We start from the raw sequence: 57,671 nt of genomic DNA on the forward strand, positions 1-57,671 counted from the left end.
ATTTTATATAAAAATGAGCTCTAATGATAAAATTTATGGATTTTTAATGTATTGCATAAAAATTAAATTTTATACATTAGTTTCCGTGACTACTCTAATAATCCACAATTTTCATTGTCTACAACTAACTTACCATCTTTAATCACTTTCTCAACCGTATTCACTGCTATGTGGTAAGGAATAAATTTGTATGAAGGAAATTCTAAAATCACTAAATCTCCCTTTTTCCCTTCATCTATACTCCCGATTTCATGCGCCCTATCTATTGCAGCTGCACCATTAATCGTAAGTGCCGTAATCGCCTCTTCAATCGTCATTTTCATATACAATGTTGATAAAGCAAATAAAAGAGGGATCGATTCTGTATGACAGCTTCCTGGATTAAAATCTGTAGCAAGTGCAACGGCACAATGATTATCTATCATAAATCTTGCACGCGCATATTCTTCTTTTAAACTAAAAGCGGTACATGGAAGTAATGTTGCAACCACTTTTTTCTCAGCCATTGCATGAATGCCTTCATCGGATGCTTGAAGTAAGTGATCCGCTGATACAGCGCCCACCTCTGCTGCAAGCTGCGCACCTCCGATTCTTACAATTTCATCTGCGTGAAGTTTAAGCTTCATGCCCATTTCTTTCGCTTTGTTTAATAATTTTCTTGATTCCTCTATAGAAAATACATTTTTTTCACAGAAAATATCACAAAACTCTGCTAAGTTATTCTCAACTACATAAGGGAGCACTTGATCTATGATAAAGTCAATAAATGCATCCCCTCGACCTTTATACGCACTAGGTACTGCATGCGCCCCTAAAAAAGTCTTCGTAATATCCATAGGATGGATCTTATCTAATGCTTTCATCACTTCTAATTGTTTGATCTCTGTATCAAAATCAAGTCCATAACCACTCTTACCCTCTACAGTCGTTACCCCAAACTTTAGCATAGCATCTAATCTTTTTTTACCAAGAGATATTAATTCTTCCTTAGCAGCCTTTGCTGTTCCTGTTGTAGAATTTGCAATTCCGCCTCCACGATTCATAATCTCCATGTATGAGTACCCTTTAAGCCGCATATCAAATTCTTCTTCTCTATACCCACCAAATACAAAATGTGTATGAGAATCTACAAATCCTGGTAGAACTGTTTTTCCTGTCGCATCGATTACTTGGTATTTTGATGCATCAATTCCTTCTAAAACCTCTTTCGTTGTACCTACTTTTTTAATGACGCCATCCTTTATGATTACAGCCCCATCTTCTATCACATGGATCTTTCCCATATCTTTACCAGCTTTCGCTTCAAACCCACTACAAGTTACTAATTGACTCGCATTTTTTATGATCATATTATTCATCATCATCTACTCCATTAAACTCGTTTCGATTACTTTATCCATAGAAAATCCATATAACCCCAAATAATACTGTGCACTATCTATTAACGCTTCCATCGGTACAAGACCTACCACTTCACTACCTAAAACATTAACCCCATATCTTTTCGCTTCCATCTTTACAGTTTCAAATACTCTATAAACTGAAGTCTTTGTATAATCCGTAATATTCATCGTTACTTGTGTAATCCCTCTTTCTTTGATCTCAACCCCGCCCGCTTTTATATATCTAAATCCACCACTTGAATGTCTTATTACTTTTGCAATTTTATTTGCAATCTCAACATTTGGTGTATCTAAATCAATATTATAAGCTACGAGTGGCATTCTTGCACCAACTGCTGTAACCCCTGCTGTTGGATGGATCTCACATTTTCCAAAATCAGGTTTCCACTCAGGGTCTTTCAATTTTTCAGGCATTCCTTCAAATTGCCCTTTCCTAACCGTTGCAAGATTTTCTCGCTCCGGCTTACTCGCTGCTTTTTCATATAAAAATACTGGAATATCATGCGCCTCATTTATCGCTTTAGCTGTTTCTTTCGCTAACTCTACAGCTTCAGTCATGCTCATATTTTTAATCGGTATAAAAGGTACAACATCGGTTGCGCCCATTCTTGAATGTTGTCCTTCATGTGTTGTCATATCTATAAGTTCTGCTGCAATACCAACAGATTGAACGACAGCATTTTTTACAGCCTCAGGCTCTCCCATTACAGTAACAACCACTCTGTTATAATCCTTGTCTGCTTCATAGTTTAAAAGTTTAACCCCTTCTTTTGCTCTATAGGGTTCAATAATTTTTTCTATTTTATTTAAATCTCTCCCTTCACTATAATTTACTACACATTCTACAATTTTTTTTATATCTGCCATTGTCATATCCTCCTATTTTTTAATCTATTCTTCATTTTTTGAATGTTACGCCAAATCATTATAGATCATCCCTATTTATCCTATATACATTTTTCGAGTGACTTGGCACACGAATGTGCCATACGTCACATTAGAATGTATTACTTTTCTATTTTTTCCAAGCTTTATCCACTAAATACTTCACCAAATCCTCTTTTGGAATAAATGGTAACGTTATATGATCTGTTCCTTTTCGGATATCATTATACTCAACACAAGTACTCATCGCATTTTCATTTCTTGCCCAAGCACGTCTTGCAACTCCACCCATTACATCCCAAGGCATTGCTGATCTTAATATATCGTCTACTCTCTTACTTCCATCTAGTACCATACCAAATCCACCATTGATCGATTTTCCGATTCCTACACCACCACCATTATGCAGTGCAACTAAACTCATCCCTCGCGCAGCATTTCCTGCAAAAATATGTGTTGCTTGTTCTGCCATGATGTTACTTCCATCTTTGATGTTTGAAGTCTCTCTAAATGGTGAGTCTGTTCCACCTGTATCATGATGATCACGTCCAAGCATTACAGGTGCAATTTCTCCATTTCTAACCATTTCATTAAATTTAAGTGCAATTTTAGTTCTACCAAAAGCATCTTGATATAAAATTCTTGCTTGACTTCCTACAACCAATTTATTTTTATCTGCATCTCTAATCCATATCCAGTTGTCTCTATCTTGATATCTTCTATTCGGATCTATGCAGTCCATCGCAGCCTTATCTGTTTTTAATAAATCTTCATGCTTTCCACTTAAACATACCCATCTAAATGGTCCATATCCAAAATCAAACAATTGTGGTCCTAATATATCTTCTACATAGGATGGCCAAATAAATCCATCTTTATCGTTTAATCCATTTTTAGAGATTTCCATGATTCCTGAATCATAGATAGATTTCATAAAAGCATTCCCATAATCAAAGAAGTAAGTACCTCTTGCAGTAAGTTCTTTGATCACTTCAAAATGCGCTTTTAATGTTGCATCTACTAATTTGTGGAATTTTTCTTTATCTACTGCAAGTAATTCAGTTCTTTCTTCAAAAGTAATCCCTTGTGGACAGTATCCACCAGTATATACTTCATGACAAGAAGTTTGGTCAGATAATAAATCTATATGAATATTTTCTTTCACGGCATATTGTAGTAAGTCTACTATATTTCCATGGAAAGCGATCGCACAAGCTTCTTCTTTTTCCATGCATTTTTTGGCCATACTGAATGCTTCTTCACAAGTTTTAGCAACTTTACTTACCCATCCTTGTGTATATCTCGTTTCTATTCTTGAGTAGTCCACTTCAGCAATGATCCCTACCCCATTCGCAATTTCAACAGATTTACCTTGAGCGCCACTCATACCACCAAGCCCTGATGTTATAAATAATCTACCTCTTAAATCTCCATCATTAGGAATGTCAAGTTTTAATCTTCCTGCATTTAATATCGTACTATAAGTTCCATGAACAATCCCTTGTGGTCCTATATACATCCATCCACCAGCAGTCATTTGTCCATAGTTCGCTACCCCTAGTGCAGCTGCTCTATTAAAGTTATCTGGATCATCAAACATACCCACCATAAGACCATTTGTTATAATCACTCTCGGTGCATCTGGTTTTGAATGAAATAATCCTACAGGATGTCCTGAATGAATCACGAGTGTCTGATCTTGTGTTAGTTCTCTTAAATATTTTTGTATTAAAATATACTGCATCCAGTTTTGACATACTCTACCTGTCTCTCCATAAGTAACTAATTCATAAGGATATAAACAGATATCAAAATCTAAATTGTTATCCATCATTAATTGAAACGCTTTTCCTTCTACACATTTCCCTTCGTACGCATCAATAGGTTTCGCTTTAATTTCTCCATGTGGTCTGAAACGGTAACCATAGATTCTTCCTTTTGTTAAAAGTTCTTCTAAAAATTCTGGTGCTACTTCCTCATGAAATTCTTCTGGGATATATCTTAGTGCATTTTTAAGCGCTAATTCAGTTTCATCTTTTGTTAGTGTAAATGCTCTTTTAGGCGCACGTCTATATTTAGGATCGAATTTTGGATACTCAGGCAATACTGAATCTAATTTTACTTTCATCGCTTTTGAAACATCTAAATTTGATAACATAAAATTTCCTCCCTTAAAGTAAATCCCTATTTTTTTAAATTTATAACGCGATCATTTGAAATTCAACAAAGCTAGCAATTAGCCTCTTTGTACAATCAGCTAGCTACTAACTTTATTAACATCAATTGTTTAAAATTCCTAGAATAGTCCTACAATGTTTCCATCTTCATCAATATCCATTTTATTTGCAGATGGCACTTTAGGAAGCCCTGGCATGGTCATAACATCCCCTGTTAAACAAACAATAAAACCTGCTCCAGCAGAGATCTTCACTTCTCTTACCGTAATTTCAAAATCTTTTGGCGCACCGAGTAAACTTGCATTATCAGATAAAGAATACTGTGTTTTTGCCATACAAATTGGAAGCTTATCTAGTTCTAATTCTTCAAGTTTTTTAATTTGCTTCTTTGCAGGTCCTGTAAATACTACCCCATTACCACCATAGATTTTCGTTACAATTTTGTTCACTTTCTCTGGAATAGACGCTTCTACATCATAAAGTAGTTTGAAGTCTGCTTCTTCTTTTTCTACGATGTTAACAAGCTTTTGCGCCATTTCAACACCACCATCTCCACCTTTTTCCCAAACTTCATTAAGGGCTACTTCTACACCTGCTTCTTCACATTTTTTCATTAATAGTGCTATTTCAGCCTCTGTATCGTTTACAAATCTATTCACAGCTACTAAAACAGGCAAACCAAATGTTCTAATATTTTCAACTTGTTTTTCTAAATTTTCAAAACCTGCATCAAGTGCTTCTAAATTTTCTGTTCCAAGTTCTGTCTTTTTCACACCACCATGCATTTTCAATGCTTTTATTGTTGCAACTACTACTACTGCTGCTGGCTTAAGATTGCCGTATCTACATTTAATATCTAAGAATTTCTCTGCGCCCAGATCCGCACCAAAACCAGCTTCTGTAACTACATACTCACCCAATTTTAATCCTAATTTTGTTGCCATGATACTATTACATCCATGTGCAATATTTGCAAAAGGTCCTCCATGAATCAGTGCAGGTGTATTTTCCAAAGTTTGTACGAGATTCGGTTTGATTGCATCTTTAAATAGTAATCCCATCGCGCCATGTATCCCAAGTTGTGCTGCCGTTATAGGATCTCCATCCATATTGTATGCAACAATCATTCTTCCAAAACGTTCTTTTAAATCCATCAAATCACTTGCAAGACATAATACTGCCATTACCTCTGACGCAACCGTAATCATAAATCCATCTTCACGAACAAATCCATTTCCTTTTGGTCCAATACCTACTACGACACTTCTAAGACTCCGATCATTCATGTCTAATACTCTTTTCCAAACAATCTGTCTTGCATCAATTTTCAATGCATTTCCTTGATGTATATGGTTATCAATTGCTGCTGATAATAAGTTATTTGCAGTCGTAATCGCATGCATATCTCCTGTAAAATGAAGATTGATATCTTCCATAGGCACAACTTGGGCATATCCGCCACCAGCTGCTCCACCTTTTACACCAAATACAGGTCCTAAAGAGGGTTCTCTTAATGCAATAACCGCTTTTTTTCCGATTTTATTCAGTGCTTGTCCAAGCCCAACCCCTGTAGTAGATTTTCCTTCTCCTGCTGGAGTAGGTGTAATGGCTGTTACAAGTATCAATTTTCCATCTTCTTTATCTTTTAATCTTTCGAATATATCTAGCGATATTTTTGTTTTATATTTTCCATATAGTTCTAGTTCTTCATCCAAAATACCCCATTTTTTTGCGATTTGCGCAATAGGTAACATTTTCGCTTGTTGTGCAATTTCAATATCACTTGGTACTTTTACTGACATATTATCCACTCCCTTTATTTTTCGTATTTATTTTCTTGACTTGATTATACACATATTTCGTCTATAAAACGTCTATAATTATAAACATATGATTTTTTTATTATTAAATCATACCCCTATCTATAATTTTTCTCTTTTCATAATCGTTTTACACAACATATTGCTTCTTTGTACGCCATTCTTTTCTACATCTATAGCTCACATTCTTTTACATGTGTATTACAGAAAATTTTAATCTTCCATTTACATAAGCTGATAAAAAAAGACCTATCTCCTGACTTTATAACCAAGAAATAGATCCTTAAATATTATAATAGCTTAATATAGTTCTCCTACAACCGCTTCTACTGCATCTACAATACTGTTATTGTCAATTAATGCTGCAGATTTGTTAATATCTTTATACATCACGCGATCTTCATGAAGTGTTTCTACTACTTCACGAACCTTATCATAAGCAACTTTTGTTCCTTTTCCTAATTTTTTATCAGCAGTTTCGAAATCAATAGCTTGTGTTGATGCCATTAATTCAATTGCAATAACTCTGCTTGCGTTGTAGTAGATTTCTCTTGCTTTTCTCGCTGCAATCGTTCCCATACTTACATGGTCTTCTTGATTTGCTGAAGATGGAATAGAATCCACGCTAGCAGGATGTGCCAACACTTTATTTTCTGATACAAGGGCTGCAGCTGCATATTGCGCAATCATAAATCCTGAATGAAGTCCCCCATGCTCTGTCAAGAATGCTGGAAGTCCACTTAGTTGAGGATTGACTAATCTTTCAATTCTTCTTTCAGAAACATTTGCTATCTCTGCAATCGCAATTCCTAAAAAGTCAAATGCCAATGCCATTGGCTGTCCATGGAAGTTTCCTCCAGAAATCGCATATTCATCGTCTACAAAGATGAGTGGATTGTCTGTTACCGCATTGATTTCAAGTGCTACTTTATCTAAAACATACTTGATCGCATCTTTACTTGCACCATGAATTTGTGGTGTACATCTTAATGAATAGGCATCTTGTACTCTTATTTCTCCTTGTCTCGTCGTTCTTTCACTACCTTCAAGAATATTTAATACATTCTTCGCCGTATTTATTTGACCTTGATGGGGTCTAAGTGCATGTGTTCTTGGATCATAAGCGTCTGTAATTCCGTTTAATGCTTCCATTGTTAACGATACTGAAATATCCGACAACTTCAAAAGATTCATTGCATCGAAAGCTGTTAATGCACCTACAGCAGTTAGTACTTGTGTCCCATTAATAAGGGCTAATCCTTCTTTAGAAGTCAATGCTACAGGGTTTATTCCTGATTTTTCCATAGCTTCTTTCCCTGACATTAATTGACCTTTATAATAAGCTTCACCTTCTCCAATTAAAGGAAGTACCATATGGGCTAAAGGAGCTAAATCTCCACTCGCACCCAATGATCCTTTTTCTGGAATGGCTGGATAAACTTCTTTGTTGATCATCTCAATTAATGTTTGTAATGTCTCTAGCCGAATTCCTGAGAAGCCTTTTGCTAATGCATTGGCTCTTAAAAGCATAATCGCGCGCACAACATCTATCGGAAAATATTTTCCAACACCACAAGCATGACTGATAATTAAATTTCTTTGCAAATCTTTCGCTTCATCTTTTGAGATCATCACATCACTAAATTTCCCGAATCCAGTTGTAATACCATATACAACTTTTCCTTCATCTACCAACTTGTCTACAAAAGCTCTTGCTTTTTTTACTTTTTCAACCGCTTCATCTGTTAAACCCACCGTATAATTTTTTCTTGCTACATCTACGATATCTTGTAATGTTAAGCTGTTCCCATCAATATATACTTTCGTCATCATTCACATCTCCCTTTTATAATAGATAAAAAATTCGCATACTGCTATTGCAGTTGCTCAAATTTCTTGAAAATAATTTTAATTGAATCATTTATTATTCATCATTTCATCTTTGTGTTTGTTTAAAACTTTTATATTATTCTGATTTCATTATATATATGTTCTGCATATTTTGTCAATTTTAATTGTATATATTAAAACAAGTTGCAGTGTTACCACTTTTTCACGGTGAAGTTTTATTTGTGTATAAGCTTTATCTTTATCATGTTTTATCACATTAAAGCGGTATATATTTTATTTTTATAAATTGTATACCCTTCATTTGATTATGTATATTTATGCATTTTTAGTATTTTAGAAAACAAAAAATTTCTATCATTCTCTAGTAAATAAATAAGAGCCTATAGATTAGGCTCTTATTTATTATTTAATTAATTTTTCACTTCTATGCTATTTTCTTTTTTTACCCGTTCGTTTATTTTTTTATTCTTAATCATTATTATATACTGATTCCGTAACAGTAGCATCCTGGCCTTCTTCCACTATTATTTGTTCCTCTTCTTCTGTATCGTCTTCATCAATTTCAATCACGCCCGTATCTTCATCATAATCTACACCAAGTCCTAACTGCTCTGCAATAAATCTTAAAGGTACAATGGTTCTATTGTTCATAATTTGAGCGGGTACATCGATAGCCGTTTCTTCTCCATTTACAAAAACTCTTCCATCATCTAATTGGAATACCATTTCTTTATCACCCTTACTCACTGTTACTTTTCTTTCTTCTCCATTCCAATTAACATCTGCACCCAGTCCTTCCGTAATCGCTCTTACTGGAATTAATGTTCTTCCTTCTTTGATAACAGGCGGTGTGTCGAATTTAAACTGTCCTTTTTTCTTTAAAATATTTTCTATTTGAATTACTTTCACATGAGGATTTTTAGTCATAATTTCCTCTGCTCTTTGTCTCAATTTTTCTAATTCTTCCTTTGAATAGCTCTGTTTAATTAATTGCTTCATTTCATTCCTTACTGTTTTCATTTCTTCCTTTAGCACTTTGATATCTTTACGTGATTTTTTAATCTCCGCTAATAAATTTTGGAATTTTTCAAGTTTCTTTACTTTTTCTAATCTTTTTTCTTCATCCTCTTTAGGTCTATTATTTTTTATCTCCGCTATTTTCGCTTTAATATTTTCTTCTTTTTCCTTTTTAGCGTCGTTTTTTTCTTTGGCATTTTCTTCTCTTTCTTTTTTATCTTGAATTTTTTCTTTAACATGCTCCTTTATACGATTATCTCTTTTTACTGTTGTCTTAGCTTTGCTTCCCTTTGCACTCGGTTTTTCTGCCTTCGCAACCATCCCCAATGGACTTGCAAAAACAAATGCTGAGATGATGGATAATGCAACAACTCTTCTAAACTGCTTATTCATGTTTTTTCCTCCTTTGTTTTATCAATTGCTTTTCTATCATAGGATACGTATGTTTTTATTTTTTTGAGTACCCTTTATGAAATTTTTTTTTAAAACATTTAAAAGCACCATCTTTTTAAAGATCGTGCTCTCTCTTTTCAATCCTTCTTAGCCTTTTTAAGGTTCTCTTTATAAGGTTTTGTGTTTCTAGTTTCTTTAGTATTCTTTGGTTCTGTTTTCCTATTTTCTTTTAGTTTTTTTGTTACTTTTTTGTTATTTTCTTCATTATTCATTTTTTTCATTTCCACTTTCTCTTTTTTCTGTTCCTTTTTATTCTCTTCTATTATTTCTCTTTTCTCTTTTTCAATATCTTTTTTGTTTTCTAATCTTTCTTTTTTGTTTTCTAATCTTTCTTTTTTATTTTCTTGATTGAACGTTATTTTTTCTTTTTTCTCTTCTTGTTTGTTTTCTATCTCATCTATCTTAGCTTTGTTTTTTATTTGTACTGCTTTTTTCTTTTTTTCCTTATTTTCTATAATATTTTTACTCTTATTTTCTCGATCTTGTTTTATTGCTTCCTTCTTTTCTTCTTTTGTTGTTTCCTGTTGTTTTTTTATTTTATCTTCAACCTTTTCTTTTATTTTCGTTTTTATCTTCTTTCCTTTTAATTTACCTATTCCTTTATCTACCATTTCTTGCACCTTCATATTTTTGACCTGCTCTAATGTAATTTTTTGTTCTTTTTCCTTTGATTGTTTATAGACCTGATATTTTCCTATAGAGATCTTTTGTTTTTTTGCTTCCTTCAAATCTTTTTTATTTCCTTGTACATAGATCAAATTTAATTCTTTTAGTTTTTGATCGTCTTTCATCTTTTGTTCAATCTCCTTTTGTAGCTTATCCGATTTTTCTTTAAAATGATTCTCTACAGCAGCCGTAGCTATTAAAACTGTATTTTTTTCTTTTGTAATATAGTGTTTTTGTTTTGCATTATTAATCACAAGCAGTACGGCTTCTTCAATAGACATTCCTATAAATGTTTGATCAATTAATTCCTCCCCATCCATATTAAGCGCGCCTACATGTAGCACCTTCTTTTTTTCATTGATTTCAAATTCAATGCTTGGGTTAATGTCTATGCTGACTACCGCAGCCACACGCATAGGCTCTACGATATGAAACTTTCCGATCCCCGTTATTGATAAAATCATTGTAATGAAGACAGCAGCAATCAACCCTATGTTTTTAATGGTCACCCGTCTATCCTTATAAATATCTTCTTTTACAAAAATAATTTTTTTGCCAACAACTAAATCCTCTTTCTTTATAATCTTAAGGTATTGTCCCTGATCCGTTAAAACAATTGCAAAATCTTCTTCTATTTTTAGAATACATCCTCTATAGACCACCCTCAGCACCCCCTTTTGTGCTTTCTATATAGTTCCTTAGTTTTTCTAGATCACGGTCTAATATAATTACTGTTGCAATGATAAATTTCCTACTTCTTTTTAATATTTTTGCTGTACTGTCTAACGCATTGATGAGTTTTTTACTCGGCAGACTTTTTTTTCTAAAGAGTTCTTCCTTCAATTCCTTACTTTCTGAAATGTATTTTGCGATACGTATCCCATTTGCTCTTGTATCCATATGCTTCGGTGCTTCTTGAACCAAGTCATAAAAAGTAATCTTAAAGTCTTTTAACACATCTTCCAATTCTTGTATTTCTGTCTTCATTGCAAAACTTTCCGTAAAATCTTCTACTGCAAAATGTTTTTGTAGTTTTCCATTCTCATCTTCTTCAAATTGGCTGATTGGAATGTTTTTTCTATGTTTGCTGTTTTTTCTAAGATAATCTGTAACCCTGTTTTTTATCACAATCTCTGCAAATCCTATGAAGCTTCCTCTGGATGCTTCATATTTATCAATCACTTCATTAAAAGCTTCTATCCCTACACTAAATTCTTCGCTATTTTCGGATTCAATATATTTATTTAATTTATCAGATACTGTCTTTATGATAAATGGTATGTAATCTTCGATCATCTTCTCTCTTTCCGCGGTATCCCCTTTTTTAATTTTCTCAATTTTTGCTGTCAAAGAATTTATTTGAAAAAAATTCAATAGGCGCGCCAAATTTATACACCTCCGTCTTTATAGGTATACGTAAATTAATAAAAATTTAGGTACATAGAAAATATTATTTCTTTTAGTATATATGGTAAAAACCATCCTGCAAAGAGATTGGAATAAATTAGAAAAAGAGATGAATTATCATCTCTTAGTTTAAACATTTAAAGTATATTATTTTTCCTATATAGTAAATTAAAGGCATAAACATCGCTGGAAGCATATTTCCTACCTTAATTCTTCTGAAATCAAGCATATTAAAACCTAATGCCATAATCAAAAGGCCTCCCACTGCTGACATCTCCCGTATGACATCTTCTGTCAAAAATGCTTTCATAGAAGAAGCTGCAAGCGTAATGGCGCCTTGATATAAAAATACTGCAGCAGCAGAAAATATAACCCCAATTCCCAATGTAGATGAAAATACAACAGAAGTAATTCCATCAAGAATCGATTTTGCAAAAAGCGTTTGATGATCCCCCGAAAGTCCACTTTGCAATGCCCCTACAATTGCCATCGAACCTACACAAAACAACAAGCTTGCTGTTACAAATCCTTTTGCTACCCCTCCCTCTTGATCTCCTAGCTTATTCCCTATAAATCCTCCCATTCTATCTAAATTCTCCTCTATCCTTAGAAATTCTCCTATAATACTTCCAATAACCATACTAAAAATCACAAGCATCATATTTTTCGTTTTTATAGCGCCCATAATCCCGATCAACAAAACACTTAAGGCATTCGCTTTTATAATCGTCTCATTATATTTCTCGGGGATTCCCCCCCTAAAAAATAGACCGATGATACTGCCTCCAATGATAGCTAATGCATTTACAATCGTCCCTAACATGTCCAACTCCCCCGTTTCATACAATCCTTTTTTTTCGAATTTCATTGTATAAATATGTATTATTCTATATAAGGGATAAAATTCCTGCATTTATATACATTTTAATTTTTTCATATGTATAACTTGTCGTTAACGTAATATTTAGTTTTTAAATCATTGCATAAACTATTTCCCAATACCTAGCTCTCTTGCATAATAAAAGAGATATTGTTGCGCAAAACCTGCATAATCTCCAAATTTTTTTTTTGCAAACACTTGTACTTGTTTCAAAGTTGCTGCGTCTGGCAAATAAAAGTATTCCATCACCCGTTTGACCCATACATCAATTGGAAAAGCATCATACTTATTCATTGAAAATAACAAAATACAATCTGCAACCTTTGGACCTACCCCACTAAATCTTAGTAATTCTTTTCTTGCATCTGTTGTTGATAGATTTTTCAAATCATATATTTCTATCTGTTTTTCCATAATCATTTTTGTTGTGTCTACAATATATTTCGCACGATACCCTGTATGACTCGCCTTTATTTCTTCTATAGATTTTCCCACTAACTCCTCAGGGTTTGGAAAATCATAATATTTTTTCCCATTGTAGGTTCCTATAAATTTACCGTATCTACTGCATAGCGCTTCAATCGATTTTTTGATGAGCTTAATTGCACGATTCGATGAAATAATAAAAGAAATTAATATTTCCCATTCATCTTGGTTAAGAATTCTTATTCCTCTTCCATGTAATATAGCTTTTTCCATAATGGCATCATTTTGTGCCACGTTCTTTTTAATCCTTCCATAATCCCGATCTAAATCAAAATAATCTATCCAAGTATTTAAAAATTCTTCCTTCGTCGTATTGTCAAAGATGATTTGTTTTCCCTTTTTTTGAATATTAATCAACTTCCCTTTTGCTACCCCTGTAAAACTATCATCCTCTTCCCTATTCCATCGAAAGCACTGTCCACACTCAAACGTATCGCTAAGTTCAAAATCTATGATTCCCTCCACAATGACTTTTCTATGCTGTTCTTTTATTGTATATCTCATTGTTTTTTCCTCCTACGTCTTCTTTTTTGTAAAATACAATGCTTTACAGTCATCCTATTCATTTAAATGATTTCATAGCTTACAAAATTTTGATCTCCTGTTTAAAATTTTATCAATCTGCTTATATGTTACCCCAATTTCTTATCCATCAATAAATTTTTGTTCTAATGATCGTATATCGTTTTTTCCTTATTGAAAAAAGACACAAATTATTCTATAATAAAGATAGATATCTCGTGATAGGTGCCCAATTAGGGAGAATAGGGAATGAAGTAAAAATCTTCAACGGTCCCACCACTGTAAAGAGGAGCTTTGCACAAAATGCCACTGAATTTTTCGGGAAGGCGTGTAAAGTGTCGATTCTAAGTCAGGAGACCTGCCTAAAACGATTGAAATACGTGAATGATGGTAAAGTTCATGGTTTGTTTCTTATGGAAACAAACCATGAACTTTTTTTACTTTAAAGGAGGAATCTTAATGAAATTACTAAATCAAACACTCAAAAAAATAGGTTTACTCGATCAAGAAACTATGGCAAAGACAAAAAATAGAGTAGATAATCTATTTAAACCATTAGGCAGTTTAGGAAGATTAGAGGATTTAGCTGTACAACTAGCTGGCATTACAAAAAATTCTTTTCCAACTGTAGACAAGAAAGTCATTATTGTTATGTCAGCAGATCATGGGGTCTACGTGGAAGGGGTAGCCCCTGATCCTCAAATCATAACCGCGCTGCAAACACCTAATTTTGTAAAAGGTATAACAGGCGTATGCGCTTTTGCAAAACAAGCACGCGCTGATGTAGTTGTCGTAGATATGGGCATTGCTTCAGATATTGATGAACCGAAAGTGATTAACAGAAAAATAAGATATGGCACAAGCAATATGGCAAAAGGTCCTGCCATGAGCAGGGAGGAAGCAATCAAATCTTTAGAAATAGGCATAGAAATAGCAAATGATCAGATTGATCAAGGTAAAAATTTACTCGCTACAGGGGAGATGGGCATTGGCAATACCACCCCTAGCACTGCCATATTCTCAGTAATCGGTCATTTAGATCCTGAAACAATTGTAGGTATTGGTGCAGGACTACCTATAGAAAAGTTAAAACACAAAGCATCTGTCATAAAAAAAGCAATCGCAATCAATCAACCGAATCCAAAAGATGCCATTGATATTCTATCAAAGGTAGGTGGGTTTGAAATAGGTGGCATGGCTGGTGTATTTATAGGCGCGGCTTCAAGACGCATACCCATTGTTGTAGATGGATTTATCGCTACTGCTGCAGCCCTTCTTGCGATTACCATTGCCCCTAAGGTAAAAGATTTTTTGATTCCCTCTCACCATACAGCCGAACGCGGAGGCAAAATCGCAATGCAATTATTAGGACTAACGCCTTTATTTGATATAGGACTTAGGTTAGGTGAAGGTACAGGTGCAGCCCTTGCTTTTAATTTTGTAGAAGCTGCTACTTATATGGTGAAAGAAATGGCTACACGGGAAGAAGCAGGCCTTGTTATTTAGAAATTTTTATATGAATAGCATAAAAAAGCAGATAATGCATTTTTCTATGCATCCTCTGCTTTTTTATATTTATTCATTTTTCAATAAAACTATCAAATTTTCTCCAATAATTTTTTTACAATTACAGCTGCTTCCGCTCTTGTTGCGAAATCCTTTGGTGAAAATGCGCCTGTATCTCGCCCTTTTATGATCCCTAGTTCATAAGCTGCTTTTACATATTTAACAGCCCAAGGGCTTATATCATCGTTGTCTTTAAAAGATAGCGTAGGCAATTGTTTTATTTTATTTAAGTCGCCTTTTTTCTCATAACCTTTTATAATAAGCGCTGCAATTTCTTCTCTTTTGATCGTACGATTTGGATGAAAGGTGCCATCTCCCATCCCTTTTATAATTCCTTCTCTATAAGCGGCTTCAATATACAATGCCTTATCGGTTTTCTTGTTTACATCTTTAAAAATGACTTGATGCACTTTTGTTTTTATCCCTAAAGCTTTCACAATCATTTCTGTAAATTCTGCTCTCGTGATTTTGTCATTAGGTTTATAACGATCATTTTCTTTTTCAGATATGATCCCTTTTTCACTTAAATCCAGTATATATTTTTGTGCCCAATGTCCTTCTATATCTATATAGATAAATTCTTTCATCCATGCGTTTTTGTCTTTTTCATCTACTTCTGTTGTAAACGTCCATGTCTTGTTAATTACTTTTGCAACTTTATCCTTAAATAAAATCTTTCCTTCAATGGATGCAGTATATTTTTCACCTTTTCCCAAAGGCTTCTTCGGAATGATCAATATGCTTTCCTGAAGTTTCTTATCCTTCTCTGGTGTATTGATATAGACCTCCACCATATTCCCTTTACTGTTTTTTAACGTTGCCTTTTCAATGGTCAATTTTTCAATATTATTCTTACTGAAATAAGAGAAAGAAATAGGATATCCGACTTTTCCTGATTTTCCATAAAACCTTAATGGATTGGGTATTTCATTGTTATCCCATGAAATGGGTACATGGTTTTGATTTTCTTTAGGGTAGAGAATCGTCTGATCTTTTAGATCTTTGTTTCCTCCAAAGTCAAATGTATAGTATTTATTCTTTACCCCATAGCCTAAATCTATCATAAAAGGATTTATCCATGCAATCCGATGATAAGGTGCATCCACCAAACCATCTATAGCCTCTTGATAATCTTTTTGTCCAGAACTAATATTTTCAGCTACATTGCTTCCTATATATCCAAAAGTACCTACGCGATTATAAAGCGAAATTCCAGTAAAGCCTTTATTATTCGTAGATTCATCATGATTTAATTTGTTGTTAATTGCCATATAATTAGAATGCGCCATTGCAGATGCATTTAAAGCATCATCTAATTTAAATTCTGAAAGACTTAAAAGTTTTCTATATCGATTCACATAATTTAGTGCATTTTTTTGTGCATCTGTAGTAGCAGGCAATGTATCTACTGCATTTTCACTCACGCGAAACTGCCAACTTTGCGTAATAGGCTTCCAACCTTCTAAATGAATAGATAAATCTACTTTGTAATTCCCTTGTTTAAGGGGATTTTTAGGTTTATATGAAATGGTCTGAATGGCTGGGTCATACTGCGCATCCACTTGATTTCCATTTAATTTCATCTCCATTTCTTTTACCTTATTGTTGTTTAAAATTAATTGTATACTTATATTTGGCTTTGATACCAACACCGTAATATCCTTTGGCTGTGGCGGAAAATAGCCTATTCCATCCTCAGCATAGCTAATCAAAAAGATTCCACTAGCCAAAAGCATAAGTACTATCAAAAGCATATATTTAAAATTGTTTTTCATTTTTCATCCCTCCTCATATCTATTTTAATATATCTTTTGATAAATTATCCTAATTGTCTCTAAATTGTAATATTCGTTCATAAACCGTAATAATATATCAATCAAAAAGAGAATTCCAAAACTGGAATTCTCTTTTTTACCTTATTTATATATATTGCTTAATAAGTTCCTTGTGCGTACATTGCCTCAGCAACTTTTAAGAAGCCAGCAATATTTGCACCAGCAACTAAGTTATATCCAAATCCATATTCTTCAGACGCTTTAGCAGAATTATCATGGATATTCACCATAATTTGATGTAATTTTTGATCTACTTCTTCTGCTGTCCAAGAGTATCTCATACTATTTTGAGCCATTTCAAGCGCAGATGTAGCAACACCACCAGCATTTGCAGCCTTAGCAGGTCCTACAAGTACACCTTTTTCTTGGAAATATTCAACCGCTTCATTTGTACAAGGCATATTCGCACCTTCACAAACAAACTTAACACCATTTGCAACAATTTGTTTTGCATGCTCTAAGTGAATATCATTTTGTGTTGCACATGGAATTACGATATCAACTTTCACATTCCATGGTTTTTCTCCTGCATGGAACTCAGCACCAAACTTATCTGCATAATCTTTTACTTTATCTCTACCTGAATTACGCATTTCTAGTAAGTACTCAATTTTTTCTCCAGAAACACCATCTTTATCATAGATATATCCATCTGGTCCTGATAATGTAACTACTTTACCGCCTAATTCAGTAACTTTGATTGCTGTTCCCCAAGTAACATTACCAAATCCTGATAAAGCAACTGTTTTACCTTCAAAGCTTGTCCCTTCATGCTTTAACATTTCTTGACAGAAATAAGTAATACCAAAACCTGTAGCTTCTGGTCTAATCAAGCTTCCACCATAAGCTAATCCTTTTCCTGTTAACACGCCGTTTTCAAACGCGCCTCTAATTCTTCTGTATTGTCCATAAAGGTATCCGATTTCTCTTCCACCAACACCAATATCTCCAGCTGGAACGTCAACATCTGGTCCAATATGTCTATATAATTCTGTCATGAAGCTTTGGCAAAATCTCATAATTTCAGCATCAGATTTTCCTCTAGGATCGAAATCAGAACCACCTTTACCCCCTCCGATTGGAAGACCTGTTAATGAATTCTTTAAAATTTGCTCAAATCCTAAGAATTTAATAATTCCAAGGTATACAGAAGGATGGAATCTAAGTCCGCCTTTATAAGGTCCAATCACGCCATTAAATTGTACTCTAAATCCACGATTTACTTGTAATTCACCTTGATCATCAACCCATGGTACTCTGAAAATAATTTGTCTTTCAGGCTCTACAAATCTCTCTAAAAGATTTGCTTCCATATATTTTGGATTTTTTTCCATTACTGGTTGTAGAGAAGCTAATACTTCTTCCACTGTTTGTAAAAACTCTGGCTGATCTGCATCTGTTTTTTTTACTTTCGCAATAACGTCTTCGATGTATTTCTGTGCATTTAATTGTTTTGCCATTTTCTTAAACCTCCTCATGATATAAATACTTTATATTTTGTGTGTTTCATCATGTCAATGTGATTATAGCACAACCCTATGTCTTTGTAAACGTTATCATTTATATTCATTTACACATCGACGTACAAAAAAACTGAATATATAGAAAATTGAATAACGCACACAAAATGTATTCCTGTAGATTTATATTTTGTATGCGATGTGTAGGACATTTTGTATAAATATTAATTATTCCGCAACAATTATCTTCTTTATCACTACGTTTATAGCAACGATATTAAGCGCTGTCATATCCTCTACTTCTTGTTTTATCTTCTCTTGAGCATTTCTAACTAATTTGTGTATAGGTTTTCCATAAAGAATCGTAAACTCTATATGCATCACAATACCATCTGGATAATTGCGCACATTTACCCTTAAAACCTTATCTATTCCTTTTATCTGCTTGACAGCATGCTGGGTTAAATCACTAATGACTTTGTCAGAAATTGTATATTTTCCCATATAACTAAAGGTAGGTCTAACAATAGATTTTTCAGATATTTGCATCGTATCGTCTTTTTTCTTTCTTAATATTTTTAAAGGATCTATAAAATATCCCGAAAAATTTTTTTTTATTTCGAAAGTTGGAACAGGGATCACATGTTTTCCTAATTCTGTTCTTTGTTTTTTGGCTATTTTTCTTTCTTCTTCAGAAGAAATTTCTTCAATAGATACATATTCATAAATCCCATCTACTTTTAACTGTGTCGCAATCTTTTGAATCATCCTTTTAGAAGTTCCTAAGATGAGTATTCCATTTGGCTCCTCTTTTTTAATTGCATTCATTACTTCTTCTCTATGTTCTTTATGCATAAATAGCGCCGTTTTTACTGCTGTCACAGAAGTATTCTGCCTTTTTGCAGATTTGCCTCCCAAAATTTTGTTCCCTTTTATAAGCAATCCATCGTCAATAATGTAGTCAATATCCTTTTCATGCGCAAGACTAATGGCTCTATAGCTTTTCCCTGTACCACTCGATCCAACAAGGCCAATGATCTTCATATCGATTCTCCCTTTCCAAATTAATATAGAACGATAATCATTATATTTTTGTATTTTAAAAGGATTTTTTCTTATTTTTTGTTGTCCCTCTATGTATATTTTGTTAGAATATAGTCATGTCAAGATGTAAAAAATTATAAAACTATTTAAGTTTAGAGGAGGATTTTATTATGGCTTATGTAATTAATGAAGCATGTATTAGTTGTGGTGCTTGTGAACCAGAATGTCCAGTTAGTGCAATCAGCGCTGGAGACGACAAATATGTAATTGATGCAGCATCTTGTATCGATTGTGGTGCTTGTGCAAATGTTTGTCCTGTAGATGCACCTGTTGCAGAATAATTTCAAATACATAAAATAATAATGCCCTACCTACTTGTTAGGGTATTATTATTTTTTTGTATCAACAGTATCCTTACTACAAAACAATGTGGTTTGATTTATTTTGCTTAAAAATTTCAGTATTGCCTTTTCTTCATTTAAAGTCACATCCGCCAATACAAAATTTAATAAAACCTCTTGTATTTCTAGTGTTTTTTCATACATTTTTTTCCCTATATTTGTAAGCTTTAATATATATACCCTTTTATCCTCATGATCTTTCTCTTTTAAAATATATCCGTTTAATATAAGCTTCTTTGTAACAGATGCAATCAAACCTCGGTCCATTTCCATATCTTCTACCAATTCATAAAGTCTTTTATTTTTCACCTGCCCAATTTTTCTTAAAATATGTATATCTAATAAAGATAAATTTTCTGCTTTTCCTCCTATTTTGAAACCTTTTCGATCATAAACCAAGACCTTATGCATCAACTTATCCATCATTTTATTAATTTCATTATAATAGTTTGCCATCTTTATCCCCTAATCTTTCTAATATGCTGTTATTATATCATTATTGATAATTTCTTTCAATTATTATCAAAATCATACTTGTTTTTTTGCATAAAAAATGGGTCAACTGCTCGTTGAGTCAGTCGCCCGTATATTTAAAAACATTTATAATTTATTTTGCTACTGCAACTTCTTTTAATGATGCTACAAGGTCATCCACTTTGTCTAAGGATTGTATTAATTGAGGAATTACATCATATAAGTCTCCAACAATTCCATAATCTGCAACATCAAAAATGGGTGCATTTGCATTTTTATTGATTGCAATGATCACATCTGAACTTTGCATACCCGCTAAATGTTGGATCGCTCCAGAAATACCACAGGCAATATAGATTGTTGGCTTAACTGTAGTACCTGTTTGACCTACCTGATGAGAATGATCAATCCATCCAGCATCAACAGTCGCACGGGATGCACCCACTACACCACCTAATTTATCTGCTAATTCTTTGATTAATTTAAAGCCATCAGCATTTCCAATTCCACGTCCACCAGATACAATAAACTCTGCATCTGTTAAAGATACTAATTCTCCTACTGTTTTAATAATCTCTAAAACTTCTGTTCTCACATCCGTTTTTGTTAATTTCACATCAAGCTTAATGATTTCTCCGCATTTAGAATCATCTTTATGCGCTTTGTCCATAACCCCTGGTCTTACTGTAGACATTTGTGGTCTGTGGTTTGGACATACAATTGTCGCCATGATGTTTCCACCAAATGCTGGACGTGTTTGCTTGATTTTTTTATCTTCTGGATCTATTTCAAGTTTTGTACAATCTGCTGTAAGTCCAGTATCTACTCTCGCAGCTACTCTCGGTGCTAAATCGCGTCCGATATGTGTAGCCCCAAGTAGCACGATTTCTGGTTTGATTTCATTAATGGCATCTGTGATTACTTTTGTATATCCATCCGTAGTAAATGTCTCTAGTAATTCATGCTCTGCTATATACACTTTATCTGCACCATATTGAGCCAATTCCTTCGCTAAACCTTCAATATTATTTCCAAGTACAATTGCACATAGCTCTACGCCGATTTCATCTGCTAATTTTCTACCTTCTCCTAATAGTTCGATTGCTACAGGCATAACTTTTCCCGCTCTTTGCTCAGCAAATACCCATACATTTTTGTATGCAGATAAATCTTTCTTCGGCGCCTCTGCTACTTGCTTTTCGATCGCTTCAAAAGGACATGCCTCTACACAAGCACCACAAGCAGTACACTTTTCATTGATTACAGCAAGTTTGCCTACCATATCGATTGCATCAAAAGGACATGCTTTTAGGCAAAGCTTACATCCCCTACATTTATCTTGTAATATGACAACAGCCATTTTTCTCCCTCCAATTCCTATATTAGATGATATGTTTTTGTTTTAAGCTAACAGCTAGTTTTTCTACCATTTCTTTTGTCGTTCCTTGTAACATTATACCTTTTCCTTTTGGTGCTGGTGTAAATGAACGGAATACTTTTGTTGGTGATGCATCTAATCCTACTTCGCTCTTATCAACGCCTAAGTCATTTGCTGACCAAACGATTATATCTTGCTTGCAGGCTTCATAGATTCCTTTTACAGACATATATCTTGGTTTGTTTAATTCTTTGATTGCAGTAAGTAATACGGGTGTTTGTACTTTGATTATTTCATAACCATCTTCTAATTGTCTTTGTACAGTCACTTCTTTTCCTTCTATTTTGAAATCTTGTACATAAGTAATCTGTGGTATATTGATTCTCTCTGCTAATTGAGGTCCAACTTGTGCAGTATCTCCATCGATTGCTTGTCTTCCAGCAAATATAATATCATAATCTGCAATTTTTCTTACTGCTGCTGCAATTGTATTTGAAGTTGCCCAAGTATCCGCACCTGCAAAAGCTCTATCACTAAGTAAAACCGCTTCGTCAGCACCCATTGCTAAACATTCTCTTAACATTTCATCTGCTTGAGGAGGTCCCATTGTAACTACAGTTACGTGTACATCTTCATATTGATCTTTTAGCGCTAGCGCCTCTTCTAATGCATTTGCATCATCTGGATTTAAAATACTTGGAACACCATCACGAATAAGGGTTCCTTTTACAGGATCTATTTTAACTTCGTTTGTATCTGGAACTTGCTTTACACAAACTATTACCTTCATCTTTCTTCCTCCTTTTATCCCATCTATATAAAATGATCTATACTATTTATTTATTTATTTAAATAAGTACTTCAATTATTTTAAAATGCTTGCAGCAATTACCATTTTTTGTACTTCTGAAGTACCTTCATAAATTTCTGTAATTTTTGCATCTCTCATCATTCTTTCTACTGGATATTCTCTTGTATATCCATATCCACCATGTAATTGAACCGCTTTTGTTGCTACATACATCGCTGTTTCAGCTGCAAATAATTTTGCCATCGCTGCTTCTTTTCCATAAGATAATCCTGCTGATTTTCTCCATGCTGCATTATAAACTAAGTGTCTTGCTGCTTGCACTCTTGTTTCCATATCCGCCATTTCGAATTGTAATGCTTGGAATTTTGCAAGCGGTCTACCAAATTGTTCTCTTTCTTTTGTATATTTAATGGTTTCCTCTAAAGCCCCTTGTGCGATGCCTAGTGCTTGAGATGCGATCCCAATTCTACCACCATCAAGAGTCGTCATTGCAACTTTAAAACCTTTTCCGATGTCACTTAATAGGTTTTCTTTAGGAATTCTACAGTTCTCAAAAATAAGTTCTGTTGTAGCTGACCCTTTAATCCCCATTTTCTTTTCTTTTTTACCAATAGTAAATCCTGGTGTATCTTTTTCAATAATAAATGCACTAATTCCTCTTGTTCCTTTTGTTGTATCTGTCATTGCCATGACTACATAAATCTCTGCAGTACCACCATTTGTGATAAAGATTTTAGAACCATTGATGATCCACTCATCCCCATCTAATTCTGCAGTTGTTTGTTGTCCTGCTGCATCTGTTCCTGCATTTGGTTCTGTTAAACCAAATGCACCTAATTTTTCACCTTTTGCAAGTGGCACTAAATATTTTTGTTTTTGTTCTTCTGTACCATATTTCATAATTGGCCATGCACATAATGAACTGTGTGCTGAACAAATAACACCTGTTGTTCCACATGCTCTTGAAAGTTCTTCTACAGTAATTGCATAAGCTACTTCATCTGCTCCTGCTCCACCGTATTCTTTTGGAACGAAAGTTCCTAGCATATGATATCTAGCCATTTTTTCAACGGTTTCCCATGGAAATCTTTCCGTTTCATCTACTTCTTCTGCTAATGGCTTTACTTCATTTTCTGCAAAGCTTCTAACCATCTTTCTAACCATTTCTTGTTCTTTGGTTAATTTGAATTGCACATTAATTCCCTCCTCTATTCTATTTAAAAATTGACATTTTTTTCACAGTTACAGTTATTATATTAGCATAAACTATGCCAAACATTCAATATGATTTTTATATTTTAAATCATTTATATTTTTTTACAATATACGAAACCTTTTATTATTTAGAAAGATCATATGCTAGTGTTTCACTTTGTTTGACTTTTAAGTTCATTATTCTACCGTTCTTTTCTAAAGATATTCCATTCCATTTATTACAATATTTATATATTTGTATAGATATCTATTCTATTTTAATCCAATCATTTTGATGCAAAAATAAAAAGATGTACATTTTTCTGTACACCTTTAGGCTTTGTTTTATACATTTTCACATTGAATTTTGTTAATTTGATGTCAATTTGTTTGTTGTTTGATACACTGTTTTCTTTACCGGACAGTTTTTGTAAAATTTTTTTACATATTTTCACACAATCTATTCTAAAGAATTATGTTTTAATAAAAAAGATAATGTATACAAACTTTCACTTAAATGAACATTTTCGGTCATCACATTTTCAGGAATATCCAAATCTGTAGGTGCAAAGTTCCATATTCCTTTTATGTTACTTCTAATAAGTTGATCTGCTACATCTTGTGCACGTTCTTTATTTGTGCAGATAATCCCGATATCGATATTATTTTCTTTAATATATTCTTCCATTTTATCTGAGTCCATTACTTCAATGTCTCTAATCCTTAAACCGATTAGTCGTGGATTAATATCGAACATTGCTTTAGGGATAAATCCAGATTTCTCAAAGTTTGTATAGTTTGCTATTGCTTGCCCTAGATTTCCTGCTCCTACAATAATTGTACTATAACGATTATCTAATCCTAGAATTTTCCCTATTTCTTCATAAAGTGCAGCAACATTGTATCCGTATCCTTGCTGTCCAAACCCTCCAAAGTTGTTTAAATCCTGCCTAATCTGCGAAGCTGTAAAACCAATAATCTTACTTAACTCTCTAGAAGAAATCCGATCAATTCCCTTATCTAATAATTCTTCTAAATATCTTCTATATTTAGGTAATCTTCGAATCACAGCCATTGATATTTTTATATTTCCTTTTTCCATATTGATCTTCCTTTATCTCCCGAATTATTTTTTATTACACATTATATCATTGTGGTATATATATGTCAATTTAGCCAAAAACATCTTGCTATACACTTTCCATTTTATCTTTTCCATTTTTTTGATACAATATAATATGAATATATCTGTAAGGAGGCGTTTTATGATCGCAATGTCATGTAATGGTATCTATAAATCCTTTGGAATTGATATCATATTGGAAAATATATCTTTTACGATAAACAGTGGAGATAAAATAGGATTAGTGGGTGCAAATGGTGCAGGGAAATCAACCCTATTTAAAATCATTATTGGAGAATACACTTATGATCGTGGAGAGCTGTATCTGTCTAAAAATATGAATCTCGGCTACTTAGAACAAACCCTCACTTTATCCTCTTCAGATACAATTTGGGGTGAAGTGCTTCACGTGTTTGACCATTTAATTAAAATGGAAGAACACTTAAGAGATCTAGAGAATCAAATCACAAAACAAAGTCTTAACCCATCAGAAAGTTTAACCAAGCTGATGGATCTTTATGCGCAAACTACAGAAGAATTTCAGCATAAAAATGGTTATGGTTATCAAAGTGAAATACGTGGTGTATTAAAAGGCTTAGGTTTTTCTGAAGAAGAATTTCACCAACCCATCATAGAGCTAAGCGGTGGACAAAAAACACGGGTAAATCTAGCAAAGTTATTGCTTAGAAAACCAGCTGTTTTATTGTTGGATGAACCCACAAACCATCTTGATATTGATGCGGTAGAATGGCTTGAATCTTTCCTTAAATCATATAGTGGAAGCATTCTTCTTATCTCTCATGATCGATACTTTTTAGATGAGACAGTAGACAAAATCTATGAAATCGAAAATAAAAATCTTACCCAGTATAATGGCAATTACACTTATTACGTTGAAAAGAAAAAAATAATCTATGAACAACAACAAAAGGAATTTCTCATTCAACAAAAAGAACTCGAAAAACAAGAAGAAATCATTCGTAGATTTAAGCAACATGGTACTGAAAAGCTAGCAAAACGGGCAAAGAGTAGAGAAAAGAAATTAGCGCACATAGATTTAGTAGACAAGCCCCTTCTCTTTAATAAAAACGCAAAAATCCATTTTGAAACACAAGTGAAAAGTGGGGAAGATATTTTACAAGTTGAAAATTTATCCAAAAGTTTTGGAGAAAATCATCTATTTAAAGATGTTAGTTTTCGTATATATAGAGGAGAAAAAGTGGGTCTTATAGGTCCTAATGGCATTGGTAAGTCCACATTATTTAAAATTCTCCTCGATAAGCTCCCCTCTGATACAGGATTGCTTCGATTAGGTCATAATGTATCTATCGGATATTTTGATCAAGAGCAATCTAGTTTAAATAAGCACAATACCATTATCGATGAAATTTGGAATGGAAATATTCATTTTACACAAACAGAAATCCGAACACTCCTTGGATCTTTCTTGTTTAGTGGCGATGACGTATTCAAGCAAATATCTACGTTAAGTGGCGGAGAAAAAAGTCGTGTCTCTTTACTTAAGCTTATACTTTCAAAAGCTAATTTTTTACTCATTGATGAGCCAACGAACCACTTAGATATTGCTTCTAAAGAGATTTTAGAAGAAGCACTGACCCATTACGACGGTACCTTGTTTGTAATTTCTCATGATCGTTATTTCTTAAATAAAGTAGCCACCAAGCTTTTGGTTCTTTCTTCAGAAGGCGCTGATGAATATCTAGGGAATTATAAGTATTATCAAGAAAAAAAGAAATTTCTAGAAGAATCTTCTATTTTTGTACCGGATATTAGCAAGACAAAAACCCAGTTGAAAGATGAAAAACGTAAAGAAAAGGAAAAACAACGAGAAGAACGTAAGCAAAAAAAAGATTTGCAAGAACTTGAAGAAAAAATAGCCTCCTTAGAGGATCATATTCGTCATCTTGAACAAGAAATGTGCAAAGAAGAAATTTATTCTGATCCTAAAAAAAGTAAACAGCTTCATGAAACATCTACTAGTTTAAAAATAGAACTCACATCACTTTATGAAAAGTGGGAAGATTTTTTAGTATAAAGATGCAGGGATATTTTTCTATCTTCTACCAATAAAAAATCAATATTTTTTATAGTATTTTTTATCTATATGTGGTAAAATAATCACGATAAAACCCACAAGTGTGGATTTATGAATTATTTTAGGGAGGTATATATATTATGAGTTTTGAAAAAATAAAAGAAATTATTATTGATCAATTAGGACTAGACGAAGATCGAGAAATCGCAATGAAAACTTCTCTTATGGGTGATTTAGAAGCAGATTCACTTGATGCTGTTGAAATTATCATGGCAATCGAAGATGAATTTGATGTTGAAATTCCTGATGAAGTTGCAGAAGGTTTCAAAAACATTGGCGACATTGTTAATTATGTAGAAGAAAACAAGTAGTTTGGATTATCCAAACTACTTGTTTTTTTAATATGAATAACGCGCATAACGAAATGAGTACTTACGGTATAGCATACAAATTTTTTATGCATATTTTATATGTTAATAACATATATATGATAGGGTATACTTATACCCATTTATACTCACAGTTTTTCCACATTTTTTCCTAAGTTATCCACATGTTCATTTGGAAATCATCCAGTTTTACTAAACAATGATCTTTTATCCACATGTTCATTTGGAAATCATCCAGTTTTACTAAACAATGATCTTTTATCCACATTATCCACATTTTTATCCACAAAATTTTCTGAATAATTTTTCATCTGCTTTCTCCCAACTTCAAATTTGGAATCGCATTTAAATATAAATCTGAAATCAATCCATTTAAATAGTTGTAATATGCTGCACAGCCAATCATAGCTGCATTATCTGTACATAATTTCGTAGATGGATATTTTATACAAAATCCTTCTTTTTCTCCTTCCTCTTTAAGCACTTCTCTTAATTGACTATTCGCAGCTACCCCACCTGCTACAACGATGGTATCCACAGCCTTAAGCTTTGCTGCCTTTATTGTTTTATTCACTAATACTTCTATAACCGCAGCTTGAAAGCTTGCTGCTACATCTTCTACTTTAATTGGTATATCCTTCTGTTTTTGAGAATTTAGATAATTTAATACAGCTGATTTTAATCCACTAAAACTAAAATCAAATTGATCCTTTTCTAAGTATATTCTTGGAAAGGTCATTGCTTTTTCATTTCCATTTTTTGAAATATCATCTATAATCGGTCCTCCAGGATATCCTAGTCCCATCGCTCTCGCCACTTTATCAAAAGCTTCCCCTACTGCATCATCTCTTGTTCTTCCTAAAATATCATAATCCCCATAATCTTTTACATAGACAAGATGAGTATGTCCTCCTGATACAACCAAGCATAAAAAAGGAGGTTTAAGCTCCCTGTGTTCTATATAATTTGCACAAATATGTCCTTCAATATGGTTTACCCCAACGAGTGGCGTATTTGTTGCATAGGCCATGGCTTTTGCTGTAGATAATCCCACTAGTAAAGCCCCTACAAGACCTGGTCCATATGTAACTCCTATATGATCAACATCACCTAATGTAACATGCGCTTCATCAAGGGCTTCTTGAATAACCATATCTATATTTTCAACATGTTTTCTAGATGCAACCTCAGGAACAACACCTCCAAATTTCTTATGCACATCTATTTGTGAAGAAATAATATTCGATAAAACTTCTCGACCATTTTTCAAAACTGCAGCAGATGTTTCATCACAACTGCTTTCTATAGCAAGCGTTATGAAAAACCCACCATTTTTAGGAGATAATAACTTACTCACACTACGCACCTTCCTTATCTTTTGTTCATATTTTTATAGTCTATAGGAAATTATAATCTTCCAAAAGAACACTTTTTTATATTATATCCAAAGATATTACAAATAGCAAAATTTACTACAATCCCTGTTTAAAACAATTCCCCAAAATCTTCTTTTTCCTCATGATTTTTCTGAAGTTTTACCTCGTTTATCACCATCTGTTCCTTCATCTTTCTTACTTCTTTATCTTTTGTCAAATTTAGCACCTTATAATTTCCCATAGACAATGCAGCAATAAATATACTATTAAGAAAGATTAAAAACAAGAGTTCTATGATGGAGTAATCAAAAATAACTGGACTTTTTATCCAAAGACGATAGTGATAGGCAGAGACAACCATCGTAGATGCTAACAATGTAATGATCTTAGGAATTCTTTGCCCTATATTTTCCCTTAAAAACACTTCTTTTATCACTTGTGTGATCAGATTCACTGCCAAAATCATCGCTGTGACAGAAGAAAGAAATTCCATATTAAACAAGGTTAATGCTTTACTTGCTTCCTCAACACCCAATTTTTTCATCTCCTTTTTTTATTAGGGACCATCAAAAATAAGTTTAATTTTTTTCTTAATTCTATATATGCAAAAAACCTGCGTATGGTTCAGCATACGCAGGTTTTTATTTGTGAAATTCCGTTGCTCAAAGTTCTTCGAAAATATTTTATTCCGCTCTGTGAGTCAACCATTTTTCTCCAAATACTTTTATTCCTATAGCTCCTAGTGGCGCTGTAATAATAATAGAAAGTACTGCAATTGCCAATATTAATTCTCCCGATGCAACACCCGCTTCCAGTGGTACAGCACCAATCGCTGCTTGTACAGTTGCTTTAGGTACGTATGCAATCATACAAAAAACTCTTTCTTTCCAATTCAGTTCTGTCGCCAAAGTAGATATGAACACACCCATACATCTTGCAAGTAGTCCTATCGCAATCACCACAAGACCTAAAATTCCTGAATTAAAAGCTACATCAATATTTACCTGTGCTCCCACTAAAACAAATAGCATTAATTCTGCAAAAACCCATATTTTATTGAACTTTTGAGATAATGCATCTGCGATTTTAGAAGATTTTTCACGTATATAGAATCCCACCATCATCACGCCTAACAAACTTGCAATAGGAATGATTCCCTTAAAATATTCTTCAATAGTAGTAAGCACAATTGCTGCTGCTAATAGTATTAGGGTCTTTTTTGTATCCCTTATATGATATCTTCGAAAAAGAACCAGCATCACCATACTCATTATTAGTCCCATAAGAATTCCCAAAATAATAGATATAGGAATTCCTGCGATCTGCATAGAAATATTTACATTTTTCCCTGTATACATCCCTAAGAAACTTGAAAAGATGGTAATGGCAAAAACATCATCAATAGATGCACCTGCAAGTATCAGGGTAGGAATTCCTTTTTTTTCACCCAATCCGCTATCAATAAATGACAGCATAAGGGGTACTACAACCGCAGGAGATACAGCTGCTATAATAAATCCTAACATACCCGCTTCTATTTTGGATATACCAAATAAGTAACTGGCCAATAACATGACCATAAATCCTTCACAAAGTCCTGGAATACAACTCATTTTTATAGCTGGAATCCCTACCTTCTTCAAAGCATCTCTTTTTATACCAAGACCAGCTCTGATCAATATAACAATCAATGCAATTTTTCGTAAATCCGCTGAAATATCTAAAATATCAGCGCTAATAATATTCAATCCATAGGGTCCAATCATGATTCCTAATATCAACATACCTAGTAGTCCAGGAAGCTTTATTGCATCAAATATTTTATTTAATGCTAAACCTAAGAGAATAATAATTGCTAAACTAAATCCCATATCTATCATCCCTTCTTTTACAAAATATTCTAACACCGCTATCGCAACTGCTCATTTACCCAATGAAATTACAAATAAGACATTTTAAAAAACAAAAAACTCCTACTTAGATGTATACGATCTAAGTAGGAGCCATCAACTGCAATTTGCAATGTTTAAAGGTGAGCTCCATCACCTAAACACATTATACTATAATTTATAGCAAAGTCAATCTTTCCATCTTAAAATATATTTTTTATTTTACCCTTCATCCGTAATTTTTATAAGGATTTTATCCACCAGATCAATATCACATTTATGCGCTTTTGTGAAATGTTTGCAATTTTCACAGGTACAATTTGCCCCAATTTCAGAAGTAAAGGTTCCTTCATAGACACTTCTAAACTGACTACAATTCTCTGCTACTGCTTGTAATTGTTCTGAACTTGCCATATAATATTCCTCCTCTGTTTTAAACTTATCTTTGCACAAATAACCCATCCAAAACTTAAAATAGCATCAAGATTTAGCATAGGTTATCTATATTATTTGTAGCCTTATATAAAAAAATTCATATACATCTGTCGCAGCTACTCATTTCGCAAACAAAATCTTTTAAAAACTATTTCATACGGTAGTTATTCACAATCTAGCATTTCCTCGTAAGTAAAATATACAAATCCAGAGGAATCTTCTGGATTTGTATATTAAGGTAATGGTTCTATATTTTTTGGTTTTTGAATAATCACTTGCCTAGTTTCTTATTTTTTCGTTTTATATCATACATAAAAATACTACTCATATCTTAAAGCTTCAATCGGATCTAATTTTGAAGCTTTGTTTGCAGGATATATCCCAAAGAAAACCCCAACCCCTGCTGAGAAGATCCATGCAATAGCTATGGTACTGATAGATACGCTTGGAGGTATTTTTATAAAATTTGCAATGATGATAGATATTCCTATCCCTAAGAGCGTTCCAATAACCCCTCCAATACCTGATACAATGATGGATTCTACTAAAAATTGCAGTAGTATATCTTTTCGTTTTGCACCAATTGCTTTTCTTATACCGATCTCTCTCGTTCTTTCTGTAACTGAAACAAGCATAATATTCATAACCCCAATACCGCCAACCACAAGAGATATTGCAGCAATGGCACTTACAACAGCAGTGATTACTCCTGTAACCTTATTGACAGATTCCATTTCTCCTTCTGCTGTATAACTTCTATACTTGTTTTCTCCATCATTTCCATGTCTTCTTTCTAATAGCTTTATCATCTTTTCAATCGTACTATTTGCATCTATCCCTTTTTTTATGCTTAGATCGATCCCCCAAATATGTTCACCCATACCCCTTACTTTTGCTAGCGTTGATACAGGTACAAATATTTTTGGCGTTTTTTCGCCGCCTCCCATATTACCAAGATTGCTCTTTGGTTCTTCGTACAAACCTACGATTACAAAAGATGTTTTGGTATATCCCATATCCACCATAATGTTTTCTCCTAAAACATTGCTTCTTCCAAAAATATCCATAGATGTTTCGTTGTCAATAATTGCTACCGATCGTTTTGCCTTTACATCACTGTTTGTTAAGTACCTTCCATTTATCATGTTTACCTTTTCAATTTTGTCATAATTTTCATTTCCACCCACCAGTGATACCTTAATGATTTCATTTTTCGATTTGATTTTTCCACTTTCTTCTAAACTCTGAATGATCGCATCGAATTTATCTCCAAAAGCATTCTTTAATGCTTCTATATCACTCGTAGTTAAATAATCCTTTTGCGTAAGCGTTTCTCTCCAATTCGTGCCGATATATGCTCTACCTGTACCAAATTGTTCAAATTCTTTATCGATTGCACTTTGACTTCCCTGCCCTAATGTAACTACTGTAATAACAGAAGATATCCCAATAATAATGCCTAACATCGTAAGCAGTGAGCGCATTTTATTTACCCAAATGGCATTCATTGCCACCTGTACACTTTCTAAAAAATTCATGATACCACCTCTATTCCTTCACAGTACTAACCCCAAGTATAATCTGATTTTCTACCAATTTATCTTCTACCACTTCTCCATCTCTGAAAGTTATGATCCTTTTAGTATGCGCAGCTATTTCTGGTTCATGAGTTACCATGACAATGGTCGCGCCTTCATTATTCAACTGCTGAAATATAGCCATAATTTCATCTCCAGATTTCGTATCCAAATTTCCAGTAGGCTCATCAGCCAAAATAATATCAGGATTATTAACAAGTGATCTTGCAATGGCAACTCTTTGTCTTTGTCCTCCTGATAATTCGTTTGATTTGTGATCTATTCTGTCTCCTAGCCCTACTCTTTCTAAAGCTTCTATGGCTCTTTTATGTCTTTCCTTAGGAGGAACCCCTGCATAAATCATAGGAAGTTCTACATTTTTTAGTGTGGAAATACGTGGTAATAGATTAAAGGATTGAAAAACAAATCCTATTTTTTTATTCCGAATAACTGCAAGTTCTCCATCACTTAATTCCTCAATCTTTTCTCCACCCAATTCATATTTTCCTTCACTTGGCTTATCTAAACATCCTAATATATTCATCATTGTAGATTTTCCTGATCCAGATGGTCCCATAATCGATACAAATTCTTTCGGCTTAACTTCTATAGTGGCCCCTTTTAATGCCTCTACAGAAATACTTCCATTTTTATAAATTTTCTTTAAATTTTCTATTTTTATCATACTACATCACCTTTTCACTGACTTTATCACCATCTTTAATACTTTCTGTAGGATTCATAATCACATGATCCTTTTCTTTAAGGTCTTTCCCTATTACTTCCACTTCAAGATCACTTTCTATCCCTAATTGAATCTTATGTTCTTGCACTTTTCCATTCTTTACAGTAAAAATAACTTTTTCTCTATTTTTTCTTGTAAATATAGTTTCATAAGGCAATACAAAAACATTTTCTTTACGCTGTGTTAATACATCTATCTTTGCTGAAAACCCTGGCTTTAAGCTTTTATCTATATCTTGTATCTCAACCTTTATCTCTACAACATTCTCTTTTCCCTGTCCTGTTTCAACTGTTTGTGCAAATGAACCAATATATTTTACTACGCCTTCATAATTCTTTCCTTCAAAAGCATCCCCCGTAATCTTTACAGGATCTCCTAATTTTATTTTACTTGCATCATATTCATTAATCTCTGTAACGATTTCTAAATGCTCTACATCCTGTATAAACATTAAAGGCACAAAGGTCTCCACAATCCCACTTTCTGCAATCTTGGTATCTACAACGGTTCCTGTAATAGGGCTCTTGATCGTATGTTTTTTTAAATCATCATTTAATTTTTCAACCTCTAATTGAGCAAGCGCTACTTGCTTTTGCTGCTTACTAATTTGTCCAGTATTTTCTCCATCTCCTAATTTTTTCTTTGCTTTTATATAATCATTATTCATTTGGTCTAAATTATTTTTTGATTCATCTAATTCTTTTTTGCTTAGTGCCGAAGCTTCATAAAGCTGCTTATTTCTTTCATATGTATCTAGTGCATCATCAACCTTTATTTGTGCATTGTTTAATTCGATCTCTAAATCTGTCTTTAACTGTTGTAATGTATTTTTTTGAATCTCTAGTCTCGCTTGTGCTTCTTTAATTTTGTAGAAAATATTTGTCTGTTCTAATTCCATCAAAACTTGGTCTTTCTCAACCTGATCTCCTTTTTCAACGAATACCTTTTCAATCTTTTCCTCTACATCAGAAACAACCTCTCTCTTATCCATCGATAAAATTTGACCTGTTGCTTGTATGTGTGATTCAATATCTTTCTTTTGTATTTCTGTAGTTTGAACACCTATATCAGAATTCTGTTCCTTTTTATTCGCTATAACCGTTCCTACCCCTACTAAAGCAATCCCTACAATAATCAGTACGATAATCAGTATCTTCTTTTTCTTCCCCTTTGACATGATAAATCCCCTTTCTCATATATATAGGGCATACATATGCATGCCCTATAAACATTTCCATTATTCACTTTAGTACATTTTATCAAATTCTGATAAATTTTTCCTTACAATTTCCTTACAATTTCTTTACAATTTACTTAAATTTTCCTTTAATCTCATTAAATTTCATTTTTTGAGATTATTCTCTCCACATGATCATGGCATCTTCGCCATTGTCCTCATAATATTTAGGCCGAATACCACAATCTTTAAATCCATATTTCTTGTATAAATTTTGGGCAATCTTATTAGACACTCTTACTTCCAAAGTAATTCTATTTATGTCTTCCTTTTGCGCCATTTCAATTAACCCTTTAACAAGCATATTTCCATATCCATATCCGCTTGCCTCTGGATGTATGGCAATGTTTGTAATATGTCCTTCATCCAATATATTCCACATTCCCCCATAGCCTATGACACTTCCATCTAATTCTAAGACCATATATCTCGCAAATTTATTTTGTTCAATCTCCGCTAAAAAAGCATCATAACTCCAAGGAATAGGAAAGCATAATTTTTCTATCTGACAAACTGCTTCAATATCTTCTACATCCATTGATCTAGTCTTCACATTCCCCACACCTTTTCATTTTTTCTTCATATTGTCTTTCAGCTTCCGATTTTCTTAAATAGGTTGGGGTTAATTCATAATAATTTTGTAGTTTTTTATTTTTTGCCTTTTGTAATCCAATCTGCGCAACAGAAGAAGCCCTTGGCATTTTCACACTATTCGGTGCAAATACTGCACGTTTCTTTAGTTTTTCTATTAAATAATCTTTATTATTCTCTATGCCATCTCCTAAAAACAGAACATTTTCAGGTCTTTCTGATAATTTTTCTACTAGATTTTCTATGGATATTGCCATAGGTTCTTCTATGATATGTAAATTTTCATGATCCCATTTATATACACCTGCATATACTTGACTCCTTTTAGCATCTAAAATAGGACATATGATGCCATGGGAAAAAGCACTATTCATTGCTAATGCATCGAGTGTAGATATGCCTACAACAGGAATATTTACAGCATGCGCAAGTCCTTTTGCAGTAGCTACCCCAATACGCAGTCCTGTAAAAGAACCTGGTCCCTCTGCTACTGCAACCACATCAATATCCTGCATTGTTAATTCACAGTTCTTTAAAAGTTCTTCAATCATTGGCATTAGCTTTTGAGAATGTGTTCTCTTGTGATGGATCGTATACTCTCCAATTAATTTACCTTCATCCATCACTGCCACTGTAGCAACAATAGATGAAGTATCTAATGCTAGAATCTTCATATTTTCTTCAGCTCCTCTATGATTCCTTCAAAATGATGGTTTGTTCCAGTAATTTCTATTTTTCTCGTATTTTCATCTATCTTTTTTATATGAATCCATAAATGTGCTTTTGGAATTAATTCTCTTATTTGCGATGCCCATTCAATCAAACATACACCTTCCCCATAAAAATATTCTTCATATCCTAAGTCTTCCATTTCTTCTATTTCACCTATTCGATATACATCAAAATGGTATAGTGGCACACGTCCCTCATACTCATGAATAATGGTAAAAGTAGGGCTTGTCACACATTCACCAACCTCTAGTCCTTTTGCAATTGCCTTTGAAATAGCCGTTTTTCCCGCGCCTAAATCGCCTGTTAAGCATACAACATCTGAAGCTTTAAGTAGTGTTCCTAGTTTATATCCTAAATCATAAGTTTTTCGTTCACTATTACTGATCATCTCCATTGTTTTCACCTCTTTTTATAAAAATCATACCATCATTATATATTTTTAAAAAAAATGCTGCAAGGGCAAAGAATCATACAATCAAAAACAGAATTCTTTTTTACAAGAATTCTCTTTCAAGTGTTACTGGGTAATTTTCTTTAGCCAAGTAAATTCATTCAATAAGGATATATCTTTTTTATGTCCTATGTACACAATAAACGCTAATACCCCTTCGTGAGGCAATAAAAATAATAATCTCATCCCATTCTTAGACAATAGATGTATTAGATTCACATCAATAAATATAAACAATGATCCTTCAATTAACGTAACGATAATGCATGATACTAAAATAGCGATGCTCCCAACAATCCATTTGACTTTCATAATCAAACAAGTATAGACAATCAAAGTGCATAATATTGCAAATGTATGTACACCAAAATCTACATATTGCCTTATGAAATAAGTAGTAACGCCTTGCAGAATTCCTATAATAATTACTTGCCTAAGCTGCGGCTTTACTCTCATTAATAATAACCCTGCCCATACCATTAAGATAGCTTCTGGGATCGCACCAAGTATTACTATTTTTATAGGCATTATATCCATTCACATTTCCCCTTTTTACTCTCTACTATTTCCTTTGAAAAACAATCTTTCCATCGATCCATGTATACTCTCCCTTTAACTTATTCATATTCACCATATTTTCCATAATTCCTCTAAATTTTTAAAGGATTATTCTCTTACTTTATAGAACATTACTCTATATCAACTGGAGGGATTTTCTATGAATAGGCGCAGTAAATTTTTAATCATTTTTCTTCTTTTAGCTTTTTTCATACTGAATACTATTCCTATTCCTATATTAATCTTAGAAGATCTAAAAGCTTCTAAAATAATATTTGTGCATAAAGTTTCCCCTAATGACCAATTCACCATACATTGGATGCACTCTGTAGAATTAGCCCCTTGGGAAGAGATCTTTTCTATTGATGATGATTGCAATATCATCCTAGATTCTACAAGATTCAAAGCATTTGGTGCAGGCGTTCCTGATGCTGCTGGGAAAAAAACTGTCATCAAGAATGGATGGATTTATTTTTTGAATATCGATAAAGATATGCCCAACCTTACTTATGGTATATCAAACTTTGCAAAACATACCTTCTATTTTAAGAACAAGACTTTAAAACTTTATAATATGGTTCCAAATGATAACCCTATTAAAATATATACAAAGAAAATTTCACTTCTTTCTTATCTATACTACAAAAACATATGATTTTATATAAATCGACAAGTTGAGTATTCAATTTATAATCATTCTTCCACGTTCTATGAATATACAGTTTCTATTTTGTGTAAATTTTTCCTATGACCTAAAAATAGCTGTTTCCAAAGGAAACAGCTATTTTCTATGCGGCAATCAAATCACTTTTTTTCCCACTCATCTTTTGAATAAAGAAAATTACTAAAAACAATGCAATCCCGATAATATCTGTTGTTGTTCCAGGCTTCATCAGTAAAATGGCTGAAGCAAACATAATGATTCTATAGATCACATTTACACGGCTAAATAAATAGCCTTCTACCGCTACCCCTAATGCAACAACCCCAACAATTGCTGTAATCGTTGCAATCGTTATTCCTATAGGTGTTGTGTTAATTAATAACAGTGCGGGTGAATATACAAAGATATACGGAACAATAAATCCTGCTGACGCTAATTTTACTGCCTGAAAACCTGTTTTCGCTGGGTTCCCTCCTGCAATACCTGCTCCTGCAAAGGCTGCTAATGCAACAGGTGGCGTTAAATTTGCAAGCATTCCAAAGTAGAATACGAACATATGTGATACATGATGTGGCACACCCATTTCCGCAAGTGCTGGTGCTGCCATCGTTGCTGTAATAATATATGCTGGAATAGAAGGCAATCCCATTCCTAAAACAATACACGCGATCATCGTAAGGATTAATGTAATAAATAAATTTCCTTTTCCTAGGAATAAAATTGCACCTGCAAGTTTTAATCCAAATCCAGTAAGTGTAGCAACCCCAATGATCAATCCTACAATCGCACAAGACATAGCAACACCTAATGCAGTACGCGCGCCCTCTTCTAGTGCATCAACCATATCTTTAAAACTCATTCTTGTATCTTTCTTTAATGAACTTGCAACAATTGTTGAGAGTATAGAATAAAACGCAGCATAAATCGGTGTAAATCCTTTAATTAATAAATATAAAAGAATAATAAGCGGAAGTAATAAATGTCCTCTTTCTTTTAATACATCCCAGACCTTTGGTAACTCTTCTTTTGGAATTCCTGTTAGCCCATTTTTAGAAGCTCTTAAGTGAATCATTACAATCACGCCAAGATAATAAAGTAGTGCTGGAATTACTGCAGCCGCTGCAATATGAATGTATTTCATCCCTAAATACTCTGCCATAATAAATGCTGTTGCACCCATAACGGGTGGTAAAATCTGTCCACCACAAGATGCTGTTGCTTCTACTGCTCCTGCAAATTCAGGCTCATATCCAATCTTTTTCATCAGTGGAATGGTAAAAGCTCCTGTTGTTACAACATTTGCAACGGCACTTCCATTGATAGATCCAAGTAAACCACTAGAAATTACTGCTACCTTTGCAGGTCCACCTTTTCCCTGTCCTGCAATCGCCATTGCCAAGTCATTAAAAAATTGTCCCATCCCTGACTTAGATAAAAATGCGCCAAATAGTACAAATAAGAATATATACGTTGAAGATACCCCTATAGCAATACCAAAAATACCTTCTGTCGTTAAATACATATATTCAGCAATATCTTTTAGTCCATATCCTCTATGGGCAATAAGATTGGGTAGTTTTGGTCCTATATAAGCATAAATCAAAAATAATATGGCTAAAATTGCGATCTCATTTCCAGTGATTCTTCTTCCTGCTTCTAATACCAATAGAATTGCCATAAATCCAAAAGTAACATCCGTACTGCTTGGCATTCCTGCTCGCATAACAATTCCATTATAATTCATAACAATATATATCCCTAAAGACAATGACAGCATTGAAAAAATCCAATCGTAAATGGCTGGTTTTTTCTTGGAAGATTTTCCACTAAAAGGGTATAAAATAAATACCAAAGCCATCACAACCGTTGTATGCACCGCTCTATGCATCAAAGTAACCAATGGTCCGTCCCACGCTGTATACAGATGAAATATGGATAATCCAATACACATGATAAATACAATCATTCCAGGAATACTATTTCTGTCAAATTTTCTAAACCGAGATTCTGTATCATACTTTTCTAATAATGCTTCATGACCTAATCCTTGTTCTTGCTGGTTTGACATTTTATCACCTCTCCTTTTTGTCTGATCTAGAAAAGGGCATTTATAATGCCCTCTCTTTGTATTTTGTCTTATTTTCCTTGCTCTGCAAAGTATTTTTCTGCTCCTGGATGTAGTGGAATAGGCATTCCTACTCTTGCTTTATCTAAACTGATTTGCTTTCCTGATGCATGGGTATTTCCAAGTGCATCTAAGTTTTCAAAGATTGTCTTTGTCATATTATAAACTAAATCTTCACTAGTATCTTTATTTGTGATCAGTATAGTCGTTACTGCTGCTGTTTGTACATCTTCCTGATCATCATACATTCCTGCTGGAATAAATTCTGATGAATAGAAAGGAAAATCTTTTGCCAATTTTTCTACTGCTTCTTTTCTAATTGGAACAATTTTTACATCCTTTGTTGTTACGATATCCATAATGGCTGCATTTGGAATTCCTGATGTTAAAAATGCCGCATCAATTGCACCATTCTTTAATTGTTCAATCCCCTCTGCATAGGATAAGAAATCTTCTTCAATATCATCATAAGTAATACCATGTGCTGCTAAAATTTGACGCGCATTTACTTCTGTACCACTACCAGGAGCGCCTACACCTACTTTTTTTCCTTTTAAATCTGTAATCTCGTTAATGTTTTTATCTTTTAATGTAACCACCTGTACAAAATTAGGATATAATGATGCTACGCCTCTTAAATTTTCAACTTTGCCTTTCTCTTTAAATACTTCTGTTCCAGTATAAGCATAGCTAACAACATCATTCATAGCGAAAGCAAGGTCTGCTTTTTTCTGCCCCACAAGGGTTGCATTTACTGCTGATGCTCCTGTTGATTGTACAGATGCATTCACATTTTCAACTTTCTCATTCAGTAAGTTTGATATGGTTCCGCCTAGCGCAAAGTATGCGCCTGAACTTCCACCTGTAGCAATTGTAACAAACGCTTTCTCTGCAGGTTTATCTTCTGATGCAGCTTGCTCTGAAGAATTTGAACATCCTACAGCAAAAACACTCAGTACTAACATAAGTGCTAAAAGTATAGATAATTTTCTTTTCATGATAACGTTCCCCCTCATCATATCTTTTAACTAAATTATATGATGATTTGGAATAGATTAAAATCCATTTACATTTTGTTGCACTATTTTCAAATAACATGCATTCATGCTCATCCTACTTCACATGCCTACGATTCTTTTAAACTTCTTTAGATAATTTCTACTTACAGGTATTTCTATATCTGGTTTCCCTTTGATCTTCACTTTAAAAGTATAGTTAAACCAAGGAATGATCTCATCGATAAAGTCAATATTTACGATATAACTTTTATGGGTGCGAATAAATCTTTTCTTTTTAAATCTTTCTTCTAATTCTTTCAACGAATAATTGCAACCATACACTTCATCCCTTGCATAAACGCTTATCCCCTGATTGGTTGATTCTATATATAAAATCTCTCCTATATCTATAAGAATAAAACGATTATTTTGAGATACACATAACTTGTGAAAATCCATTTCTTGCGTTTCTATCGTTTCTTTATGTCCATTATTTTTTTGCTTATCAATTCTATCAATTGCAAGCTTTAGTCGGTCCTCTGAAAAAGGCTTTACCATATAATCTGCCACATTAATTTCAAACCCTTGGATGGCATATTCATTGTAAGCTGTTGCCAATATCACATAAGGCGGATTCTTCAGATCCAATATTTTTCGTGCTAAAAGCAACCCATTCATATTCTGAAGCTGAATATCCAAAAACACAAGATTAGGCTCTAATGCTTCTACTAATTCCATTACTTCTTGCCCGTCTCCTGTTTCACCAACAATTTGAATATGATCACGTTTTCCTAAAAAATATTTCAACTCATCTCGAATATATTTTTCATCATCCACAATGAAAACCTTAAGCACTTTGACCACGCTCCTCGATATGGGTTATAATAGGGATTCTTAAAAGTATCGAAGTTCCTTCTCCTATTTTACTATCAATTTGTAAGCCATACAGTTCTCCAAACATGCCCTTTAATCTTTCATTTACATTGTTTATACCGAGAGAATCTTTGTGTATATTATCCTCACCCATTAATCTTACAAGTTTTTCTTCTTTTATCCCTACACCATCATCTTCAATATGAATGATTACTTCGTTTTTTTGTTTGATCCCAATAATTTTTACCATTCCACCATTCTTCTTTGGAAGCAAGCCATGTTTTATCGCATTTTCTACAAGGGGTTGCAGGGTTAGTGGTGGAAGCATACAATTTATATTTTTCTCTATTTCGTAAATCACCTCTAATTTATCTTCAAATCTAGCTTTTTCTATTTCTACATAGGATCTTACATGATTGAGTTCCTCTTCTAATTCTACAAGTTCTTTGTTCATATTCAAATTTTTTCTGAAGGTATTACTAAGATGCGTGATCAGACTTCTTGCTTTTTTAGGATTGATTCTACAAAGTGATCCAATCACTGTCAGAGAATTAAATAAAAAATGCGGATTAATCTGCGCCTGTAATGCTTTTAATTCTGCCGTTGCCAACAATTTTGAACGATGCTCTAATTTTCCTATAGTCAATTGGGTAGAAAATAGTTTTGCCAGTCCACTTGATAACTCCACATCAATAGATGTAATGGCATTAGGGATACCCTTATATAGTTTAAAAGTTCCAATCACTTCCTCGTTTTCCTTTAAAGGAAACATGACCACCGACTCAAGGGGACAATTTTTATCCTTATATTCACACCTTATCTCAGTACAACGTTCTAAAATGACAGGTTCTCCGGTTTTTAGCACTTTATTTGTAATATCTGTTACAATGGGTTTTCCTATCTCATGTCGCACTGTCCCAACTCCAGCGTGTGCCACAATCTTTTCTCGGTCTGTAAAACTTACTGCATTATATTCTGTCATATCACACACAATTTCTGCTACCTTTTGAATTTCTTTAGCCCCAAGTCCTTTTTTTATAAAAGGCAAAGTTTTATCTGCAATGTTTAGTGTCAATTGCGCTTGTTGTGCACCCATTTTTTCTTCTTCACTAAATATATTATCTATAATTACAAAAAGGAGTGCAAGCCCTAAAGAGTTAATGACAACCATAGGAATCCAAATGGCTTTTACAAGCATAACTGCATCTTCAAAGGGCCTTGAAAAAAGAAGAACAGAAATTTTCCTCATACTTTCCGCGATCACTCCTGTAAGCGCTGCATACATCCACTTCTTCTTTTTGTTTTGTATGAGTTTCCCCATAAATCCCGCCATAAGTCCTTCAAACACTGTAGATATACCACAAGCAATGGTTGTAAATCCTCCAATATTAATCATCCCACGATGAACCCCTGCAATCAATCCTGCTAATAGTCCAACGAACGGTCCTCCCAAAAGGCCCCCCGTTGCAACGCCGATAATCCTTGTATTTACCAGTGCACCTTCAAATTCTATACTAAAATAAGTTCCTATAATTCCAAAAATACCGAATACAAAGGATAAACCTAATTTATCTGATATTTTTACTGGTTTTTTTGCAACTAATTTTCGAAAAGATTTTAATCTTGATAATATAAATGCAAAAACGAATAAATTCCCAAATTTATTTGCAAGTCCTAATATCATATTTAAAATTATAAAAATCACTCCCTATAAGAAATTTTGAAAAATTACTATAAGTTCATTATACTGTAAATACGATCACTTTTATATCCCCTTCTAAGTATAGGTTTTTAGCTAGATCCTTTTTATCTATTAAACTATCAAATTCTTAGTTTTTTCAACAAAAATAAGCACTTGCTTTTGGAAGTAAGTGCTTATTTCTTGGTCACTAATCAACATATTTTATATTCTGCATCGATCATTTATCTATTTTTTTTTATGAAAATATTCCCTTTTGTTAAAAGCTACTATATTTATGTTTCATTTGCTTTCTCTATGATTGTTATTAATTCTTCCATACGCTCCACTACATAATCTGGATCATGTTCCATATACATAGCTCTTGGTAATGCACTCCATCCTACTGCTACCGAAAGTATTCCTGCATTTTTTGCACATAATATATCGTATGGGCTATCTCCAACCATCATAGTCTCTTGTGGTTTGCTATTTAATGTTTTTAGTGCCAAAATGACAGGCTCAGCATCTGGCTTATGCTTGTCTGTATCATTCGCACCAACAATCGTTCCAAAATACTTCTCTAGATCAAAAAGTTTTAGTCCACGTCTAGCGGATTCGTTCAATCTTGAGGTTACAACCCCTAGTTTATATCCCTTTTTATGAAGAAATACTAATCCTTCCTTTACACCTGTATGCATAGTAATGAAATTTTTAAAATTTAAGTTTTGAAAATCTCTATACGTCTTTATCGCTTCTTCACTACACCCAATGCACTCTCGATCTAAGGTTATTTTCAGAATCTCTCCAAAGGTCTGAATAATTTTTTCTCTTGGAAATTCTTTATCCAAATGCTTATTATAGGTATGCTGAAAGGACTGAATAATCAACTCATTTGTATCTAATAGTGTGCCATCTAAATCAAATAGAATTGTTGTTATTCCCATAACTTTCTCCCCTCTTTTTATATAGCTGAAAGATCTATACTCTTGATTTAAAGGTATCCTAAATATTATCTTATCCCTTATATATCCTTCATACTCAGAGATACTTTTCCTCTTTCTAGATCCAATCCAATAATTTTCACCTTTACTTCATCGCCAACTGAGACAACATCCATTGGATTTTTTACAAATCGATCACTCAGCTGTGAGATATGTACTAATCCCTCCTGTTTCACGCCAATATCAACAAAAGCGCCAAAGTCAACGACATTTCTAACTGTCCCTGTCATGATCATATCTAACTTTAGATCTTCCATTTTTAAAACATCATTTCTAAATAGCGGTTTAGGCATTTCTTCCCTTGGGTCTCTACCAGGTTTTTTGATTTCTTCCATAATATCTTGTAACGTTGGCAATCCAACTTCTAATTCTTGTGCTAATTTGCTTATGTTTCCTTCTATATTTCTAAGTTTCCCTTCTTCAATATCCTTCTTTGTATATCCTAGTTTTTCTATTAAACCCATTGTTATCGCATAAGATTCTGGATGTACAGCTGTATTATCTAAAGGATTATCTCCATCAGATATTCTTAAGAAACCTGCACATTGCTCGTAGGCTTTATCCCCTAAACGCTTGATCTTTTTTAACTGTTTTCTGTTTTTAAATTTCCCATTTTCTTCCCTATATTTCACAATATTTTTTGCGATAGCTGATGAAATCCCTGATACATATGCAAGCAGTGATGGAGAAGCTGTATTTAAATCAACCCCTACACTATTTACACAATCTTCAACAACATTTTTAAGTGTCTCTCCTAATTTACTTTGATTTAAATCATGTTGATATTGCCCAACACCTATGCTTTTGGGATCAATTTTTACGAGCTCTGCCAAAGGGTCTTGTAGTCTTCTCCCTATGGAAATAGCCCCTCTAATAGATACATCCACATCAGGGTATTCTTCTGTTCCTAGTTTTGACGCAGAGTAAACAGATGCCCCAGCTTCACTAACGATTGTATAATAAACCGTTTGTTCCATTTCTTTTAACATTTCTGCAACAATTAATTCTGTTTCTCTCGATGCTGTACCATTACCAATAGGTATAATATCAATATTATGCTTCACGATGAGACTTTTCATAACCTCTTTTGATGCTTCTACCTTATTGTGAGGTGCATTCGGATAAATAGTAGTATACTCTAGTAGTTTACCCGTTTCATCTAATACAGCAATTTTACATCCGGTTCTGTAACTTGGATCAATAGCCAATACTTTCACATTTTTAACAGGCGCCACCAACAATAAAGGCTTTGTATTTTTCCCAAATACCTTGATCGCTTCCTCTTCAGCTCGTTCTGTAAGACTATTTCTTATTTCTCTTTCAATAGAGGGTGCGATCAATCTTTTATACGCATCTTCTATGGATTCCTCTAATATATCTGTTGTAATGGCTTTCAGATTGTTTATTATTTTATTTTTTAAATCCTTTACGATTTCTTCATCCGGACTTAATAATTTCACTTTTAGTACCTTTTCTTTTTCGCCTCGATTCAGGGCTAAAATTCTATGATTTGCAATTCGGTTAACCCCTTCACTAAATTCATAATACATTTCATAGACCTTTTTTTCATCTTCATTTGAAACATCTGAACAAATAATCCCTTTTCTAAAATTTAAATCTCTAATTTTTTCTCTATATAAAGGATTATCTGATATAATTTCTGCAATAATATCTTTTGCGCCATTTATTGCATCTTCCACTGTACCCACTTCTAATGATTCATTGATAAATGGTGCTGCTAATTCATCAATTGTCCCTTTTACCACATTTTCCTTTAAAATTATTTGCGCCAATGGTTCAAGTCCTTTTTCTTTTGCGATAGTAGCCCTTGTCCTTCTTTTGGGTCTAAAAGGTCTGTATAAGTCTTCTAATTTTTGAAGTACCGTAGCTTCTAGAATTTCTTTTTTTAATTCATCCGTTAATTGACCCTGTTCATCGATAAGTCGTATAATTTCTTCTTTTCTTGCTTCTAAATTTCTCAAGTATGTAAGTCGGTCATTTAAGTCTCTTAAAATTTCGTCACTTAATCCTCCTGTCATTTCCTTTCGATACCTAGCAATAAACGGGATCGTACTACCTTCATCGATTAACTTTATTGTTTGTTCCACCTGATTATTTTTAATATTAAATTCTTTTGCCAACTGATTTGCTATTTTCATCAAATTCCTCCTATATGCAATTTTATTAAAATATCATGTTCTTCATCAATATATTTTACGATCTTTTCTTCTCTATTGTCTTATTCTTTCTTTTCATTGACAAATTTTATTGCCCAATCTTCTATCTTGCCGTCGAATATTTCCCGGGAAAAAATTGATTGACAAATCCCCCTACAAAGATAAACAAAAAGCGTGAATATTTTTCACGCGCTTCATTTTTTATGCTTTTTTTAAATATTCATTTATAAACAAATCAATTTCCCCATCCATCACTGCTTGGATATTTCCAATTTCAGCATAGGTCCTATGATCTTTTACCATATTATAAGGATGGAAAACATAGGAACGTATCTGACTCCCCCATGCAATTTGACTATAATCACCCTTTAGATCTTCGACTCTTTCCTTATGCTCTCGCTCTTTTAATTCGATCAATTTTGCCATAAGCATTTTCATCGCTGTTTCACGGTTATGATGTTGTGAACGCTCATTTTGGCATTGTACAACAATCCCAGTAGGAATATGTGTAATCCGAATGGCTGAATCTGTTTTATTTACATGCTGTCCACCTGCACCACTCGCACGATACGTATCTATTCTTAAATCATTTGGATTTAAATCAATGGCCATATCTTCATCTAATTCGGGCATGACATCTAAGGATGCAAACGAGGTATGTCTTTTTCCAGATGGATCAAAAGGTGAAATTCTTACAATCCGATGTACCCCTTTTTCACTTTTTAAATATCCATAGGCATTTTCACCTTCAATAAGTAAGGTTACATTTTTTATCCCTGCTGCTGTATCTGGTAAGATATCTAATGTTTTGATTCGATAGCCTTTCTTTTCAGCCCATCTTGTGTACATACGAAGAATCATTTCTGCCCAATCCTGTGCATCTAAGCCCCCTGCTCCTGCATGAATAGAAATGATCGCATTCTTCTTATCATATTCCCCTGATAGTAATGTCTCCACTCTTAGTGTATCTATTTCCTCTTTAAGATTTTCAAGATCGTTTGCGATTTCCTTTCCTACAGACAAATCATTTTCTTCTATACCCATGTCGATCAATAAATCTAATTCTTCATATTTTTCACAAGCGTCGATGAATCTTTTCATCTTATCTTTTAGCTGTTTTGTTCTTTGCAAAACTGTTTGTGCTTCCTGTGGGTCATCCCAAAAGTCAGTTGCCATTGATTTTTGGTCTAGTTCTTCTACTTCAGATTTTAAAGTATCTACGTCAAAGAGAAACCCTCAATTCTTTTATAGGCACTTCTAATAGCCCTAGTTCATACTTTAATTGTTCTAATTGTATCATTTAACCCCTTCTTTCTAAGACCTTTTATTAACCCTTATTATAGATAAACAATATAAAAATTATATTTTATTTTCCACAACATTTCTTGTATTTTTTCCCACTTCCACAAGGACAAGAATCATTTCTACCGATCGTCTTTCCCTTTACAAAAGGCTTTTTATTATCGCCTTCATCGGTTCCACTAGTCCCTGTAACTTTGACCACTTGTTTCCTTTCTGTTTCTGTTTGAACTGTTACATTAAATAAATATTTCAACGTATCTTCTTGAATGCTTTCCGTCATTGCTTCAAACATATCAAACCCTTCAATTTGATAAGCACGTACAGGGTCTTCCTGTCCATAAGCTCTAAGTCCAATACCTTGTTTCAGCTGATCCATCGCATCAATATGATCCATCCATTTTGTATCTACCACGCGAAGTAAAATCATTCGTTCTAATTCACGCATTTTCTCTTCGCCCACTTCATCTTCTTTCATTTTGTATAATTCGTCTGCCAACCCCATGATTCTATTCTTTAGGTCTTCTATTGTCATATCCATTAAATCCTCAAATACAAGACTTTCCTTCGGCAAGAATATAGTATGCAAATACTCTTCTATGCCTTTTAAGTTCCACTCTTCTGGGTATTTTGCTTCTGCTGTATATGTTACAACTGTAGCATCTACTACACTCGATAACATACCCATAATATGCTCTCTTAAATTCTCTCCTTCTAAAACTCTTTTTCTTTCTTTATACATAACATCTCTTTGCTTATTCATTACATCATCGTATTGGAGAACATGTTTTCTTATGGAGAAGTTTCTGCCTTCTACCCTCTTTTGAGCACTCTCAATAGATTTCGAAAGGATTCCTGCCTCAATAGGCTGGTCATCCTCCATCCCTAATTTCTCTACAACCCCTTGTATCCTTTCACTACCAAAGAGTCGCATCAAATCATCTTCTAATGAAATATGAAACTGAGATGCACCCATATCTCCCTGGCGCCCTGAACGTCCCCTTAACTGGTTATCAATCCTTCTTGATTCATGTCTCTCTGTACCCATAATATGAAGACCACCAGCTGCGACTACCTTATCTCGTTCTGCATCTGTAGTAACCTTTATTTTTTCATAAATCTCATTATAAAGTTTTCTCGCTTCTATAATTTCTTCATCCTCTGTTTTCGCAAAGCTTGTCACCATAGAAAGAATCGTATCGCTATATCCTTTTTTCTTCAATTCTTTTTTTGCCATGAATTCATAATTTCCACCTAAAACAATATCTGTACCACGACCTGCCATATTCGTAGCAATCGTTACAGCACCATATCTTCCTGCTTGAGAAACAATTTCTGCTTCTCTTTCATGTTGCTTTGCATTTAATACTTCATGCGTAATTCCCTGTTTCTTAAGCATTTTACTCAAAGTTTCAGAATTTTCTATAGATATTGTCCCTACAAGTACCGGCTGACCATTTTGATGTTTTTCTATAATTTGACGAATAACCGCATCAAATTTTCCTGACTCTGTTTTATAGATAGAATCAGGTAAATCTTTTCTTTGAATCGGTTTATTTGTTGGAATGACTACAACATCCATATTATAGATGTGCTTAAATTCATCTTCCTCTGTCTTTGCAGTACCTGTCATACCCGATAATTTATTATACATTCTAAAATAGTTTTGAAGCGTAACCGTAGCGAGTGTCTTTGATTCTCTTTGTACCTCTAATCCTTCTTTTGCTTCTATCGCTTGATGCAAACCATCACTATATCTTCGTCCAAACATCAGTCTTCCTGTAAATTCATCAACAATAACAATTTCTCCATCCTTCACAACATAATCCTTATCTAGCTTCATCAGATTATGTGCGCGTAATGCTTGATTCACGTGATGGGATATTTCCATATTTTCTGGATCTGCAAGATTTTCAATGCCAAAAAACTTTTCTACCTTTTCAACAGCGCCACCTGGTTCATCTGTCAAAACAATCGTACTTGCTTTTTCATCAATCACATAATCTGTTTCTTTTTTAAGACTCCTTACAAATTGATCCACAATAAAATAAAGTTTTGTTGACTTTTCTCCTGCACCCGAGATAATCAAAGGTGTTCTAGCTTCATCTACCAAAATACTATCTACCTCATCCACGATGGCATAGTTTAGGGGCCTTTGTACCATTTCCTTTTTATATGTGACCATATTGTCTCTCAAATAGTCAAATCCAAATTCATTATTTGTACCATAGGTGATGTCTGCATTATAAGCAGCTCTTTTTTCTTCATTATTCATCCCATGAACAAGACAACCTATAGAAAGTCCTAAAAAATTATAAATCTTCGCCATCCATTCCATGTCCCGTTTTGCTAAATAGTCGTTTACGGTTACAACATGTACCCCTTTTCCTTCTAACGCATTCAAATATACAGGGGCTGTTGCAACTAATGTTTTTCCTTCTCCGGTCTTCATTTCTGCAATTCTTCCTTGATGCAGTACAATACCCCCTAAGAGCTGTACAGGAAAGTGTCTCATCCCTAAGGTTCTCCATGCAGCTTCTCTTACTACAGCAAAGACTTCAGTAAGTAATTCATCTAGTGTTTTTCCTTCTTTAATTGCATCTTTAAATTCAGTTGTTTTATTTTTTAATTCTACATCTGTTAATTTTTTTATTTTTTCTTCTAATGCCTCAATTTGATCCACAGTCTTAAATAATTTTTTTACTTCTCTATCATTAAAACTTCCAAATATCTTTTCTAAGAAATTCATTTATCCTCATCCTCTCTAAAGGAGTACATATTACTCTACCCTTCATTTTAACATAACAATACCATCGTGAAAAGGCAAATATTGTTTTAAAAAAAGGAAGAATCTTTATTCCTCCTTATTATTTCCCTCTGTATGGAATTTTTATCATTTTCAACGAATTGCTAGCAAATCTATTTCTGATCATTTCTCCTTGTATAAACAAAACAAAACCTAAACTAACCAATAAATCCCCTACGCTCATAACCTTTGACAAAAGATATGGTTTTGGAATCACAATATATTTAGCAAGTAGCTTCGTAATCCCCTGCGCTTCATTCAAAGGAACATATCTTAAAATTTCTCCACTTTTTATGCCTTCTATGGTAGCATACTTTCCTGCTAAACTTAAACTTTCAATAGATATCGGCATCTTTCCACCATTAAAGCTAATCACCATTAAGTTCATAATTACTCCTATCAGTATGACCCATATCCATTTTTTACTTGTATTCATAACCAATAGAACAACTAAAAGTAGTAAAGAAATATCGTAGATGAATCCCCCATATTTCAATAAAAAATGAATTTTACTAGAAAAAACAAGCGCCAGCTGAAGTGTAAAGGAAATTAGAATCAATGGCCATGCCCTTATAGATAACAATCTCAAATTGCTTATTTTACCCCCTCTTATTTTTCCGATTAATAGTCCCATACCTATTCCTTCAATTAACAATTTACACCACTCCCTAGAAGCCAATTTTTACTATAATTCTATTTTTATCATGCTTTTTCCTTTATTTTTTAACATTTTTTGTAATAGAAATTCATATTCTACTATCTTAACTGCTCATTTCACCAACGAAATTTCAAAGAACTTATTTCAAATTTTCGTTGCTTACAACTAAAAAGAGCAGCTTTCGCTGCTCTTTATTAAAATGTTGGTTCTATTAATCCATAGTTTCCATCTTTTCTTTTATAAACTACATTTACATCATCTGTATCCCCATTTGTAAATACAAAGAAATTATGTCCTAAAAGTTCCATTTGCAATATAGCTTCTTCCGCATCCATAGGTTTTACTGGAAAACGCTTTGTTTTTACGATTTTCGCATCTTCACCATAACCCCCTTCTAAATTGGGAATATTCTCAAACCGAATCGTGTCATGCCCCTTATTTCTTTTTTCTAATCTTGTTTTATATTTTCGAATTTGTCTATTTAATTTATCTACTGCTTTATCCACTGATGTATACATATCCTCTGTAACTTCTTCTGCGCGAAGAATTGATCCATTCATTGGAATTGTAATCTCAATAATTTGTCTATTTTTTTCTACACTTAATGTTGCTTGAGCCTCTGTATCCTCCTTAAAGTATTTTCCACACCTTTCAAGTTTCCCTTCTATCATATCCTTTAGTGCATCTGTAACTTCTAAATTTTTTCCACTTACTTTTATTATCATATACTTCAGCTCCTTCCAGCATATATAATCAATGAGCTAATCCTAATTAACTCAAATTTAACTCTTTCCAAACTGTAATTAAAATCTAGTTCCACTTTTATATATTATTCCTTAGATCCTTAATATATTTCCTTTAATTTTTTTAAATACTGATCAATCATTAGGACAAAGTTTATATTTATATTTTACCCACTGTAGAGGGTCTCAAACAAATATTTTTATTTTTTATTACAGGACTTTTCAACAGCATCCACTATTTTATCCACAGAATTTTCTAAACATTTCACCTTATACTTATACTTTTATGTAAAATATGCATCTTCCCTTTATACAGTATATGTAATTTTATTAATTTATACAACTTGTCCACAATATAATAAGCTGTTACATATTTTTATGTGGGTAGTGTGGATAATACTGTTGATAATCTGTATTCCACACTTTTTATCTGTGGAAAAGTTTGTGTATTTTTCGTGGACAAGTATTTTTTTGACGCTATTTGGAATAAATTGTAATACTTTTATACCCTATTTATGCATCATTCTCCATAAATCTTCTTTTCTATTTTTCATGCTCAAGTAACAGTATATTTTTACAACTTATTAATATATGTAGTATTATAGGAAAATATTCTCAAATATTTTGTAATCTTTTCTTACACAAAAAAACAAATCCTTAATATTTACATCAAGGATTTTGCTTATCTTATATTCCTATTTTAAAAAATCACACATGTTTAGCTGACCTGGTCTTTGACCCCACACTCGCCTGCTGGAACTTTCGCTCTGGGGTTACCATCACTACTGATTCTCTCAGTTTTTTACTGGCAGGTCTTACCTCTAAGCCGCACCATGCTCACTAGTTTCTTTTTTAAAACTACCTTACGTGGATCCTTTTGCCTGCGACTGGCATGGACTTGCAACCACAGACCTAAACCGTGCGTAATATATTATATATTGTTTTTTATGTTTTTGCAAGAGGTAAAATTTGTTGTATCCCCTGCACACTCTATTTATGATCAATAAATACCCCTTGTACTTGTGCATATTTTTTTGTATAGCTCGATGCAATCTTAGTACTTTGCTTTTTTTCTTTTAATTTTTTCATATCCATCTTTACTTTTTCAAAATCTATCTTCAAATTTTTTGTATTGTTTTGATCTATTTCTTCTATTTGTTTCAACAATCCCATAATATTACTAATATTCAGTTTTAATTCTTTTAATGCTGGATATTTCACTACATCTATGTCTTCGATAGATGTAACCCCTAAAGATCTTTTTAATCGATTATAGCCGTTTAAAAAATCTATATCCATCTGATTAATTTTTTCTATGGTAGACTGCTTTTGACTAATGGCAGTTGCCAATTTATCTAAGTCCCCATTTTTGATAAAACTTTTTTGTGCTATGGTCAAATCTAAGAGCGTTTTGAGATTCATTTCCTTCTTTTGTGAAGCATATATTAATTCATCTATCAGTACTTTTAGGTCCATTTTATCACTCCATTCCTATTAACTTTATTTTTATAATGGTTCATCTGCTTTTTCCACAAACATCAATATTTTACCCATCGTCTTATAAAACTCGTCCGATAACTGATTTTTCTCTTCGGATATAGCACGATCTTCTTGGCTTTTTGTATCCATAGAAGGATATTCTTCTAAGTAGTATGCCTTTTCTATCCTCTTTCTAGAAACTATTTTCTTGATTTTTTCCATATTTTTCTCCTTCTAGAGGGTAATATCTAAAAAAGTATTTTCTCTCCTTTTATTCTCCCCCTTCATTTCCTCTGTGAGATATATATCGTCTTTCACCTTAAATGATACATCTTTCAAAGTATATCCACCATTGTGCAACATCTCTTCTAAAAAAGAAACCTGCTTTTTTAACTGCTCCTTTCCTTTATTTGCTTCTACTCCTATAGCCAAATCCACTTCTTTTTTATTGATTTTTAGGGCCATATGTATCTGTCCCAAGTTATTTGTATCTAAATTCATTAGCACAGTTAAAGGCATATTTCTTGTTTCCTTATTCATACTAGTAGGAGGCACATAGATTTGCAAATTTTTAATTTCATTACCTACTATAATTGGTAATTGCTGCAAGAAATTTTTCTTATTGATTTTTTTTTGCATTTGAAGAGATGCTCTCATATCTTCCATCTGTTTTTTTAATTCTTTATTTCCTTCTTCAGAAAAAGACTTCTCCTTTTGCATATCCTCTATGTAGCCTAACAACTCATGATAAGCTTTACCAATACCTGGAATGCCATTTTTTAACCTTCTTGATAAATCTTTTGATAATCTTTCTAACTTTAACAGTTCCTCTCTCAACTTTGGGTCCTGCACATTCCCTAAAAATTGAAGAACTTCGCCGATTTTTTGACCCAATTGCTGCTGATTTTTCAAAAGAAAGCTCATGCTTTCCATTTCTTTTAATGACAAATCCATATGATTATTGATCATTAGCGGTAATATGGACATTTCTTCTTTCCCTATTTTTGTAATATTTCCTACTAATTCTTTCACACCCTCTAGTTTTATTTTTGGTTCGTCATTAAGGACTTCTTCGTATTTGGAAGATTCCTCTTTGAAGCTTTCTTGATGCGTGTTTGTAGGATCTCCCTTTAAAACTTTTTTCATCACATAGCTGTCTAATGCTTCCAATTTCATATTATACAAATCTTCCTTTTCTTGAATGCTATCCATTATCATTTTTGATGTAAGACTTGTACGTATCCTATTATACTGACCATAGGCTTCAAAAGCATACTGCATATTCGAGATACTTAGTCCCACTTTATTTTGCAATAACGCCTTACTTGCATCCATTATTTGCGCTAATGGCTGAGATATTTCATTTAGATCTTCTTTATAGGTATTCAAGTAATTGTTTATTTGTTGCGTATCTGTTTTATTGATCTCATTGTTTGTACCTTTCAATCCTTCATAGGTATCCCCAATGGTTTTTAGTGTCATTATTATTCCTTTTGACACATGGGATGCAATTTGATTGAAATCCAACGTTTTAATTTTATGAAAAATCTGACTAACCTTATATATTTGATCTACACCCTTTTTAACAGGGTAATCTATCCTATTATGATCTTTTAAATACATACTTTGATTTTGAGGTTTTTGATGGAAAACTACCTTTTCAATTTTATTTAATTGAAACTCCACTTTATTCTTCAAAAGTTTTACTAAATCCGTATCTTTTATTTCTTTTAAATTTTCTAGTCTTATTTGAATCTCTTTAATTCTATCTATATGATCAACCATATTTTTAACTTGCTCACTTTTCCCTTCAGTAAGCTCACCTATTAGCTTTGCCATTTCTCGAATATCTGTCTTTTCAAGATTCATTCCTCTTTTTAGCATTTTTGATGCATCTTCTATGTTGAATTTTTCTATCAAATCTTTTAAGGCTTTCTTCATCGCTAAAATTTCATTGATATTTTCTTTTGTAAGAGAAGTTCCCTTCCGGATCATTTCTTTTGCTAATTTCATGGTTTCCTCTGTTGGCTCTATGTTCATGTCCTTTAGCAGAAATCGTATCTTCTCATCCATCCTACATAAATCTTTTTCTTCTGTCTTCTTAATCTGGAGTGTATTTTCTTCATAAACAGCGGTTGCATAAGCTGAAACCCCTTCTTCAGCAGGAATAGACCCTTCTTTTACATACTGCTTTTGATTATACAGATTTTCAATAGTAAGTTCATTACCCTTTTTATAAAGTTCTACAAAATTATCCGTCTCTACTCCCTCAAGTTTGTCTAACTTATAAAATACATTATACACTTCTTCTATCGTATTTTTTGTAATATTGGTACCTTCTTTATAAAGGGATTTGATAATATTCGTAATATCTTTTCCCATGCTACTGCCATAAATTTTTCTTGCAATCTCCTGTGCTTGTTCTGTTGTAAGCTCTTTTCTTCCATTTAGAAACTTTAAAATTGCAGAAATCTCATCTTCTGCTTTTATCTCTTCTACTGCATCTGCTACCTTTTGAATAGAATCATGCTCCACATCAATACTTTTATCTATGAGTTTTATAGTCATATCATAAGTTAAATTCTGTTTGATGGTATCAAAATATTTTTGGGTTGCTATAAGTGTTTCAATGGCATTCTTATCTACAGGTACATTGAATTTTTCTAGTGTTTTAAAAGATTCTAATGTCTCATTATTGCTCTCAATCCCATACATTTTTAAAGTTTCTTCATAGCTATTTTGATGTTGTGTCTTTAGTTCCTCGCTTTTGTCACAAATCTTCATAGAAATAATATTGGATTTATCAATGAGTATATGATTTCCCACATTTTCTTTTATTGGATTTTTCAATACTGCTTCTATTACCCTGTTTCCTATATCCACTTTTACCGTATTATGATCTTTATTTACTAAAAAACCATTTATATCAAAGGTTTTTTTTACTGCTAAACCTAAACGCTTCTGCACACTGAGGTAGTTCAAATTTATAAAATTTTTCATTCTTGCACCACCTTTATTATTTCTTACACATATTTATCGACGAAATCTTTCACTTTCTTTAGATAAAACCCCTTAAGGATTAACATAAAACTGCCGATAATCAAATTAGTATTCCTGATAGAAAGGATGTGTTATTTCTGAATACAATAAAACCCATTCATCCCAATCATATGAAAAAAACAACGAATCTTATAAACCCAAATAAAGAAATGCTTAACAATACTTTTTTAGAAAAATTCGAAAAAATAAAATCAGATAAGGTAAGAGAACATTCTCAGGCATTATTTGATAAAATAAACGAACAGTCAGAAAAATTTGGAGATAAGCTGTATTTAAAAGACCTAGTTGAATATAAAAAACTGGTAAGAGAGTTTTTAGATGTAGCTATAAACAATTCCCACGCTTTTTCTAGAGATAGTTTTTTAGATCGCAGAGGCCGCCATCGTGTATTAAGCCAAGTAAAACAGGTAGATCGTGAATTAGCATCCCTCACGAATGCATTTTTAAAAGAAGAAGCGGATAGAATCAAAGTTCTCAAAAAAATCGACGATATCCGCGGACTCCTTATGGATATTTTTATATAAAAAAACTACCTCAATTAAGGTAGTTTTTTATGCCTTCTCATCTAAAAATAGTCCATTTCTTTCTATCATTGATGCGACCATGTCTAGTATTTCCTCTGATGGAATCTCTTTGATTGTTTCCTTTGTATTATTATCTATTATTTTTACAATTACTTCTTTTGTCTTTTCATGTATCGAAAATTTCAAGCTTGTATCTGTCAGCTTTAAGTCCTTATTCGATCTTTCAATGGCTTCAATCAACTGCTTCTCTCCTGGTAAGCGTGTATTGCTTTTTTGAATATACTCTACTTGCTGTGTTTGTTGAAGAGCCTTTCTTTCGCTATTTTGATTTCCATAATTAGCTTGTTGTTGTATTCTAACGCTTCCCTCAATTTTCATTTTTATTCGCCACCTTAGTTCTTATAATTTTATATCTATATTTGCTCCTACATAAGGCTGTACTGACATTTTCATTCTATCCCTGCTAAAAATTTGTTTGACTTTCAGAACGCCCTACTTTTTTTTGGGAATTTTTATCGCTTCTTGCCAAGCATCTCTCAATTCTGTTACATACTCTAATACTTCATCTAAAATAGTTGTATCTTTCTTCATATTTGCTTCCATTAATCGATTTAGTATATATTCATACATACTTCTTAAGTTTTTTGATATGTCATACTTCATATTCAAAGTAGCATTTAACTCTGCTATAATC

At 33.2% G+C, this 57,671-nt stretch carries 50 protein-coding genes and 2 riboswitches (1 of these 52 running past the window's edge); of the genes, 6 read left to right on the forward strand and 44 right to left on the reverse strand.

Features of this window, described 5'->3' with window-relative positions; genetic code table 11:
• Positions 1 to 89: 89 nt before the first annotated feature.
• From hutI to EV214_RS07495, 10 genes are all read right to left on the reverse strand, one after another.
• A complete protein-coding gene (hutI, locus tag EV214_RS07450) occupies positions 90 to 1,358 on the reverse strand; it encodes an imidazolonepropionase (RefSeq protein WP_132244318.1) in 1,269 nt (422 codons plus the stop codon).
• Between the two features lie 6 nt (positions 1,359 to 1,364).
• Positions 1,365 to 2,270 carry a glutamate formimidoyltransferase gene (gene ftcD, locus EV214_RS07455; protein ID WP_132244320.1) on the reverse strand — a complete coding sequence of 302 codons (906 nt, stop codon included), beginning with the start codon at positions 2,268 to 2,270 and terminating at the stop codon, positions 1,365 to 1,367.
• A 148-nt stretch (positions 2,271 to 2,418) separates the two neighbouring features.
• A complete protein-coding gene (locus EV214_RS07460) occupies positions 2,419 to 4,446 on the reverse strand; it encodes a urocanate hydratase (protein WP_132244322.1) in 2,028 nt (675 codons plus the stop codon).
• Positions 4,447 to 4,584: 138 nt separating this feature from the next.
• Positions 4,585 to 6,267: a formate--tetrahydrofolate ligase gene (locus EV214_RS07465; protein ID WP_132244324.1), complete on the reverse strand. Its 1,683-nt coding sequence runs from the start codon at positions 6,265 to 6,267 to the stop codon at positions 4,585 to 4,587.
• 318 nt (positions 6,268 to 6,585) lie between these two features.
• Complete coding sequence (gene hutH, locus EV214_RS07470; protein ID WP_132244326.1) at positions 6,586 to 8,115, reverse strand: histidine ammonia-lyase; 1,530 nt, start codon at positions 8,113 to 8,115, stop codon at positions 6,586 to 6,588.
• Between the two features lie 489 nt (positions 8,116 to 8,604).
• Positions 8,605 to 9,546 carry a stalk domain-containing protein gene (locus tag EV214_RS07475; protein ID WP_132244328.1) on the reverse strand — a complete coding sequence of 314 codons (942 nt, stop codon included), beginning with the start codon at positions 9,544 to 9,546 and terminating at the stop codon, positions 8,605 to 8,607.
• Positions 9,547 to 9,683: 137 nt separating this feature from the next.
• Positions 9,684 to 10,934, reverse strand: a complete 1,251-nt coding sequence (locus EV214_RS07480) for an anti-sigma factor domain-containing protein (protein ID WP_165916294.1) — start codon at positions 10,932 to 10,934, stop codon at positions 9,684 to 9,686.
• On the reverse strand, positions 10,924 to 11,658 hold the full coding sequence (gene sigI / locus EV214_RS07485) for an RNA polymerase sigma-I factor (protein WP_165916295.1): 735 nt from the start codon (positions 11,656 to 11,658) through the stop codon (positions 10,924 to 10,926). Before sigI ends, EV214_RS07480 begins: the two co-directional genes overlap by 11 nt.
• A 145-nt stretch (positions 11,659 to 11,803) precedes the next feature.
• A complete protein-coding gene (locus tag EV214_RS07490) occupies positions 11,804 to 12,502 on the reverse strand; it encodes a DUF554 domain-containing protein (RefSeq protein WP_132244334.1) in 699 nt (232 codons plus the stop codon).
• A 165-nt stretch (positions 12,503 to 12,667) separates the two neighbouring features.
• Positions 12,668 to 13,549: a DNA-3-methyladenine glycosylase family protein gene (locus EV214_RS07495; RefSeq protein ID WP_132244336.1), complete on the reverse strand. Its 882-nt coding sequence runs from the start codon at positions 13,547 to 13,549 to the stop codon at positions 12,668 to 12,670.
• Between the two features lie 224 nt (positions 13,550 to 13,773).
• A riboswitch (cobalamin riboswitch) is annotated at positions 13,774 to 13,947 on the forward strand.
• A 79-nt stretch (positions 13,948 to 14,026) separates the two neighbouring features.
• Here EV214_RS07495 and cobT point away from each other — a divergent pair.
• A complete protein-coding gene (cobT, locus tag EV214_RS07500) occupies positions 14,027 to 15,073 on the forward strand; it encodes a nicotinate-nucleotide--dimethylbenzimidazole phosphoribosyltransferase (RefSeq protein ID WP_132244338.1) in 1,047 nt (348 codons plus the stop codon).
• A gap of 92 nt (positions 15,074 to 15,165) precedes the next feature.
• Here cobT and EV214_RS07505 read toward each other — a convergent pair whose 3' ends face one another.
• The 3 genes from EV214_RS07505 to EV214_RS07515 all read right to left on the reverse strand — a co-directional run bounded on the left by EV214_RS07505 (position 15,166) and on the right by EV214_RS07515 (position 19,472).
• The gene (locus EV214_RS07505; RefSeq protein ID WP_132244340.1) at positions 15,166 to 16,908 is read right to left on the reverse strand and encodes a CAP and S-layer homology domain-containing protein; all 1,743 of its coding nucleotides are present in this window, start codon (positions 16,906 to 16,908) and stop codon (positions 15,166 to 15,168) included.
• 158 nt (positions 16,909 to 17,066) lie between these two features.
• Complete coding sequence (gene gdhA, locus EV214_RS07510; RefSeq protein WP_132244342.1) at positions 17,067 to 18,428, reverse strand: NADP-specific glutamate dehydrogenase; 1,362 nt, start codon at positions 18,426 to 18,428, stop codon at positions 17,067 to 17,069.
• A 228-nt stretch (positions 18,429 to 18,656) separates the two neighbouring features.
• Positions 18,657 to 19,472: an Asp23/Gls24 family envelope stress response protein gene (locus tag EV214_RS07515; protein WP_132244344.1), complete on the reverse strand. Its 816-nt coding sequence runs from the start codon at positions 19,470 to 19,472 to the stop codon at positions 18,657 to 18,659.
• A 170-nt stretch (positions 19,473 to 19,642) separates the two neighbouring features.
• Here EV214_RS07515 and EV214_RS07520 point away from each other — a divergent pair, with 170 nt between their 5' ends.
• Positions 19,643 to 19,813 (forward strand): DUF362 domain-containing protein, encoded by a 171-nt coding sequence (locus EV214_RS07520; RefSeq protein ID WP_132244346.1) that lies wholly within the window; start codon positions 19,643 to 19,645, stop codon positions 19,811 to 19,813.
• 48 nt (positions 19,814 to 19,861) lie between these two features.
• Here EV214_RS07520 and EV214_RS07525 read toward each other — a convergent pair whose 3' ends face one another.
• From EV214_RS07525 to EV214_RS07545, 5 genes are all read right to left on the reverse strand, one after another.
• Positions 19,862 to 20,329: a MarR family transcriptional regulator gene (locus tag EV214_RS07525; protein ID WP_132244348.1), complete on the reverse strand. Its 468-nt coding sequence runs from the start codon at positions 20,327 to 20,329 to the stop codon at positions 19,862 to 19,864.
• Positions 20,330 to 20,480: 151 nt separating this feature from the next.
• Positions 20,481 to 21,707: an electron transfer flavoprotein subunit alpha gene (locus EV214_RS07530; RefSeq protein WP_132244350.1), complete on the reverse strand. Its 1,227-nt coding sequence runs from the start codon at positions 21,705 to 21,707 to the stop codon at positions 20,481 to 20,483.
• Positions 21,708 to 21,729: 22 nt separating this feature from the next.
• The gene (gene etfB, locus EV214_RS07535) at positions 21,730 to 22,515 is read right to left on the reverse strand and encodes an electron transfer flavoprotein subunit beta (RefSeq protein ID WP_132244352.1); all 786 of its coding nucleotides are present in this window, start codon (positions 22,513 to 22,515) and stop codon (positions 21,730 to 21,732) included.
• A 75-nt stretch (positions 22,516 to 22,590) separates the two neighbouring features.
• A complete protein-coding gene (locus EV214_RS07540; protein ID WP_132244354.1) occupies positions 22,591 to 23,730 on the reverse strand; it encodes an acyl-CoA dehydrogenase in 1,140 nt (379 codons plus the stop codon).
• Positions 23,731 to 24,190: 460 nt separating this feature from the next.
• Positions 24,191 to 24,832: a redox-sensing transcriptional repressor Rex gene (locus tag EV214_RS07545; protein ID WP_132244356.1), complete on the reverse strand. Its 642-nt coding sequence runs from the start codon at positions 24,830 to 24,832 to the stop codon at positions 24,191 to 24,193.
• Between the two features lie 163 nt (positions 24,833 to 24,995).
• Here EV214_RS07545 and EV214_RS07550 point away from each other — a divergent pair, with 163 nt between their 5' ends.
• Positions 24,996 to 26,909, forward strand: a complete 1,914-nt coding sequence (locus EV214_RS07550) for an ABC-F family ATP-binding cassette domain-containing protein (RefSeq protein WP_132244358.1) — start codon at positions 24,996 to 24,998, stop codon at positions 26,907 to 26,909.
• Between the two features lie 140 nt (positions 26,910 to 27,049).
• Positions 27,050 to 27,280 (forward strand): acyl carrier protein, encoded by a 231-nt coding sequence (acpP, locus tag EV214_RS07555; RefSeq protein ID WP_132244360.1) that lies wholly within the window; start codon positions 27,050 to 27,052, stop codon positions 27,278 to 27,280.
• Positions 27,281 to 27,605: 325 nt separating this feature from the next.
• Here the strand turns inward: acpP and tsaD are convergent, their stop codons facing one another.
• From tsaD to EV214_RS07610, 11 genes are all read right to left on the reverse strand, one after another.
• Positions 27,606 to 28,655, reverse strand: coding sequence for a tRNA (adenosine(37)-N6)-threonylcarbamoyltransferase complex transferase subunit TsaD (tsaD, locus tag EV214_RS07560; protein ID WP_243116591.1), 1,050 nt, complete (start codon positions 28,653 to 28,655; stop codon positions 27,606 to 27,608).
• Positions 28,656 to 28,783: 128 nt separating this feature from the next.
• Positions 28,784 to 29,209, reverse strand: coding sequence for a hypothetical protein (locus tag EV214_RS07565; protein WP_132244362.1), 426 nt, complete (start codon positions 29,207 to 29,209; stop codon positions 28,784 to 28,786).
• Positions 29,210 to 29,357: 148 nt separating this feature from the next.
• A complete protein-coding gene (locus tag EV214_RS07570) occupies positions 29,358 to 30,545 on the reverse strand; it encodes a cation:proton antiporter (protein WP_132244526.1) in 1,188 nt (395 codons plus the stop codon).
• Between the two features lie 119 nt (positions 30,546 to 30,664).
• Positions 30,665 to 30,730: riboswitch (Fluoride riboswitch) on the reverse strand.
• Between the two features lie 55 nt (positions 30,731 to 30,785).
• On the reverse strand, positions 30,786 to 30,977 hold the full coding sequence (locus tag EV214_RS07575; RefSeq protein WP_132244364.1) for a hypothetical protein: 192 nt from the start codon (positions 30,975 to 30,977) through the stop codon (positions 30,786 to 30,788).
• A 341-nt stretch (positions 30,978 to 31,318) separates the two neighbouring features.
• Positions 31,319 to 32,536: an ABC transporter permease gene (locus EV214_RS07580; RefSeq protein WP_132244366.1), complete on the reverse strand. Its 1,218-nt coding sequence runs from the start codon at positions 32,534 to 32,536 to the stop codon at positions 31,319 to 31,321.
• A gap of 10 nt (positions 32,537 to 32,546) precedes the next feature.
• Positions 32,547 to 33,260 (reverse strand): ABC transporter ATP-binding protein, encoded by a 714-nt coding sequence (locus tag EV214_RS07585; RefSeq protein WP_132244368.1) that lies wholly within the window; start codon positions 33,258 to 33,260, stop codon positions 32,547 to 32,549.
• 1 nt (position 33,261) lies between these two features.
• Positions 33,262 to 34,497 carry an efflux RND transporter periplasmic adaptor subunit gene (locus tag EV214_RS07590; protein ID WP_132244370.1) on the reverse strand — a complete coding sequence of 412 codons (1,236 nt, stop codon included), beginning with the start codon at positions 34,495 to 34,497 and terminating at the stop codon, positions 33,262 to 33,264.
• 178 nt (positions 34,498 to 34,675) lie between these two features.
• Positions 34,676 to 35,110, reverse strand: coding sequence for a ribosomal protein S18-alanine N-acetyltransferase (gene rimI / locus EV214_RS07595; RefSeq protein WP_330571276.1), 435 nt, complete (start codon positions 35,108 to 35,110; stop codon positions 34,676 to 34,678).
• Entirely contained in the window at positions 35,100 to 35,822 is a 723-nt protein-coding gene (tsaB, locus tag EV214_RS07600) for a tRNA (adenosine(37)-N6)-threonylcarbamoyltransferase complex dimerization subunit type 1 TsaB (RefSeq protein ID WP_132244372.1), read from the reverse strand. The genes rimI and tsaB overlap by 11 nt, the downstream gene beginning before the upstream one ends.
• Positions 35,819 to 36,274 (reverse strand): tRNA (adenosine(37)-N6)-threonylcarbamoyltransferase complex ATPase subunit type 1 TsaE, encoded by a 456-nt coding sequence (gene tsaE / locus EV214_RS07605; protein WP_132244374.1) that lies wholly within the window; start codon positions 36,272 to 36,274, stop codon positions 35,819 to 35,821. Before tsaE ends, tsaB begins: the two co-directional genes overlap by 4 nt.
• Before the next feature lie 123 nt (positions 36,275 to 36,397).
• Positions 36,398 to 36,868, reverse strand: a complete 471-nt coding sequence (locus tag EV214_RS07610; RefSeq protein ID WP_132244376.1) for a hypothetical protein — start codon at positions 36,866 to 36,868, stop codon at positions 36,398 to 36,400.
• A 181-nt stretch (positions 36,869 to 37,049) separates the two neighbouring features.
• Between EV214_RS07610 and EV214_RS07615 the strand changes: the two genes are divergently transcribed.
• Positions 37,050 to 37,544, forward strand: coding sequence for a DUF1850 domain-containing protein (locus tag EV214_RS07615; protein ID WP_132244378.1), 495 nt, complete (start codon positions 37,050 to 37,052; stop codon positions 37,542 to 37,544).
• A gap of 133 nt (positions 37,545 to 37,677) precedes the next feature.
• Here EV214_RS07615 and EV214_RS07620 read toward each other — a convergent pair whose 3' ends face one another.
• From EV214_RS07620 to EV214_RS07680, 13 genes are all read right to left on the reverse strand, one after another.
• Positions 37,678 to 39,621, reverse strand: coding sequence for a TRAP transporter permease (locus EV214_RS07620; RefSeq protein WP_132244380.1), 1,944 nt, complete (start codon positions 39,619 to 39,621; stop codon positions 37,678 to 37,680).
• Between the two features lie 68 nt (positions 39,622 to 39,689).
• Complete coding sequence (locus EV214_RS07625) at positions 39,690 to 40,676, reverse strand: TAXI family TRAP transporter solute-binding subunit (protein WP_132244382.1); 987 nt, start codon at positions 40,674 to 40,676, stop codon at positions 39,690 to 39,692.
• A 120-nt stretch (positions 40,677 to 40,796) separates the two neighbouring features.
• Positions 40,797 to 41,531 carry a LytR/AlgR family response regulator transcription factor gene (locus EV214_RS07630; protein ID WP_132244384.1) on the reverse strand — a complete coding sequence of 245 codons (735 nt, stop codon included), beginning with the start codon at positions 41,529 to 41,531 and terminating at the stop codon, positions 40,797 to 40,799.
• The gene (locus tag EV214_RS07635) at positions 41,524 to 43,254 is read right to left on the reverse strand and encodes a sensor histidine kinase (protein ID WP_207669651.1); all 1,731 of its coding nucleotides are present in this window, start codon (positions 43,252 to 43,254) and stop codon (positions 41,524 to 41,526) included. The genes EV214_RS07630 and EV214_RS07635 overlap by 8 nt, the downstream gene beginning before the upstream one ends.
• A gap of 269 nt (positions 43,255 to 43,523) precedes the next feature.
• On the reverse strand, positions 43,524 to 44,174 hold the full coding sequence (gene ppaX / locus EV214_RS07640) for a pyrophosphatase PpaX (RefSeq protein WP_132244386.1): 651 nt from the start codon (positions 44,172 to 44,174) through the stop codon (positions 43,524 to 43,526).
• A 77-nt stretch (positions 44,175 to 44,251) separates the two neighbouring features.
• Positions 44,252 to 46,390 (reverse strand): Tex family protein, encoded by a 2,139-nt coding sequence (locus tag EV214_RS07645; RefSeq protein WP_132244388.1) that lies wholly within the window; start codon positions 46,388 to 46,390, stop codon positions 44,252 to 44,254.
• Positions 46,391 to 46,609: 219 nt separating this feature from the next.
• Positions 46,610 to 47,708 (reverse strand): peptide chain release factor 2 gene (gene prfB, locus EV214_RS07650; protein WP_132244390.1). Its coding sequence is split into 2 segments (ribosomal slippage): positions 46,610 to 47,632 and positions 47,634 to 47,708, totalling 1,098 coding nucleotides; the frame shifts between segments, so codons are not numbered across the junction.
• A gap of 66 nt (positions 47,709 to 47,774) precedes the next feature.
• Positions 47,775 to 50,456, reverse strand: coding sequence for a preprotein translocase subunit SecA (gene secA / locus EV214_RS07655; protein ID WP_132244392.1), 2,682 nt, complete (start codon positions 50,454 to 50,456; stop codon positions 47,775 to 47,777).
• A gap of 118 nt (positions 50,457 to 50,574) precedes the next feature.
• Entirely contained in the window at positions 50,575 to 51,168 is a 594-nt protein-coding gene (locus EV214_RS07660) for a DUF5317 domain-containing protein (protein WP_132244394.1), read from the reverse strand.
• Between the two features lie 197 nt (positions 51,169 to 51,365).
• Positions 51,366 to 51,896, reverse strand: coding sequence for a ribosome hibernation-promoting factor, HPF/YfiA family (gene hpf, locus EV214_RS07665; RefSeq protein WP_132244396.1), 531 nt, complete (start codon positions 51,894 to 51,896; stop codon positions 51,366 to 51,368).
• 1,008 nt (positions 51,897 to 52,904) lie between these two features.
• On the reverse strand, positions 52,905 to 53,390 hold the full coding sequence (gene flgN / locus EV214_RS07670) for a flagellar export chaperone FlgN (RefSeq protein ID WP_132244398.1): 486 nt from the start codon (positions 53,388 to 53,390) through the stop codon (positions 52,905 to 52,907).
• 30 nt (positions 53,391 to 53,420) lie between these two features.
• A complete protein-coding gene (locus EV214_RS07675; RefSeq protein ID WP_132244400.1) occupies positions 53,421 to 53,615 on the reverse strand; it encodes a hypothetical protein in 195 nt (64 codons plus the stop codon).
• Between the two features lie 12 nt (positions 53,616 to 53,627).
• The gene (locus tag EV214_RS07680) at positions 53,628 to 56,393 is read right to left on the reverse strand and encodes a DUF6240 domain-containing protein (protein ID WP_132244402.1); all 2,766 of its coding nucleotides are present in this window, start codon (positions 56,391 to 56,393) and stop codon (positions 53,628 to 53,630) included.
• A gap of 128 nt (positions 56,394 to 56,521) precedes the next feature.
• On the opposite strand from EV214_RS07680, the gene EV214_RS07685 reads away from it, so the two are divergent.
• Complete coding sequence (locus EV214_RS07685) at positions 56,522 to 56,977, forward strand: YaaR family protein (RefSeq protein ID WP_243116593.1); 456 nt, start codon at positions 56,522 to 56,524, stop codon at positions 56,975 to 56,977.
• A gap of 27 nt (positions 56,978 to 57,004) precedes the next feature.
• On the opposite strand, the gene EV214_RS07690 is transcribed toward EV214_RS07685, so the two are convergent.
• Together EV214_RS07690 and fliS are read right to left on the reverse strand one after the other, a co-directional pair.
• The gene (locus tag EV214_RS07690) at positions 57,005 to 57,355 is read right to left on the reverse strand and encodes a flagellar protein FlaG (protein WP_132244406.1); all 351 of its coding nucleotides are present in this window, start codon (positions 57,353 to 57,355) and stop codon (positions 57,005 to 57,007) included.
• A gap of 114 nt (positions 57,356 to 57,469) precedes the next feature.
• A protein-coding gene (gene fliS, locus EV214_RS07695) for a flagellar export chaperone FliS (RefSeq protein ID WP_207669652.1) crosses the window boundary here: on the reverse strand, positions 57,470 to 57,671 show its 3' portion. Its footprint extends 176 nt past the window's final position; 202 of the gene's 378 nt are visible here — the last part of the coding sequence; the start codon falls outside the window, past its right edge — the gene reads right to left on this strand; it ends in the stop codon at positions 57,470 to 57,472.

Source organism: Marinisporobacter balticus (assembly GCF_004345705.1).
Classification (GTDB): Bacteria; Bacillota; Clostridia; order Peptostreptococcales; family Thermotaleaceae; genus Marinisporobacter; species Marinisporobacter balticus.

Bases quoted from the DNA above. Each gene is read 5' to 3' on its own strand.
- hutI (WP_132244318.1), bottom strand. From the start codon at position 1,358: ATGAATAATATGATCATAAAAAATGCGAGTCAATTAGTAACTTGTAGT.
- tsaE (WP_132244374.1), bottom strand. From the start codon at position 36,274: ATGGAGATGATCAGTAATAGTGAACGAAAAACTTATGATTTAGGATAT.
- EV214_RS07530 (WP_132244350.1), bottom strand. From the start codon at position 21,707: ATGGCTGTTGTCATATTACAAGATAAATGTAGGGGATGTAAGCTTTGC.
- cobT (WP_132244338.1), top strand. From the start codon at position 14,027: ATGAAATTACTAAATCAAACACTCAAAAAAATAGGTTTACTCGATCAA.
- EV214_RS07475 (WP_132244328.1), bottom strand. From the start codon at position 9,546: ATGAATAAGCAGTTTAGAAGAGTTGTTGCATTATCCATCATCTCAGCA.
- ftcD (WP_132244320.1), bottom strand. From the start codon at position 2,270: ATGGCAGATATAAAAAAAATTGTAGAATGTGTAGTAAATTATAGTGAA.
- ppaX (WP_132244386.1), bottom strand. From the start codon at position 44,174: ATGGGAATAACAACAATTCTATTTGATTTAGATGGCACACTATTAGAT.
- EV214_RS07490 (WP_132244334.1), bottom strand. From the start codon at position 12,502: ATGTTAGGGACGATTGTAAATGCATTAGCTATCATTGGAGGCAGTATC.
- EV214_RS07515 (WP_132244344.1), bottom strand. From the start codon at position 19,472: ATGAAGATCATTGGCCTTGTTGGATCGAGTGGTACAGGGAAAAGCTAT.
- EV214_RS07615 (WP_132244378.1), top strand. From the start codon at position 37,050: ATGAATAGGCGCAGTAAATTTTTAATCATTTTTCTTCTTTTAGCTTTT.
- EV214_RS07505 (WP_132244340.1), bottom strand. From the start codon at position 16,908: ATGAAAAACAATTTTAAATATATGCTTTTGATAGTACTTATGCTTTTG.
- etfB (WP_132244352.1), bottom strand. From the start codon at position 22,515: ATGAAGGTAATAGTTTGTGTAAAGCAAGTTCCAGATACAAACGAAGTT.
- EV214_RS07575 (WP_132244364.1), bottom strand. From the start codon at position 30,977: ATGGCAAGTTCAGAACAATTACAAGCAGTAGCAGAGAATTGTAGTCAG.
- gdhA (WP_132244342.1), bottom strand. From the start codon at position 18,428: ATGGCAAAACAATTAAATGCACAGAAATACATCGAAGACGTTATTGCG.
- hpf (WP_132244396.1), bottom strand. From the start codon at position 51,896: ATGATAATAAAAGTAAGTGGAAAAAATTTAGAAGTTACAGATGCACTA.
- EV214_RS07550 (WP_132244358.1), top strand. From the start codon at position 24,996: ATGATCGCAATGTCATGTAATGGTATCTATAAATCCTTTGGAATTGAT.
- EV214_RS07625 (WP_132244382.1), bottom strand. From the start codon at position 40,676: ATGAAAAGAAAATTATCTATACTTTTAGCACTTATGTTAGTACTGAGT.
- EV214_RS07545 (WP_132244356.1), bottom strand. From the start codon at position 24,832: ATGGAAAAAGGAAATATAAAAATATCAATGGCTGTGATTCGAAGATTA.
- EV214_RS07580 (WP_132244366.1), bottom strand. From the start codon at position 32,536: ATGAATTTTTTAGAAAGTGTACAGGTGGCAATGAATGCCATTTGGGTA.
- secA (WP_132244392.1), bottom strand. From the start codon at position 50,456: ATGAATTTCTTAGAAAAGATATTTGGAAGTTTTAATGATAGAGAAGTA.
- flgN (WP_132244398.1), bottom strand. From the start codon at position 53,390: ATGGACCTAAAAGTACTGATAGATGAATTAATATATGCTTCACAAAAG.
- EV214_RS07675 (WP_132244400.1), bottom strand. From the start codon at position 53,615: ATGGAAAAAATCAAGAAAATAGTTTCTAGAAAGAGGATAGAAAAGGCA.
- EV214_RS07690 (WP_132244406.1), bottom strand. From the start codon at position 57,355: ATGAAAATTGAGGGAAGCGTTAGAATACAACAACAAGCTAATTATGGA.
- tsaB (WP_132244372.1), bottom strand. From the start codon at position 35,822: ATGAAGATTCTAGCATTAGATACTTCATCTATTGTTGCTACAGTGGCA.
- EV214_RS07465 (WP_132244324.1), bottom strand. From the start codon at position 6,267: ATGTCAGTAAAAGTACCAAGTGATATTGAAATTGCACAACAAGCGAAA.
- EV214_RS07620 (WP_132244380.1), bottom strand. From the start codon at position 39,621: ATGTCAAACCAGCAAGAACAAGGATTAGGTCATGAAGCATTATTAGAA.
- EV214_RS07460 (WP_132244322.1), bottom strand. From the start codon at position 4,446: ATGTTATCAAATTTAGATGTTTCAAAAGCGATGAAAGTAAAATTAGAT.
- EV214_RS07520 (WP_132244346.1), top strand. From the start codon at position 19,643: ATGGCTTATGTAATTAATGAAGCATGTATTAGTTGTGGTGCTTGTGAA.
- EV214_RS07590 (WP_132244370.1), bottom strand. From the start codon at position 34,497: ATGTCAAAGGGGAAGAAAAAGAAGATACTGATTATCGTACTGATTATT.
- acpP (WP_132244360.1), top strand. From the start codon at position 27,050: ATGAGTTTTGAAAAAATAAAAGAAATTATTATTGATCAATTAGGACTA.
- EV214_RS07495 (WP_132244336.1), bottom strand. From the start codon at position 13,549: ATGAGATATACAATAAAAGAACAGCATAGAAAAGTCATTGTGGAGGGA.
- EV214_RS07610 (WP_132244376.1), bottom strand. From the start codon at position 36,868: ATGGATATAATGCCTATAAAAATAGTAATACTTGGTGCGATCCCAGAA.
- hutH (WP_132244326.1), bottom strand. From the start codon at position 8,115: ATGACGAAAGTATATATTGATGGGAACAGCTTAACATTACAAGATATC.
- EV214_RS07525 (WP_132244348.1), bottom strand. From the start codon at position 20,329: ATGGCAAACTATTATAATGAAATTAATAAAATGATGGATAAGTTGATG.
- EV214_RS07680 (WP_132244402.1), bottom strand. From the start codon at position 56,393: ATGAAAAATTTTATAAATTTGAACTACCTCAGTGTGCAGAAGCGTTTA.
- EV214_RS07570 (WP_132244526.1), bottom strand. From the start codon at position 30,545: ATGGGATTTAGTTTAGCAATTATTATTCTCTTAGGTTTAGCATTAAAT.
- EV214_RS07645 (WP_132244388.1), bottom strand. From the start codon at position 46,390: ATGAAAATAGCAAATCAGTTGGCAAAAGAATTTAATATTAAAAATAAT.
- EV214_RS07585 (WP_132244368.1), bottom strand. From the start codon at position 33,260: ATGATAAAAATAGAAAATTTAAAGAAAATTTATAAAAATGGAAGTATT.